Raw genomic sequence first — 54154 nt, forward strand, 5'->3', positions numbered from 1 at the left:
TCACCAGGTCTTCGGCGATCCAGCCAGCTTGATAAAGCAACTCGAACACGTCCCGGGCACTTTGCGGGACGCCCAGGCGTTCGCGTCGAATCAGATGTTGCCCCATGTCCAGCGCCGCTTCACAGGCCCGCTGGATATTTAGAACCGCCGAATCCTGGCGGGTGAGGTCCGTGGCGAAGGTGGCAGGGTTCTTCTCGTACTCCTCCCTCACCCTGGCGACGCAGCGTTCAATACTCGCTGCTTTGTTGATCAGTACATCATCGGCCATACACGGAGCCTTTTTCCTGAATATCCTTGAGCAAGCCTGCTCGTGCTGCGTCGAAGGCGGTTTTTTCGCTGAGGATGAAACTCTCGTATAACCCGGCCTGTACGTCCCTGGCCCACAATCGCTGGCCTCGAGTCACGATCTGGTACTGCATCACGGTGGTTGTCGCACGCAGATCGATCAGATCCACCGGAACGTTGGCTATATCCGCCATATCTCCTGCAATCTGCCATAACCGCATCGGGTCTATTTCGCCGGATACGAGCACGGCCATATCGACATCGCTATCGGGGCCTGCGGTTCCTTGCGCATGGCTGCCAAACAGATACACCGCCAACAAGTCGGGTAATTGATCCTGCAGATGAATCAACAACGCTTGAATGTCCATGCCGCCTATCCTAGCCGCTCGTTCCGGCATCGGGTCAACAATTTGATAGGCATGTCAGGAAATGTTGAAACGAAAAAAAGCCCCGCCCGGCAACATGCCTGGCGGGGCTTTACGTTTTCGAGTCAGGCCCACCCCTGTAGCCTTTCTCGAAACGACTCCTCTTTTCAGCAACTCGAGGCCTTCTCGAACCTCGTCGCGGATCTTCGGCCCATTAGATAGGTCAGCGCCAGTGAACAGTTTTTTATATTCTTAATAGTTCTAGCTAGATCAATATTTATTCTTTTTAAAAGGACCAGAACCGAGGCACAGTCAGGTTCCACAACACCTCACAAGGAGCCGCACCATGAGCCTCAGACTCGGCGACATCGCCCCTGATTTCGAACAGGATTCCAGTGTCGGCAAAATCCGTTTCCACGAATGGCTCGGCGATAGCTGGGGCGTGCTGTTCTCTCATCCGGCGGACTTCACGCCGGTGTGCACCACCGAACTGGGATTCACCGCCAAGCTCAAGGATGAGTTCGCCAGGCGCGGCGTCAAGGCGATTGCCCTCTCGGTGGATCCTGTGGATTCCCACCACAAGTGGATCGAGGACATCAACGAGACCCAGAACACCGTGGTCAATTTCCCGATCCTGGCCGATGCCGATCGCAAGGTGTCGGACCTGTACGACCTGATCCATCCAAATGCCAGCGATACCTTGACCGTGCGCTCGCTGTTCGTGATCGACCCGAACAAGAAGGTTCGCCTGACCATCACCTACCCGGCCAGTACGGGCCGCAATTTCAACGAGATCCTGCGGGTGATCGATTCCCTGCAACTGACCGACAACCACAAAGTCGCCACCCCGGCCAATTGGCAGGACGGTGACGAAGTAGTGATCGTGCCGTCGCTCAAGGATGAAGAAGAGATCAAGCGGCGCTTCCCCAAAGGCTATCGGGCGGTGAAGCCCTATCTGCGCCTGACACCGCAACCGAATCGTTAATACAAAACCTGTGGGAGCGAGCTTGCTCGCGATGGCGGTGAAACAGTCGACATCGACGCTGCAGATCCAACGCCATCGCGAGCAAGCTCGCTCCCACAGGTTGGTCTTTTCTGTGCACAAGGGTTTTCGGCCGTTTCGACGGCCTTTTTTTTTGCGCTCAGGAAAGTTGACGACATATCTCTTTATTGAATAACTAAATGAATAAATATGATTTAAAGATATATAAATCGACTGTTATGGTTGGCTCCATACAGCGAGATCGCCCACCGCGAATCGCACGTGACATTTAAGGAATGGTTGGCATGTTGGTCGTCTCACTCGGTGGCAGTCCCAGCCAGCGATCCCGTTCCGGGGTGCTGCTGGAGCGTTCGCAACGCTGGTTGCAGCAGCAAGGTGTGGAAGTGGTGAGCTATCAGGTGCGCGATTTTCCGGCTGAAGACTTGCTGCATGCGCGTTTCGACAGCCCGAAGATCATCGACCTGCTCCAGCAGATCGAGAACGCCGACGGCCTGCTGATCGCAACGCCGGTGTACAAGGCCTCGTTTTCCGGTGCGCTGAAGACCGTGCTGGACCTGCTGCCCGAACGCGCCCTGAGCCATAAAGTCGTGCTACCCATGGCTACCGGCGGCAGCATCGCCCATATGCTGGCGGTGGATTACGCCCTCAAGCCCGTGCTGTCGGCGCTCAAGGCGCAGGAGATGCTTCATGGGATCTTCGCCGAGGACAACCAGATCGCTTATGGCGAAGGCAGCGCCCAGGCGCAATTGACGCCGGCCTTGCAGAAGCGCCTGGATGAGGCGCTGGAACAGTTTTTCAGCGCCATGGCCCGCCGGCCCCGGCCCTTGGACCCCCGCGTTTTGAATGAACGTTTGTTGAGTGCTCGCTGGAGCATCTGAATGTTGTAACCCCAGTTTCAACTCACCTTACTCAGCCGCCAACGGCCAAGCAGGTGCAGCCAAAACCCCACAGCAAAAAGGAGAGGCGCCATGCGCACTGTCATTTTGCGTCGCGGGCTGGTCGCTCTGTTTACTGCGGCTGTGTCCTTCGGCGCCACGATCCAGGCTCAAGCCGAGACCTTGCGGATCGGTTATCAGAAATACGGCACCCTGGTGCTACTCAAGGCCAAGGGCACTCTGGAAAAACGCCTCGCGGCCCAAGGCGTGGACGTGCAATGGACCGAGTTTCCCGGCGGTCCGCAATTGCTGGAAGGCCTGAACGTCGGCTCGATCGACTTCGGCGTGACCGGTGAAACCCCGCCGGTGTTTGCCCAGGCGGCCGGCGCCGACTTGCTTTACGTCGCCTACGAGCCTCCGGCGCCCGACAGCGAGGCGATCCTGGTGCCCAAGGGCTCGCCGATCCAGTCGGTACAAGACCTCAAGGGCAAGAAAGTCGCGCTCAACAAGGGTTCCAACGTCCATTACCTGTTGGTGCGAGCGCTGGAAGACGCCGGCCTCGAATATTCCGACATCCAGACGGTCTTCCTGCCGCCGGCCGATGCCCGCGCCGCATTCGAGCGCGGCAGTGTCGACGCCTGGGTGATCTGGGACCCGTACCAGGCCGCCGCCGAACAACAATTGCAGGCCCGCACCCTGCGTGATGGCAAAGGCATCGTCGACAACCATCAGTTCTACCTCGCCACCAAGCCCTATGCGCAAAAGCATCCACAGGTCATTACCGCCTTGGTGGACGAAGTGCGCGCAGTCGGCGAGTGGTCCAAGGCCAACCCCGAAGACGTGACCAGACAGGTGTCGCCACTGCTCGGCCTGCCCGCCGACATCACCCTGACCTCGGTCAAGCGCCAAGGCTACGGGGCGCTGTTCCTCAGCCCGGACGTGGCGGCGGCGCAGCAGAAAATCGCCGACAGCTTCTATCAGCTCAAATTGATTCCCAAGCCCTTGAGCATCAAGGACGTGATCTGGACGCCGCCAGCGGCGGTTGCGAACGCGCAGTAATTCGATCCCTTCAGGAGACCACTCCATGAGCCTCAATATTTTCTGGTTCCTGCCTACCCACGGCGACGGCCATTACCTTGGCACCGCCGAAGGCGCTCGCGCCGTCGACCACGGCTACTTGCAACAGATTGCCCAGGCGGCGGATCGGTTGGGTTTCGGCGGTGTGCTGATCCCCACCGGGCGCTCTTGCGAGGACTCCTGGCTGGTGGCCGCTTCGCTGATTCCGGTCACCCAGCGCCTGAAATTCCTGGTTGCCCTTCGCCCCGGAATCATTTCCCCGACGGTGGCGGCGCGCCAGGCTGCGACGCTGGACCGGTTGTCCGGCGGGCGGGCGTTATTCAATCTGGTCACCGGCGGCGACCCGGATGAGCTGGCGGGCGATGGCCTGTTCCTCGACCACGAGCAGCGCTACCAGGCTTCGGTGGAATTCACCCGCATCTGGCGCCGGGTGCTGGAAGGCGAGACCGTGGATTACGACGGCGAGCACATCAGCGTGAAGGGCGCCAAGTTGCTCTATCCACCGATCCAGCAGCCGCGCCCACCGCTGTATTTCGGCGGTTCTTCCGAAGCGGCCCAGGACCTGGCGGCCGAGCAGGTGGAAATGGTCCTGACCTGGGGCGAGCCGCCCGAGGCCGTTGCGGAAAAAATCGCTCAGGTCCGAGCCAAGGCCGCGAAGCTGGGCCGTACCGTGCGCTTCGGCATCCGCCTGCATGTGATCGTACGGGAAACCAATGCCGAAGCCTGGCAAGCCGCGAACCGGCTGATCTCCCATCTGGACGACGACACCATCGCCCGCGCGCAGGCTTCTTTGGCGCGCTTCGATTCGGTGGGGCAGCAACGCATGGCCGCGCTACACGGCGGTCGTCGCGACAAGCTGGAGGTCAGCCCCAATCTCTGGGCCGGCGTCGGCCTGGTGCGTGGCGGTGCCGGCACCGCGCTGGTGGGCGATGGTCCTACCGTGGCGGCGCGGGTCAAGGAATATGCCGAGCTGGGCATCGATACGTTCATCTTCTCGGGTTATCCACATCTGGAAGAATCCTACCGCGTGGCGGAGTTGCTGTTCCCGCACCTGGACGTCGAACGCCCGCAATTGCCGAAGAGCGGTGGTTACGTGAGCCCGTTCGGTGAAATGGTCGCCAACGATATCCTTCCCAAAGCCGCATCCCAGAGCTGAGGCGGCCATGAAGAAAGTTATCCACAACCTGGCGCCCTGGGCGGTGCCGCTGCTGTTGCTGGCGGTGTGGCAGCTGTCGGTCTCGGCCGGCTGGCTGTCCACACGGATCCTGCCGGCACCGGTGGCGGTGATCGAGGCCGGGATCAATCTGGTGCGCAGCGGCGAGATCTGGACACACTTGGCCATCAGCGGCTGGCGCGCGGCGGTCGGGTTCCTGATCGGTGGCGGTATCGGCCTGACCCTGGGCTTCATCACTGGCTTGTCGAAATGGGGCGAGCGGCTGCTGGACAGTTCAGTGCAAATGGTCAGGAACGTACCGCACCTCGCGCTGATCCCGCTGGTGATCCTGTGGTTCGGCATCGATGAGTCGGCGAAGATTTTCCTGGTGGCCCTGGGCACGCTGTTTCCGATCTACCTCAATACCTACCACGGGATCCGCAACGTCGATCCGGCATTGGTGGAGATGTCCCGTAGCTACGGCTTGTCCGGTTTCAGCCTGTTCTGGCAGGTGATCCTGCCGGGTGCCTTGCCTTCGATCCTGGTGGGCGTGCGGTTTGCCCTGGGCTTCATGTGGCTGACGCTGATTGTGGCGGAAACCATTTCCGCCAGCTCCGGCATCGGCTACCTGGCAATGAATGCCCGGGAGTTCCTGCAAACCGACGTGGTGGTGTTGGCGATTCTGCTGTACGCGGTGCTCGGCAAACTGGCCGACCTTGCAGCCCGAGGACTTGAGCGAGTGTGGCTGCGCTGGCATCCGGCGTACCAGGTCAACAAGGGAGGTGTCGCATGACTGCACAACAACCTCCGCGTCTGCTGCGCGGCATCCCCCTGGCGGTGCGCAAGTTGCAAAAGACCTTCGGCTCGCGCCAGGTGCTGCGCGACATTGACCTGCACATCCCCGCCGGGCAATTCGTGGCGGTGGTCGGCCGCAGCGGCTGTGGCAAAAGTACCTTGCTGCGCCTGCTGGCCGGCCTGGATCAGCCGTCTGACGGCCAGCTGCTGGCCGGCTCGGCGCCGCTGAGCGCTGCACAGCAGGACACTCGACTGATGTTCCAGGAAGCGCGCTTGCTGCCCTGGAAAAAAATCATCGACAACGTCGGTCTCGGGCTCAAGGGCAACTGGCGGCCGCAAGCGCTACAGGCACTGGAAGCCGTAGGCCTGGCCGACCGCGCCGAGGAATGGCCGGCGGCGCTGTCCGGCGGGCAGAAACAACGGGTGGCCCTGGCCCGCGCATTGATCCATCAGCCGCGCCTGCTGTTGCTCGACGAACCATTGGGAGCGCTCGACGCCCTGACCCGGATCGAGATGCAACAGTTGATCGAAAACCTTTGGCAGCAACATGGCTTCACCGTGCTGCTGGTGACCCACGACGTCAGCGAAGCAGTGGCGATTGCCGACCGGGTGATCCTGATCGAAGACGGCCAGATCGGCCTTGACCTGGCCATCGACCTGCCACGCCCCCGGGCCCGTGGCTCTCATCGGCTGGCGGCGCTGGAAACCGAAGTCCTCAACCGCGTGTTGTCCTTGCCCGGCCAACTCCCGGAACCCGAACCCGTTTCACCCCTGCCCACGCAGCTGCGTTGGGCGCAATGAAGCGGCTGCAAGCTTCAGGCCTCAAGCCGCAAGTGAGGCCGAGCGCTTTTACTTGCAGCTTGTAGCTCGCCACTTGCAGCTCATTTCGACCCCAGGAGAAATAACATGACTATCAAAGCCATCAACGTACGCAACCAGTTCAAAGGCACCATCAAGGAAATCGTCGAAGGCGACGTGCTCTCGGAAATCGACGTGCAGACCGCTTCCGGCATCGTCACTTCGGTCATCACCACCCGTTCGGTCAGGGAGCTTGAGCTGGCCATCGGTAGCGAAGTCATCGCTTTCGTTAAATCCACCGAGGTGTCGATCGCCAAGTTGTGAGCGATGCTTTACCCGCAGCCCCGGACGGCGTGAGCCCTCTGGGGCTTTTCTATGGATGAAGGATCAAACGTCGTTAAATCGGTGGAAGCAAAGCTTGCTGGCGATTGGGCATGACCGTCGAGCGAGCTTTGCTCCCACGGGGCATCAGCCGATGGCGTGTCGCTTGGGCAGGTAGGGCGGCAGGTACAACCCCAGGTACGCATCGAATACCCGCATGCCTTCCTCGGCCATTCGCGGGGTGATCTGCTCGTGTTGTTGTACCGAGCGGGCGTAGACGCGGTCGCCCAGTTCCATGGCCAAGGCGAAGACGTCGATGTCGGTGGGCAGGGTCGGCAGCTCGAAATGGCGGTCGAACAGTTTGTGCATCAGCTCGCCCAGTTCGAGGTCGTGCTGGCGGTCGGCCTGGGTGACTTCGGTCAGGCCGTGCTGGGCCAGGATCAATTGGCGAGCGGCGGCGTCCTGGCTGTAGATGGTGAGCATGCGCTGCTCCACCAGGCGCGACAGGTCACGCCAATGGTGCAGTGCTGTGTGGTCGATCGGCGCCTGCAGGCATGCACGAAAGGCTGCATGGACATCGGCGGTCAGGGCTTGGAGCAGGGCCGGGACGCTGGCGAAGAAGTGATAGACGGAGGAGGGCGGAATCGCGGCGCGCTCGGCGACGCTGTAGATCGACAGGCTGGCCACGCCTTCGGCGGCAAGCAGCGTACGGGCGGCATCGAGAATCGAATCGATCCGGGCCTGGCTGCGTGCGCGGGGTTTGCGAGGGGTGGCGATGCGCGTCATGGAGGGCTCCTGCGGGACTGCGGGCATTGTACGCAGAGCGAGCGGAGGGTCCATAGCGGCGTATGTGAGGAAAAAATCCCTGTGGCGAGGGAGCTTGCTCCCGCTGGGCTGCGAAGCAGCCCCTAAATCAGTCGCCGCGGTATCTGAAGTCGATCGATCAAGCTTTTTTGGGGCTGCTGCGCAGCCCAGCGGGAGCAAGCTCCCTCGCCACGGTCTTGTGTCTGGCCGGACCATTGTGGAGGCAGCCAATTCATCATCTGGATTGAACAGCCATAAAAAACGCCGCAGCCCGTGAAGGCCTGCGGCGTTTCTTCTTACCACCACCGCTTACACGGTATGCAGGTACCAGTTGTACTCAAGGTCGGAGATGGAGTGTTCGAACTCCTCCAGTTCGCTTTCCTTGCAGGCCACGAAGATATCGATGTATTTCGGATCGATGTACTTGGCCATGACTTCGCTGTCGTCCAGCTCGCGCAGGGCATCGCGCAGGTTGTTCGGCAGGCTTTGCTCATTCTGCTCGTAGCTGTTGCCTTCCACCGGGGCGCCGGGCTCGATCTTGTTGACCAGGCCATGGTGTACGCCAGCCAATACGGAAGCCATCAGCAGGTACGGGTTGGCGTCGGCGCCGGCCACGCGGTGTTCCAGGCGCACGGCATCGGCGGAGCCGGTGGGTACGCGCAAGGCCACGGTTCGGTTGTCCAGGCCCCAGGTCGGTGAGTTCGGCACGTAGAACTGTGCGCCGAAGCGCCGGTAGGAGTTGACGTTCGGGCAGAGGAAGGCCATCTGCGCGGGCAGGGTCTCGAGCACACCGCCGATCGCGTGACGCAGCGCGGCGTTCTGCTCGGGATCCTCGCTGGCAAAGATGTTCTTGCCGTCTTTGTCCAGGACCGAAATGTGAACGTGCAGACCATTGCCCGCCTGGCCCGGATACGGCTTGGCCATGAAGGTGGTGTCCATTTCATGGTCGTAGGCGATGTTCTTGATCAGGCGCTTGAGCAGTACCGCATAGTCGCAGGCCTTGATCGGGTCGGCCACGTGATGCAGGTTCACTTCGAACTGCGCCGGAGCACTTTCCTTGACGATGGCATCGGCAGGAATGCCTTGCTCCTTGGCTCCTTCCAGGATGTCCTGGAGGCAGTCGACGTATTCGTCGAGGTCGTCGATCAGGTAGACCTGGGTCGAGTGCGGGCGTTTGCCGGAGATCGGTGAGCGGGGCGGCTGTGGGCGGCCATTCACGTTCTCCTGGTCGATCAGGTAGAACTCCAGTTCGAAGGCGGCGCAGATGGTCAGGCCCAGCTCATCGAACTTGGTCACGACCTGGCGCAGGACTTCACGCGGGTCGGCGAAGAAGGGCTCGCCTTCGAGCTCGTGCATGGTCATCAGCAACTGCGCGGTAGGGCGCTTCTGCCAGGGTTCGTTGGACAGGGTGCCGGGGATCGGATAGCAGATGCGGTCGGCATCGCCGATGTCCAGGCCCAGGCCAGTGCTTTCCACTGTCGAGCCGTTGATGTCCAGGGCAAAGAGGGAGGCCGGCAGGTTGATGCCTTTCTCGTAAACCTTGTGGAGGCTGGTGCGTTCGATGCGCTTGCCGCGCACCACACCATTCATATCCGCAATCAGAAGGTCAACGTACAGAACCTCAGGATGTTCCTTAAGGAACGCGTTCGCTTCGTTAAGCTGAACGGCACGCGGGGGTACCGACATGATGCAACACCTTTGTTGTTAAAAATATCAATCATTGATCTTTTCGAAACCCAGTCAACCCGAACGGCATGCCGAAGTCAAGCAGGGCCTTTTTTGCCCTAAAAAAGCACTTGCTGGGCTTTTTTGGGGCAATTTAGGGCGTTTTTTTCCCTTTAGAGGGCTTGGCGCCCGCAGGCTTGAGCGGGCCGTGTTGTATTTTTTACGGGGGTGTTGTGTAAAAAAATGAACAAGGCTAAGCTCGATTCAAACCCATAACAGCAATAATACCGGGGTGCTTCATGTCTCGCCTGCCGTTAATCGGCGTTACCACCTGCTCCAGGCAGATCGGTCTGCATGCGTATCACGTCAGCGGCGACAAGTATTCACGAGCTGTCGCAACGGCCGCCAAGGGCCTGCCCCTGCTGATTCCTTCCCTCGCGGACCTGGTCCCGCCGTCCGATATTCTGGACGCCCTGGATGGCCTGCTTTTCACCGGCTCTCCTTCCAATGTAGAACCTTTTCATTACCAGGGCCCGGCCAGTGCGCCAGGCACTGCTCATGATCCTGCACGGGACGCCACCACCCTGCCGCTGATTCGCGCCGCTGTCGAGGCAGGTGTACCGGTGCTGGGTATTTGCCGCGGTTTCCAGGAAATGAACGTAGCCTTTGGCGGCAGCCTGCATCAGAAAGTTCATGAAGTCGGAACCTTTATCGATCACCGTGAAGACGACACCCAGGCGGTGGACGTCCAGTACGGTCCGGCCCACGCCATGCATATCCAGCCGGGCGGTATTCTCGCCGGCCTGGGCCTGCCGGCACTGATCGATGTCAACTCGATCCACGGCCAGGGCATCGAGCGCCTGGCACCGGGGTTGCGGGTCGAGGCGCTGGCGCCGGATGGCCTGATCGAGGCTGTTTCGGTTATACAGGGCAAGGCTTTTGCTTTAGGAGTGCAATGGCACCCCGAATGGGCGGTAAGCTCCAACCCGCACTACCTTGCGATTTTCCAGGCATTTGGCGATGCCTGCCGAGCAAGGGCAACACAACGCGACGCCGATGCGTCAAACAACGCCTGACGACTAATAGCAGTCAGGAAACTCACGCCTAGAGGCATTTATGAGTAACAACCTCGACCAGCTCACCGATTGGTTGAAAGACCACAAGATCACAGAAGTCGAATGCATGATTGGCGACCTGACCGGCATCACCCGGGGCAAGATCTCGCCGACCAACAAGTTCATCGCCGAGAAAGGCATGCGCCTGCCCGAGAGCGTCCTGCTCCAGACCGTGACGGGCGACTATGTCGAAGACGACATCTATTACGAACTGCTCGACCCCGCCGACATCGACATGATGTGCCGCCCGGACGAAAACGCAGTGTTCCTGGTGCCCTGGGCCATCGAGCCCACCGCTCAGGTGATCCACGATTCCTACGACAAGCAGGGCAACCCCATCGAGCTGTCGCCGCGCAACGTGCTCAAGAAGGTGCTCAAGCTCTACGCCGACAAGGGCTGGCAGCCGATTGTCGCGCCGGAAATGGAGTTCTACCTGACCAAGCGCAGCGACGACCCGGACTTCCCGTTGCAACCGCCCGTGGGCCGCTCCGGTCGCCCGGAAACCGGTCGCCAGTCGTTCTCGATCGAAGCGGCCAACGAATTCGACCCGCTGTTCGAAGACGTCTACGACTGGTGCGAATTGCAGGAGCTGGACCTCGACACCTTGATTCACGAAGACGGCACGGCGCAGATGGAAATCAACTTCCGTCACGGCGACGCGCTGTCCCTGGCCGACCAGATCCTGGTGTTCAAGCGCACCATGCGCGAGGCGGCGCTCAAGCACAACGTGGCCGCGACCTTCATGGCCAAGCCCATGACCGGCGAGCCGGGCAGTGCGATGCACCTGCACCAGAGCATCATCGACAAGGAAACCGGCAAGAACGTCTTCTCCAATGAAGACGGGACCATGAGCGACCTGTTCCTGCACCACATCGGCGGCCTGCAGAAGTTCATTCCCGAGCTGTTGCCGCTGTTCGCCCCCAACGTCAACTCGTTCCGCCGCTTCCTGCCGGACACTTCGGCGCCGGTGAACGTGGAGTGGGGCGAAGAGAACCGCACCGTCGGCCTGCGCGTGCCGGACGCCGTGCCACAGAACCGCCGGGTGGAAAATCGCCTGCCGGGCGCCGACGCCAACCCGTACCTGGCGATTGCCGCCAGCCTGCTGTGTGGCTTCATCGGCATGGTCGAAGGCATCAACCCGAGTGCGCCGGTGGTGGGGCGCGGTTATGAGCGTCGCAACCTGCGCCTGCCGCTGACCATTGAAGACGCCCTGGAGCGCATGGAAAACAGCGCGACCATCGAGAAGTACCTGGGCAAGAAATTCATCACTGGCTACGTCGCGGTCAAGCGGGCCGAGCATGAAAACTTCAAGCGCGTCATCAGTTCGTGGGAGCGGGAATTCCTGCTCTTTGCCGTCTGAGGCGCCGGGCGAGACAGCGGCGCTGTCTCGCCCCCACCGATATAAAAGGAGAATCGGCATGACCGGTAACAACCCGCAAACCCGTGAATGGCAAGCCCTGAGCAGCGATCACCACCTGGCGCCATTCAGTGATTTCAAGCAACTCAAGGAGAAAGGGCCGCGCATCATCACCCGCGCCAAGGGCGTCTATCTCTGGGACAGTGAAGGCAACCAGATCCTCGACGGCATGGCCGGTCTCTGGTGCGTGGCTGTCGGCTACGGTCGCGACGAACTGGCCGACGCCGCCAGTCAACAGATGCGCGAGCTGCCGTACTACAACCTGTTCTTCCAGACCGCTCACCCGCCAGCGCTGGAATTGTCCAAAGCCATCGCCGACATCGCCCCTGAAGGCATGAACCACGTGTTCTTCACCGGCTCCGGCTCCGAGGGCAACGACACCATGCTGCGCATGGTCCGCCACTACTGGGCGATCAAGGGCCAGCCGAACAAGAAAGTCATCATCAGCCGCAAGAATGGTTACCACGGTTCGACCGTGGCCGGCGCGAGCCTGGGCGGCATGACGTACATGCACGAACAGGGCGATCTGCCGATCCCGGGCATCGTCCATATCGCCCAGCCCTACTGGTTCGGCGAAGGCGGCAACATGAGCCCGGAAGAATTCGGCGTGTGGGCGGCCAACCAGTTGGAAGAAAAGATCCTGGAGGTCGGCGTGGACAACGTCGGAGCCTTCATCGCCGAGCCGATCCAGGGCGCGGGCGGGGTGATCGTGCCGCCGGAGAGTTACTGGCCGCGGGTCAAGGAGATCCTCGCCAAGTACGACATTCTGTTCGTAGCTGACGAAGTGATCTGCGGTTTCGGCCGTACCGGCGAGTGGTTCGGTACCGATTTCTACGATCTGAAACCGCACATGATGACCATCGCCAAGGGCCTGACCTCCGGTTACATCCCCATGGGCGGGCTGATCGTGCGTGATGATGTGGTCGCGGTGCTCAACGAAGGTGGCGACTTCAACCACGGCTTTACCTATTCCGGCCACCCGGTGGCGGCGGCGGTGGCCCTGGAAAACATCCGTATCCTGCGCGATGAGAAGATCATCGAGCGGGTCCACGACGAAACGGCACCCTATTTGCAAAAGCGTTTGCGGGAACTGAACGATCATCCGCTGGTGGGTGAAGTGCGCGGCGTCGGTTTGCTGGGGGCGATCGAGCTGGTCCAGGACAAGGCCACGCGCAAGCGCTACGAAGGCAAGGGCGTAGGCATGATTTGCCGGCAGTTCTGCTTCGATAACGGGCTGATCATGCGCGCGGTGGGCGACACCATGATCATTGCGCCGCCGCTGGTCATCAGCAAGGCCGAGATCGACGAACTGGTGAGCAAGGCGCGCAAGTGCCTGGACCTGACCCTCAGTGCATTGCAAAGCTAAGTGCTAGGCTCTGTGCGAGGCGCCTTCAAGGGCCTCGCCCGGTGTGAATAAAAGGCTGGGCTTGTTGAAAGCCTGCCCCGTAACTTGCCAGACTACCGTGCTGTTCAAGTTGCCCGCGAGCCGGCTACTGAACGTGGCGCTAAAAAGAATAACTGGAGCATTATTCATGAAGGCATTAGGCATGAACGCATTAGGTAAGAAGATAGCTGGCAAGACCCTCCTGGCCATGTCCCTGATGGGGGTGATGGCGGGGGCCGTCCAGGCAGAAGACAAAGTGCTGCACGTCTACAACTGGTCCGACTACATTGCGCCGGACACCGTCGCCAAGTTCGAGAAAGAGTCGGGGATCAAAGTGGTCTACGACGTGTTCGACAGCAACGAGACCCTGGAAGCCAAATTGCTGGCCGGCAAGTCCGGTTATGACATCGTGGTGCCGTCGAACAACTTCCTGGCCAAGCAGATCAAGGCCGGCGTCTACCAGCCGCTGGACAAGTCCAAGCTGCCGAACTGGAAGAACCTCGACACCGACCTGCTCAAGGCCGTTGGCGACGCCAGCGACAAGGGCAACCAGCATGCCTTCCCTTACATGTGGGGCACCATCGGCATCGGCTATAACCCGGAGAAGGTCAAGGCCGCGCTGGGCGTCGACAAGATCGATTCCTGGGACACCCTGCTCAAGCCGGAAAACATCGCCAAGCTCAAGGGCTGCGGCGTGAGCTTCCTCGATTCGCCGACCGAGATGATCCCGGTGGCGCTGCATTACCTGGGCTATCCGACCGACAGCCAGGACAAGAAACAACTGGCTGACGCCGAGGCGCTGTTCCTCAAGATCCGTCCTTCGATCGGCTATTTCCACTCGTCCAAGTACATTTCCGACCTGGCCAACGGCAACATCTGCGTGGCCGTGGGTTACTCGGGTGATATCGAGCAGTCCAAGTCCCGCGCTGCCGAAGCCGGTGGCAAGGTCAAAGTGGCCTACGCCATTCCGAAAGAAGGTGCCGGTTCGTTCTACGACATGGTCGCCATTCCCAAGGACGCCGAGAACGTCGATGCGGCCTACCAGTACATGAACTTCTTGCTGAAGCCGGAAATCATGGCCGAAATCACCAACAATGTCCGTTTCCCGAACGGCAACAAAGCCGCTACGGCGTTGGTGGACAAGGACATCTCAGGTGATTCGAACATCTACCCGACGGATGAAGTCAAAGCCAAACTCTATGCGATCAGCGACCTGCCGCCGGCAACACAGCGGATCCTGACCCGCAGCTGGACCAAGATCAAATCCGGTAAATAAGCCGGCCTGAAGCACTTTCCTGTTGTCGCGGTCATCGCGGCGGTGGCAACAGGAACACATTCAATAATAAAAGTTTTGCTGGATCGGTTTATCGAGGGTAAGTTGCGCGCCGGTTTTGTTGCAGGGCCCTTGATGGCCAGGTAACGGGGGGCAACTTGGGCCCGACTATATAAGAGGACCTCCACGTGCCAGTCTTTTCTTTGTTACGCAACGCCTTGCTGGTCGGCGCCGGCCTGACGCTCGCCGTCAGCGTCCAGGCTGCTTCCACCGTGCATATTTATAACTGGTCGGACTACATCGGCGAGACCACCCTGGCGGATTTCGAAAAAGCCACCGGTATCAAGCCGGTGTATGACGTGTTCGATTCCAACGAAACCCTGGAAGGCAAGCTGCTGGCCGGCCGTACCGGGTATGACGTGGTCGTGCCGTCCAACCACTTCCTGGGCAAGCAGATCAAGGCCGGGGCGTTCCAGAAGCTCGACAAGGCACAGTTGCCGAATTACGCCAACCTCGATCCTGCGCTCCTCAAGCGCCTGGAGCGCAACGACCCGGGTAATCAGTACGCTGTGCCTTACCTGTGGGGCACCAACGGCATCGGCTATAACGTCGAGAAGGTCAAGGCGGTGCTGGGTGTCGACAAGATCGACTCCTGGGCCATGCTGTTCGAGCCGCAAAACATCAAGAAGCTCTCCAGTTGCGGGGTGTCTTTCCTCGATTCGGGTGATGAAATGATCCCGGCGATGCTCAACTACCTGGGCTTGAACCCCAACAGCGAAGATCCTGAGGACTACAAGAAGGCCGAGGCCCAGTTGCTCAAGATCCGGCCCTACGTGACCTACTTCAATTCCTCCAAATACATTTCCGACCTGGCCAATGGCGAGATCTGCGTGGCCGCCGGCTTCTCCGGCGACATCTTCCAGGCCCGCTCGCGTGCCAGCGAAGCCGGCAAGGGCGTCGAGATCGCCTACGTGATCCCCAAGGAAGGCGGCAACCTCTGGTTCGACATGCTGGCGATCCCACGCGACGCCACCAACGTCAAGGAGGCCCACGCGTTCATCAACTATGTGCTCAAGCCTGAGGTGATCGCCCAGGTCAGTGACGTCGTCGGTTACGCCAACCCGAACCCCAAGGCCGGCGAGCTGATGGACCAAAAAGTGCGCACCGATGAAGCGGTCTATCCACCGCAGGCGGTGGTCGACAAGCTCTACGTCAATTCCGAGTTGCCGCCCAAGATCCAACGCCTGATGACCCGCAGCTGGACCAAGGTCAAGTCGGGCAAATAACGCTAAACGCATAACCAAGGTTCGTCCGCGTGGGGCGAACTGCAAATTCTGTGGGAGTTTCGTAAATGGCAGTTGCCTCCGGCGCCTATAAGAAAGCCCTCGAGGGCGACCAGACACCCAAGCAGGTGCTGGTCAAGATCGACCGGGTCACGAAGAAGTTCGACGAGACGATTGCCGTGGACGATGTGTCCCTGGAGATCAAGAAAGGCGAAATCTTCGCCTTGCTCGGCGGCTCGGGATCAGGCAAATCCACCTTGCTGCGGATGCTGGCGGGGTTCGAACGGCCCACGGAGGGGCGCATTTTCCTCGACGGTGTGGACATCACCGACATGCCGCCGTACGAGCGGCCGATCAACATGATGTTCCAGTCCTACGCGCTGTTCCCGCACATGACCGTGGCGCAGAACATCGCCTTCGGCCTGCAACAGGACAAGATCCCCAAGCCTGAGATCGAGGCCCGCGTCGCGGAAATGCTCAAGCTGGTGCAGATGAGCCAGTACGCCAAGCGCAAGCCGCACCAACTCTCCGGCGGCCAGCGCCAGCGTGTGGCCCTGGCCCGCTCCCTGGCCAAGCGGCCCAAGCTGTTGCTGCTCGATGAACCCATGGGCGCCCTGGACAAGAAGCTGCGCTCGCAGATGCAGCTGGAACTGGTGGAGATCATCGAGCGGGTCGGCGTGACCTGCGTGATGGTGACCCACGACCAGGAAGAGGCCATGACCATGGCCGAGCGCATCGCGATCATGCACCTGGGTTGGATCGCCCAGATCGGCAGCCCGATCGACATCTACGAGACCCCGACCAGTCGGCTGGTCTGCGAGTTCATCGGCAACGTCAACATCTTCGAGACCGAAGTGGTGGACGACGCCGAAGGGCACGCGGTGTTGACCTGCAAGGACCTGGATCGCGGGATCTACGTCGGCCACGGCATCAGCACTTCGGTGCAGGACAAGTCCGTGACCTACGCCATTCGCCCGGAAAAACTGTTGGTCACCGCCGAGCAGCCGACCTGCGATTACAACTGGTCCAGCGGCAAGGTCCATGACATTGCCTACCTGGGCGGCCACTCGGTGTTCTACGTCGAGCTGCCGAGCGGCAAGCTGGTGCAATCGTTCGTCGCCAACGCCGAACGCCGCGGCCAGCGGCCGACCTGGGGCGATCAGGTGTACGTCTGGTGGGAAGACGACAGCGGCGTGGTACTTCGCTCATGAACATGCGCAAATTCAAACGCCGACTCGACCGAATAACGCCCGGTGGCCGTCAACTGGTCATCGGGGTGCCTTTCATCTGGCTGTTCCTGTTCTTCATGCTGCCGTTCTTCATCGTGTTGAAGATCAGTTTCGCCGAAGCCGACGTCGCCATTCCGCCGTACACCGAGATCTACAGCTACGTCGACCAGAAGCTGCAAGTGCTGCTCAACTTCAGCAACTACGTGATGCTCAGCGACGATGAGCTGTACATTGCCGCCTACCTCGGTTCGCTGAAGATGGCGCTGATCAGCACCGTGCTGTGCCTGCTGATCGGTTACCCGATGGCCTACGGCATCGCCAACGCCCGTAAAGAGCTGCAGACGGTGCTGGTGCTGCTGATCATGATGCCGACCTGGACCGCGATCCTGATCCGCGTCTATGCGTGGATGGGCATTCTTAGCAACAACGGCCTGCTCAACGGCTTTTTGCTGAGCATGGGCTGGATCGACGAGCCGCTGCAAATCCTCAACACTAACCTGGCGGTCTATATCGGGGTCGTCTACTCGTACCTGCCGTTCATGATCCTGCCGCTGTACGCCAACCTGGTCAAACACGACCCCAGCTTGCTGGAGGCCGCGTCCGACCTGGGCTCGAGTACGTTCAACAGTTTCTGGAAAATCACCGTGCCGCTGTCCAAGAACGGCATAGTCGCAGGCTGCATGCTGGTGTTCATCCCGGTGGTGGGCGAGTTCGTGATCCCGGAACTGCTGGGCGGCCCGGAAACCCTGATGATCGGCAAAGTGCTGTGGCAGGAATTCTTCAACAACCGTGACTGGCCGGTGGCATCCGCCCTGGCGGTGGTGATGCTGGCGATCCTGATCGTGCCTATCATCCTGTTCAACCGCAGTCAGGCCAAGGAAATGGAGGGCAAGGAATGAAGCGCTTCAGTTTTTCAAGCCTGATGCTGGTGCTGGGTTTGCTGTTCATCTACGCGCCGATGCTGATTCTGGTGATCTATTCGTTCAACGCCTCGAAACTGGTGACGGTGTGGGGCGGCTGGTCGATCAAGTGGTACGTCGGCCTGCTGGACAACACTCAGTTGATGGGATCGGTGCTGCGCTCGCTGGAAATCGCCTGCTACACGGCGATTGCCGCGGTGGCCCTGGGTACGCTGGCGGCCTTCGTGCTGACCCGCATCACCCACTTCAAGGGCCGCACGCTGTTCGGCGGCCTGGTCACCGCGCCGTTGGTGATGCCGGAAGTGATCACCGGTCTGTCGCTGTTGCTGCTGTTCGTGGCGATGGCGCAGATGATCGGCTGGCCACAGGAGCGCGGCATCGTCACCATCTGGATCGCCCACACCACGTTCTGTGCGGCCTATGTGGCGGTGGTGGTCTCGGCGCGCCTGCGTGAGCTGGATCTGTCCATCGAAGAGGCGGCCATGGACCTGGGCGCGCGGCCATGGAAGGTGTTCTTCCTGATCACTATCCCGATGATCGCGCCGTCGCTGGCGGCGGGCGGCATGATGTCGTTCGCCTTGTCGCTGGATGACCTTGTGCTGGCGAGCTTCGTCTCCGGCCCTGGCTCGACCACGTTGCCGATGGAAGTGTTCTCGGCGGTACGCCTGGGGGTCAAGCCGGAAATCAACGCCGTGGCGAGCCTGATCCTGCTGGCCGTGTCCCTGGTGACCTTCCTGGTCTGGTACTTCAGCCGCCGCGCCGAAGAAAACCGCAAGCGCGCGATCCAGCAAGCCATCGAAGAAAGCGCTGCCGACTCCTGGAAACAACCCCAGGTACGCCGGCCGGAAACTGCGTCGGCCTAGCGGCCAGGCGGGGTCCATGTGGGAGCGAGCTTGCTCGCGATGACGGTGAGCCAGCCGATGAAGATATCGGATATGCCAACGCCATCGCGAGCAAGCTCGCTCCCACGGGGTTTTGTGTCGTTCACTGCATCGCAGTCCACCGCCGCCCCGCTGTGGGAGCGAGCTTGCTCGCGATAGCGGTGTGTCAGTCGATGAAGATGTCGACTGTGCGGCCGTCATCGCGAGCTGGGCTATGAATACCAAGGAGACGTGCGGATGATTTCTACAAAATTCATCGGCTTGAACCCCGGCTCCTGATCCACCAGTACATCGGTCTTCACATTGCCGAAGGTCGTCTGCGGGCGATGCCGCAAGCCATCGGCGAATGTGCAGATGATGCACTCCTTGAATCCCTCCCCACGCGGATGAGCGTGCACCACCGCTTCACGCTGCGCTTGCGGGAAGGCGGCATAGTCCATACCCAGCACATCCATTTCCACCCCAGCGGTCACCAAGGCGACGGTGGGGCGCAGGTGTTTCGGTATGCCCGGTGTGGTGTGCAGGGCGATGGACAGCCACACCTGTTCGATATCGTCATCGCTCAGCCCATAGGGTTTGAGAAACGCTGCGGCAGCATTCGCTCCGTCCACTTCAAAACGCTCATCATCGCTGCGATGGCCTTCCACCAGGCCTATGTCGTGGAACATCGCGCCGACGTACAGCAGCTCCGGGTTATAGGCCAACTGGCGGCGCTGGCCGCTCAAGGCCCCGAAAAGAAATACCCGGCGGGAGTGGTGATACAGCAGATCGGACTCAACGTCGCGGATGTACTCGGTGGTAGCGCGGGCAAGGGCGCTGTCGGGAATCTTGATGCCGGCGATGCTGCTCATGATGCTCTCCTCTTGACGATGCGCCAGGGCGGCGCCGAGGATTCAAGTCTGGAGGCCGGGATGCGCGCCAGCCATCGCTGCGTGGCTGCGATCCGTGCCAATAGGCCTCGATTTCGTGCCAAGTGACTTCCTGGTGGCGGATGGGCCAGGGTGCAAGTGTCGTAGGCTGTGATCCATTCAATTCGAAGGTAAGCGCGTATTCATGGAAAAAACCGTTGCGGTCGTGGTGTTCGCCGGCGTCCAGTCGCTGGATGTGAGCGGGCCCATGGACGTGTTTTGCGAGGCCAATCGGTTCCTGGCCCCAGAGGATCACTATCGGCTTGAAGTGATTGGGGTCGAGCCGGGAGCGGTGCCCTGTTCCAACGGTTTGTCGGTCAATGCCCATCGTCATTTCAGTGAGGCCACGCAGGCGTACGACCTGCTATTGGTAGCAGGCGGACCGCACCTGCCCTCCATGGATTTCGGCGCGGCGTTTGATGCCTGGCTGCGTGAGGCCTGCGCACGGGCGCTGCGCTTTGGCTCGATCTGCAATGGTGCGTTCATGCTCGCCCGGGCCGGTTTGCTGGAGCGGCGAACGGTCACTACCCATTGGGGCGATGCCGCAGAACTGGCGCAGCTGTGCCCCTCCACCCAGGTACAAGCAGATCGTCTATACATGCAGGACGGCGCGCTCTACACCTCGGCCGGGGTCACTGCCGGGATCGACCTGTCGCTGTTCCTGCTGGCACAGGATCATGGCCCGGACGTGGCTCTGAGTGTTGCCAGGCGACTGGTGGTGTTTACCCAGCGTTCGGGCGGGCAATCGCAGTTCAGTCCTTTTCTCGCGCCCCTCGTCGAGCCTTCGTCCGTCGTGGCTCGGGTCCAGGCCTATGTCCTGGCGAACCTGAATGGTGATTTGGGCATCACCGGCCTGGCCAATGCCGCGAACATGAGCCCGCGCAATTTCTCCCGGGTGTTCACCCGGGAGGCCAAGGTCACCCCGGCGGAGTTCGTCGAGCGCGCCCGGGTGGACGCGGCGCGGGTCATGCTGCAGAGCACCCGCGCGCCGCTCAAGACGGTGGCCTGGCAGAGCGGCTTTCGCGACGCCCAGCACATGCGCAACGTCTTCAATCGCAGGCTAAGGGTGACGCCGCAGCAGTTCAGGCTCAATTTTGCGGCGATGGTCTAGTCGCTCATTTCTTCAACGTGTCATGAGCCTCCAGCGCCCGCAGCGAGTAGATGTACGCCGCGCCAGCATTCAGCGAAACCGCGGTTGCCAGGGTGGCGGCGATTTCCTCGCGGGTGGCGCCAGCCTTGATGGCGGCGTCGGTATGCACGCCGATGCAGCCGTCGCAGCGAGTGGTGATGGCCACGGCGATGGAAATCAGTTCGCGGGTCTTGGCATCGAGCACGTTGTTTTCGGCGGCGGCTTCATCCAGGGCCATGTAGGCCTTGACCATTTTCGGGTTGCTTTTGCCCAGTGCGCCGAAGGCACTCTTGATGGTGGGCAGCAGTTCGGACCAGTTGTTGAACATCGCATTGACTCCTGTAATGAGAGGGCAGGGCATGGAGCCCTTGTAGTCTTGACCATCAGCGGTGATCAAGCGGTTTTCACGACGAAATGCAGCGCTACTGTGTGCTGGCCGGCAGCAGTTTCAGGGTCCCGTGAGTGTTCGCCGTCACTTCCACCTCGGCCAGGTGCGCCTGGTGATACACGCCTTCGATATAGGCCTCGGCCTGATCCTGATAATGTTTGTCGAACAGCACGCCACTCTGGCCGACCGGGTTGACGGTGACGCTGTGGGTCGGGTCTGCGAAGTCGATGATGCGTCGGGTGGACGGGCCATAGGTCACCGGCCACGGGGCCGGGCCGATCTTCGCCGATAGATTGTTGGGTACCTCATGGGTACCGGGGGCGGCAAACGGGCCGACGTTGAAGAGCCGGTCCAGCGGTTTCTGCATGCCTAACGGATGACCGTGGGTCAGGGTGTGCGCCTTGCCCCACCGCCATTGCGTGGCATCGTTACCGAAGGTCGCCTTCAGGTGCGCCAGGCTCTTGTTCCAGGCCGTTGCCACGATGTCGGCACGGGTTTCCGTGCCCAGCGTCGACCGGTCGTCCCACCACGGCGAATCCTTGGCGGCCGCCAAACGTGGAAGGGCGGCGTCGATCACTCGGGTCGACAGCGCGGTGTCGAAAAACCCATCGCCCAGTTCATCGTGCAGCGCTGCGTCGGCCAGGTTGAACAGGAACTGGTTGAACAGCGTGGCGCTGATGGAATCCACCGGGTAATCACCCGGCCATTGGGCCAGTTGCTCGACCCATTTGCGTTCCTGCGGGTCGCTGACGACCTCACGCAGCACCGGCAACAGCGGTGCGAGCAAGCGCGGACCGTAGGCAGTGGTGGTGCCCAGTTGCAGTTTTCGGGTGGTTTCGACGTCCCATTTCGCTTGTTTGTCGCTTAGCTGCAGGTTCAGTTGCTGACCACGGTCGGCAAGGTTGTAGTACCCGGGGATCTCGATGCCGCTGCTCGCCACCGGCTGGAAATTCGCCGAGATGATGTAGCCCCGGGTCGGGTTTTCTTCCTGCGGGTTGCTGCTGAACGGATAGAAACCCTCTTTGTCAGCCTCCGGACTGCTGCCGTCGAGGATGAAACCGGGCTTCACGCCCGCGGGCCGCTTGGGCAATTGCGCCGCAGCCCACCAACCGATATCGCCCTTGGCACTGGCCCATACGACATTCAGTCCGGGGGCGTGGATTCTGGATGACGCACCACGTGCCTTGGCCAGGGTGTCGGCACGGTTGAGCTGGTAAAACGCTTCGAGGATCGGGTTGCGGCTCTCCAGGAACCCCCACCACATGGCGACCGGCGTCTTGCCGGCATTCGCCCCGAGGACATCGTTGACGATCGGTCCATGGGGCGACTGGCGCAGCACCAGCGTCACCGGCGCCTGGCCCTTGACCGCGATCTGCTGTTCGCTGCGGGTCATGTCCACCCATTGGCCGCGATACCAGACCTGTTCGGGATTCTCCGGGTTGACCTTCTCGGCGATCAGGTCCAGGTCGTCATTCTGGAACATGGTGATGCTCCAGCCGAAATCCTTGTTCATGCCCAGCGTCGCAAAGGGCATCAACGCCTGGTAATGCCCATAGAGCTCGAAGCCCGGCGCCGACAGGTGCGCTTCGTACCATACCGAGGGCGCCGAAAAGCGGATGTGCGGATCGCCCGCCAACAACGGCTTGCCGCCATGAGTGCGGTTGCCGGAGACCGCCCAGGCATTGCTGCCTTCGAACTGCGGCAGGCCATGCCCGGCCAGGGCCTGCTCGCTCAGGCGGGCCAGGGCGTTGAGGTCTTTCCAGTCGCGGGCGGCCAGCGGCAGGCTGCTCCCGCGCTTCTCGGCCAGCGCCCCCTGGGGTTGCCAATCAAGATCGAAAATATCCAGGTAGTGGGCGCCCAGCAGGTCGCGCACGTAGGTCAGCAGCGGTTCGGTGCGAAAGGCCGCGGCAAAACTGTAGGCCATGTAACCGGTGATGCTCACCGTGTCTTCGGCAGTAAAGGGACGCTTGGGAATACCCAGCACATCGAATTCCAGCGGCCGGGTGTGGCTGTCCTGGTAGGCGTTGATGCCGTCCAGGTACGCCTGCATGGCGATCCACGCCGGCGACTGCCGGTCCTGCTCGGCCACATAGGTCGCGGCCCGCTCGCGGATGCGCAGGCTGCGCATCAGCTTGTCGGTGTCGAGCAGTTTGGGGCCCAGCACCTCGGCCAGTTCACCACGGGCGAGCCGGCGCAACACTTCCATCTGGAACAGCCGGTTCTGGGCATGGACGTAGCCAAGGGCACGGTACATATCGGTTTCGTTCTCGGCGCGGATATGCGGCACGCCGCGCTCGTCGTAGCGCACGGTCACCGAGCCATGCAAGCCTTGCAATTGCACGGTGCCCTGGCGGGTGGGCTGCTTGCTGTAGAGGTAGCCACCCGCGACGATGACAGCGGTGACGACCAGTGACAGAAGGGCGACGAGGGTGCGTTTCATGGTGATTCCTTATTCTGATGACAGCGGTCCATCGTCTCGCTGTTGATTCCCTGTTTAGCATAGGGCCGCTTCCCGGCGCATCGTCCATTGGAGGGATTTTCTCCAGACTGCCCGGTGGGCCGCTGTATAGGCGATGGAAAGTCTAGGGTGGCGACCGAATGGCCGATGCCAGGCATCGCAAGGCTATCGTTGATTGCGACAACGATCACGTCTGCCGTCGTCGAAGGGCAGGGGATTTGAGTCGGCGTGTGTCAGGAGGGCCGGCCGCAGGCGCGCCTGCGGCCGGTAAAAGGAGGGAATTTCAACCGTTGATCGTCGAGCCATCGAAGGATGGCCCGACGGTTTCATCAGCTTGGCCGTGTGGTCGGTGTCGGTTCGTTGGACGGTCCGCCCTGGGGTCGCGCTTCGCCTCGTTCGGCCAGCTCCATCGTGTCGCCAGTCGCCGTACTTTTAGGTCCTGTCCCCAAGCTCTTGACCCACTCGGTACCCAGGTTGAGCCCGGCGACCGTGGCTTGCGGAACCAGCTGAGAAGCACCACGCGTGCCGTGATAGATGTTTTCGCCTACGCGCCTCAAACCGGGGGGCTGGGTATGGGGCAGGGTGTCGCGATTTGCATTCGTGAGGTTCTGCCATGGAACGTTGGCGCGTGCAGTCAGGTCGTCCTTGCCGTCGTTCATCGCTTTATTTTCCAGCGGTGCCGCGACACTGTTGGCGAAGAACGGAAGCAGGGTCAGGCCCGAGGAGAAGAAGGTCGTGATGATCTGCTGCATTTTTTCCCGTGTCTCGGCATCTTCGCCTGGCGCGGCGGCGTCTCCCACTGCGGTGCGCATGACAATACCGCCTCCGACGCCAAAGATTCGATTCACATAGTCACTGATATTGGTCATGTTGGTCGGCAGCACTTTGCTTGATTCGGCCAATGCCTTGGGCAAGAGCTCTTTCCATTCGCGCGTTTCGTTTTTGACCCGATAGGTCGGGATCTTCTCGTCACCGTGGGTTTGAGAGTATTTGAACACGGCCTGGCCGCCGGCCATGAGCGTACCGCCGACAGCGGACGCCAGGCTGCGGGCGCCAATGCCCGAGGCGTTCACGCTGGTGAATTGGTTCAGGACTTCTCGTACCGCATGAGCCGCACCGAACGCGATGTAACCGGTGAAGTCGCCGCTGATGGTGCCAAAGTTATTGGCGTTTTGTTTGAGCAGGAAATCGGTACGCTTGTCTTCCTGCGTCTTGTCGAGCGCCGCGCGGTCAGGATTGGCGACCCGCCGCCCATTCACCGTCACCTGTTGCAGGGCCTTGGGGTACACCGCCAGCGGATCGACCTTCTCCAGGCCACTGCCGATGGTTTTATCGACGATGGTCTGGATGATGGGGCGGGCGCTGTCGCTGACCACTTTATGGGCGGCCCCCAGGACGGCCGAGGTACCCGCGGCGTGGGCTGCGAGGTGCGTACCGTCGAGCTTCTCGTCGATTGCTGCGGTGCTGGCACCGAAGTGAGCCGAGGAGGCGAAGCCTTGCGGGATGCCCGCATCGGCAAATACCGCCAGGCCCGTCCGGAATCCACTGTGGGTCTTGAGGTCAGCGACATAGTCCTGGCGACCGACGTTCTTGAGTGCCGTGTCCAGCACTTCGTTTTTCTTCGTCGCCGTTGTCAGTTCGCTGGGGTTGCCGTCCTTTTTGTCCACTAACGCTTCGAACTCCACCTGAACCTTGATCAGTTGGTCCAGTTCAGTGGTCGCCTGCTCTCGTTCAGCCTGGGGAAGACTGTCGTCGTTCATCGCGCTGCGGGCGTGCTCGATGCGGCTCCCCATAAAGGTATTCAAGCGATCGGGCAGCTGTTGCGTCATGGCTTGCATGACACCTTTGGCATAACCGCGGAAGGCATCATGGCTGCTTTGCAGATTCGTACGCTCATCCCCTTCCGGAACGCCTTCGATGGCTTCCTGACACAGTGAATGGTAGGCGCCGAGTGTATCGCCCACTCGCCCGCAGTGCTTGTCCCAGACGGCTTTGAAGCCGCCGCCTTCCTTGCGGTCTTTCTCGCTCATGCCCAGGTATTCGTTGAAGTCTTTGACGAACTCGGCGGTTTCTTCCTGGCCCGACAGCATCGGGTGGGGGGTGCCGCCCAGTTCGACCAGTTGCTTCTGTACGTCCTGATAGCTTGCATTTGGCGCAAAGCCCAAGATTTTACCTTCCAGGCTCATATGCTCACGGGCATAGCCGAGGGGATCGCTATCAGGGGTTTTCTTGCCGAGATTGTTGACCAGTACGGTCAGGCGCTGCTGCCGGGTCCTGAGGGTTTGCTGGGTGGCGTCGCTCGGTTTTCCTTCGAAGTGATAAGGCACCAGCGGCGTGGTGGAGGGGCGGACCTGCTCGGACAGGCTGTTTCTGATCGGCGTGATCCGATCGTCCTGGGCCAACGCCGCCGAACTTGTGCTTCGTCCTACGGATAAATCTGGCATGTCGTGCTCTCCTAGATTGACAGGGCGTTGTTGAGCCCGGTGCTACGGGGGTTGGATTTGCGCTGGGGAGCCTTGGCGGCGTCGTTCGGGCTGGTGCCGTCGAAGAAGTAACCTTCTCGCCAGATCAGCGCCATGTCGGCGATACCGCCCATCAGTCCCAGCAAGTGTTCGGCGGTGAGGTTTTCCAGGGGCACGTGGCCGATCAGGATCACCAGCTCGCTGTCGCGGTTGTAGGACAGGGACGGGCAGAACGGCCCGCTCAGCAGGTAGAGATTGGTTTCCAGCAGCCGTTGCAGGACGGCTTCGCGATTGGCGGTTGGCAGCGCTCCGAAGCTGGCGTAGATGAACACGTCGCCTTCGCCCACGCTGGGGGTGTGCTTGAGGGAAAAGTCGACCTCCTTCACCGACAGGTTCGCCTGTTCATAGAACGCGGACGGGGTGGGAATCATCGTGAGGGCACAGAGCTGATCGATCAGCTTGCAATAGGTGGGTGACGCCATGATTGACCTCGCATTGTCATCCAGGCGCGACGAGCGCCTGCTGCCCTCGTGAGTGACACCGGTGGCATTTCGGTTCCACGGGGCGCTGTCATGCCGCCCGGATGGGAACCGCCGGGCAGGGATCGGCCACCCATTGGCGCCACCTCATTCAAGGTTGACCGCCCATGTCCCGTTCACTTTCACGTTCGCCGGTCCTTCGCTTCGTCCCCCGGGGCCTGTCCATGTTGGTTGTGGGCTCCTTGCTGTACGGCTGCCAGCACCTCGAACCGCAGCTGACCATCGGCGACCCGTTCGCCAACGAGCCCTATCGGTCGCAGTTGCGCTGGCGCACGCCGGCCCCTACAGACACGATCGTTCAGATCGAAGAACTGTCTCCCCAAGGCGACGGCAGCCTATGGGCGCGTATGCGCCAGGGATTTTCGTTGCAGGCCAAGGCGCGCGGTGTGGCGCGCATCGACGAACAGCGCCGCTGGCTGATGGACCGCCCCGCGTTTCTCACCCAGACCGGGCGCGCCGGCAGCCGCTATCTGCATTTCATCGTCGGCGAGTTGAGCAAGCGCAACATGCCGCTGGAGCTGGCGCTGTTGCCGGCCATCGAGAGCGGCTTCAACCCGAACGCGCAATCGCCGGCCCAGGCCATGGGTCTGTGGCAGTTCGTCCCGGCCACGGGGCGCCGTTATCAGTTGCAGCAGCGCGCCGACTATGACGAGCGCCGCGATATTCCATCCTCCACCCGCGCCGCCCTGGATTACCTGTCTTATCTGCATGACTACTTCGACGGCGACTGGCTGCTGGCACTGGCCGCCTACAACGCCGGGGAAGGACGCGTGCGCGACGCCATCACGCGTAACCGGGCTCGCGGCCTAGCGACCAATTATTGGAACCTGTCGCTGCCCGGCGAGACCCAGAACTACGTGCCGCGGTTGCTGGCGCTGTCGCAGTTGGTCAATGCGCCGGCGGACTATGGCGTCGACCTGGTGCCCATCGCCGACCAGCCGTACTTCCAGATGCTCGCCCTGGCGCAGCCGGTGGACCTGGCGCACCTGGCGGTGTTGTCCGGTGTGCATGAGCGCGAGTTGCGCATGCTCAACCCGGCCGGGCGAGGGCGTGCCAGTGGGCGCTTGTTGATGCCCATGGCGGCCTCGCGCCGACTGAGCGCGCAGCCGGACATGATCGCCAGGGCAGCGCAGCCTCGGGTGCCAGGTAGTGAAGAGCCGCGAGTCGCCGTGCCTGAGTCCGATGTAGTGGGAACGCAGGTCGCGGAGGCCAACGTGCCGCCAGGGGCGTGAGCCAACGCTCGCCCCGTGGGGCGGGGCGCAGCGCTGGTCGGGGGAGCTACAAGCAGCTCGTCGCGACGTTGGCCAGGTGCCGGCCGCGCGGGTCCATCAGCACGTAGGAACCGATCGTATTGCACGCGAAGCCGAACGACACGCCGCGCTCCGGGTCGGCGAAACCGACGGTGCCGCCCGCACCCATGTGGCCGAACGCCTCGGCGCCCATGCCATAGCTGCCATTCGCCACGTTCGGCTGGTCGAGCATGATGCCCAGGCCGAAGCGCGCCGGCGTCTGGAGCGTCGGGTCGTATTCGGCACTGTGTTCACGCAGCATTTCATTGAGCAGCGGCGATTCCAGCAAGCGTCCGTCGAGCAGGCCGGCGTAGAACGTCGCCAGGCTGCGTGCGTTGCCGTGCCCATTGGCGGCCGGTTGGGTCATGCGCTTCCAGCCGGGTTCGTTGCTGCGCCCGAGCACCATCGGCGGGTTGGCGAAGGCCAGCGCACTCATCGCCGTCGGTGCGGTGAGCACGTCCTGGAGCACCCGCCCGAAGGCTTCGTCGTCGATCTCCTCCTTGGTCCGTGCCATGTAGGCACAGCGTGCCATGGTCGCGTCGTCCAGGCCCAGGTGGAAGTCCAGCCCCAGTGGCGCGGCCACCCGGCGACAAATGCTCTGGGCGGGAGGCAGGCCGTCTACCCGACGCAGCAGTTCGCCCAGGATCCAGCCGAACAGCAAGGGCGAATAGGTCTGCCGTTCGCCGGCGCCGGCCCAGGGCTGTTCCCCGGCAATCAGCTGCGCCATGGTGTCCCAGTCGTACAGCGTTTCCGGCGCCAACGGCGTGCGCAGCGCCGGTAGCCCGGCTCGGTGGCACAGCACCTGACGCAAGGTGATCGAGGCCTTGCCTGCATCGGCGAAGGCCGGCCAGTGCTGGCAGAGCGGGGCGTCCAGGTCCAGGCGGCCTTCGCCCACCAGTTGCATGATCGCCACCGCCGTGAAGGGCTTGGTGCAGGAGAACAGGTTGAGCAGGGTGTCGTGTTGCCAATGGCGATCCGGTTCGGGCCCGGCCATGCCGGCCCAGAGATCGATCACCGTGTCGCCGTCGATCTGCATGCACAGGGCGGCGCCGCGTTCGAAGGGGCTTTGCATCAGTTGGATGAAGGCCGCCCTGACCGGTTCGAAGCGAGGATCGCAATGGCCATGGACTACGGGTGTGCGCGTCATGTCAGCTCCAGAAAAGAGAAAAGGTCCCTCCTGAGTGAGCGCGGCGATGCAAACGGTTCAGCCGTTTGCCCAGGCGCCTGCTGATGGATCTTTTCTGCACGCCAGGCCACTCAGGGTCAACGATCCTGTTTCTGGAGCATGTCCATGGCGTACGAGCGTACCCTTGATTCCAACTGCGTCGATTCCAACCGCGTCGATACCAACTGGGTCGATCCCGACAGCCTCGATTTCAACAGCGATGCCTTTCGCCGCTTGGCTTACCAGCACTATGCGACGCTGCGCGAGGTCGCGCCGGTGTTTCTCAGCCAGCCGCAAGGGCAGTTGCCGATCTGGTACGTCACCGGGGTCCGGGAAGTCGAGACGGTGTTGTTGGACAGCGAGCGCTTCGCCCGTGACCCGGCCCGGATCAGCCCGCAGTTCGCGGCGATGATGGGCGGCGAGCAGTCCATCGCGTTTCTCAACGACCACATGCTTAACCGCGACGGCGAGCGCCACCGCCGCTTGCGTCGTCTGGTGAACAAGGCGTTCACGCTCAAGGCGGTCAATGCCATGCGCCCGCGCATTGAGCAGATCGCCGAGACGCTGCTGGACCAGGCCGGGCCGGGCGGGCACATGGACGTGGTGAGCCAGTACGCGTTTCCCTTGTCGATCATCGTCATCGCCGAATTGCTCGGCGTGCCCGCCCGGGATCGGGATGATTTCCGCCGCTGGTCCCACTTGATTGTCCAGCAGGTCGGGCACGATTTGAGCGAGTTGCAGCGTTGCTACAGCGAGTTCGCGACCTACATGCTGACCTTGATCGAGCAGCGCCGGGCGCAGCCGACCGACGACCTGGTGTCTGCGCTGGTGCAGGTCGAGGAAGAGGGCAACGTACTCAGCACCAGCGAGCTGTGCAGCATGATCGCGCTGCTCATCATCGCCGGGCACGAAACGGCGGCGTCGATGATCGGCAATGCGGTGTACCTGCTCGTGCAGCATCCCCAGGCGCTGATTCAACTGCGCGAAGAGCCGGGCCTGATGCCCAATGCCGTCGAGGAATTGCTGCGCTATGACTCGTCGGTGGAACGGGCCATGGTCCGCTTCGTGACCCAGGACACCGAGTTGGCGGGGCAACGCTTGCAGCGCGGGCAGTTATTGATGGCGGTGGTGGGGTCGGCCAACCGTGACGAAGCGCTGTGCCCTCATCCCGACACCCTGGACATCACCCGCCCGGCTTGCCCGCACCTGTCGTTCGGCAAAGGCACGCACCATTGCCTGGGGGCCTCGCTGGCGCGGCAGGAACTGGAAATCGCATTGAACACCTTGCTCAGGCGCTGTCCGGGGCTGCAACTGGCGGTGGCGCCCGAGGCCGTGCGCTGGCGTTATGTCCCCAACTTCAGGGGGCCGCAAGCCTTGCCGGTGCGCTGGTCGGTGGACTGACGATGGCAGGAAGGGCTCGCCCGACACGCTGGTTGGGCGAGCCGTGAGGTTACGCCAGCGCCACGTGCGCCTCCTGCACATGCGCGGTGGCGGGGGCCGAAACATCCGGTGTCAGGTGCAGCCCGTAGAGGACCACATCGGCCCGCGAGTCGGCGAACCGGGCAATGCCCGGAAACCGCCCCCATTGCGTCGCGCCCAAGCCTTGCACGCCGCGTTTGCTGGCCTCGTTATGCTCGATGATCCAGGCCACCAGCGTTTCGAAGCCATAGCGTCGGGCCAACACCACGGCGGCCTGGCCGAGGCGAATGCCGACGCCGCTGCCCACATGGTCGTGGCGCACATAGATCGACACCTCGCCGGTCAACCGGCAGGCCTGGGCGCCCCAACTGAAGCGGTTGACGATCAGCCAGGCGACCACTTCGCCTGCGCGTTCCAGCACGTAGATCGGGTCGCCTTCCTTGACGAAGCAGTCGACGAAGAACGTCATTTCCTTCAGGGAAAACGCTCTGAGCACAGGGGAACTGGTGCCCCCCAGAGCGCTTTCGTTGAAGATATCGGTCATTACCGGCAGGTCGTCGGGCGTGTAGCGACGTACCCCACGGGGCAGGTCGGATCGGCTGTTCAAGCGATTGGTGGTCATGATCGGGCTTCTCCATAAACGCTTCGCTTGAGTTGCTCGCGGGCGCGGAACAGGCGCGAACGCACGGTCCCGATGGGCACGCCCAGGCGTTCGGCGGCGTCGCGATAGCTGCTCTCGGTGTCCACGGCGGTCCACAAGGTCTCGCGCATGTCCTTGGGCAGCGCATCCATCGCCGACAGCGTGCGGTCCAGCAGCCGACGGTTGTCGCACAGCTCGCTGAGGTCGATGTCGTCACTGGATTCATGAAACTCGCTCTCATCGAACGTGCTCAGCGGCGGCTGTGCGTAGTAGCGGCGGAAATGGTTGCGGATCAGGTTCAGGGCAATCCCGCAGAGCCAGGTGTCCGGCTTGGCCAGTCCTTTGAATTTCTCCTGGTTACGCCAGGCTTCCAGATAGGTGAGTTGGATGAGGTCGTCGGCGTCGTCCTGGTTGAGTACACGTTTTTGTACGAACAGACGCAGTTTGCGCTCCTCGCCGAATGTCATGCCTGGCGAGGAGGTTTTCGGGGGTGACACGAGGTTCAGACTGCTCATCAATGAATCCCTCTGAAAAGATGCTTAGCGTCGATCGGATGTCGACAACCCCTATCAGCAGGACCTGTGCCAAACCATTTCTAATGCCTATCTCATTGAAAATTATAGTTTTTCAATTAGAGCGGTGACTCTATCTGTGCAGGCCCGTGCACAGCCGACCCGGGCGCCACTGCAATAATTTGCACCGCCTGGCCCGGTGTAAAAGCGCGATGCCGCGACCTTTTGGAGACGTCGAAAAAGAGCTTGTGAAGGGATGGAACCGAAGAGCGGACCGCAGCCACCCATTGAGCGTCCGAAACCACGCCTCATGGTCATCATGAAAGTAGAAGCACCGACAAACATGCGCATTGCCGTCAATCTCGCCCAGGCCGCCTCGGCGTTGGGGAGCGTGGGCAAGCCTGTCGAAACGCAACAGGCCGTGCAGTCCAATTCGATGGAAGAAGTGGGCATGACCTTCAGCCATCACGTGGAGCGCAACAGCAAGGCCTTGAGCCAGCGACGCATTCGTAACGCGCGCAGCGAGGTCGGCCAGACGCGAGTCGAGACGCGTGAGCGATTGGAAGAGTGGTACGACCAACTCGGTCATCCCGGCAAGCAAAGCCTGAGTGCGATGGCGGCCCAGGCCGGGACCTTGCTCTACAGCCAGCCGGCGCTCGAGGACGTGGTGCACGCCACCGGTGGGGACCCGGCCCGTACCGACCTGATCCTGCAAGAAGTGTTGCGCGAGGCCGAATCCCAGGGTCGGCAGGTCGAAGCCAAGCGGGCCCGTGATTACCTGCAATTGTTGCGCGAACAGTATGGCGCGCAGATCCAGGCCGGTATGAACATCGCCGAGGCGCTGCGCGCGGCAGGCGGTGATCCGCAGCTGCGCCAGGCGGTGCGTCGCCTCTACTACGACACCGTGGTGCTCAAGCAGTCGCTGCCGACCATGATGCAGGCGCTGCTCGGCCTGTTCGGCGAGGCCGCGTTCGTGTCGGGGCTGGACATGATGCGCCGGGCCCTGGCAGACGACATCGCCGCACAGACCCCGTCGAGCCCTACCGCCAAGCTGCGTGCGCTGCTGATCGGCCTGGCTGCTTCGACCCAGCTCAGCAGCGTGCTGCATAGCTGTCGGCAGTTGCTGGAGCAGTTGGCCGGCAGTTGCCCGACCAGCCAGCTCACTGCGGTGCTGTTGCTCCAGCGCATGCTCGGGGTGGCGGCCAGTGGTTTGTCGGCGGCCGAAGTGCGCCGCATCGGACGTGAACTCGGCGGCGACGAGGAGCGCGACCAACTGGTTTCCCTGAACGGTCTGTATTCGATGCTCAAGCGTTTGCCGCTGGCGCTCTGGCGCGATGGCAAGAGCCGGCAGAGTGCGTTGAAAAATCTGCTGGTGCTGCTGGATGAGCGCTCCCGTGGCGAGATTCGCGGGCAGACCGGCGCACCGATCATAGGAGTGCACGCATGATCGCCCTGTTGAACAAAGTCGCCGGCGCAGCGGTGCGGCGCATTGAGGTGGCCGGCGCGTTCGTGGTGCTGGGCATCGTGTTCATGTTGATCCTGCCGCTGCCGACCTCGGTGGTCGATGCGCTGATCGCGGTCAACATCTGCATTTCCTGCCTGCTGATCGTGCTCTCGCTGTATCTGCCTCGTCCGTTGGCCTTTTCTTCGTTCCCGGCGGTGTTGCTGCTGACCACGCTGTTCCGGCTGGCGCTGTCGGTGGCGACCACTCGGTTGATCCTGCTCCAAGGCGATGCCGGGCATATCGTCCAGGCGTTCGGCAACTTTGTGGTCGGCGGCAACCTGGCCGTCGGGTTGGTCATCTTCATGATCCTGACGGTGGTCAACTTCCTGGTGATCACCAAGGGCTCCGAGCGTGTCGCCGAGGTGGCGGCGCGCTTCACCCTGGACGCGCTGCCGGGCAAGCAGATGTCCATCGACAGTGATTTGCGTGCCAACCTGATCGATGTCAGCGAAGCCCGTCGCCGTCGCGAAGAGCTGAACAAGGAAAGCCAATTGTTCGGGGCGATGGACGGGGCGATGAAGTTCGTCAAGGGCGACGCCATCGCCGGTTTGGTGATCGTCGTGATCAACCTCATCGGTGGTTTCTCGGTGGGCATGATGCAGCACGACATGGGCGCCTCCGAATCGATGCACTTGTATTCCGTACTGACCATCGGCGACGGTCTCATTGCGCAAATTCCTGCACTGCTGATTTCCCTTACCGCTGGCATGATCATTACGCGGGTATCCCCGGAAGGGCAGCCGGCCGGAAGCAGCGTCGGCAAGGAAATCGCCAGCCAGTTGACCGCCGAACCCAAGGCCTGGGTGATCGCCTCGGTGGGGATGCTGGGCTTCGCCGCGCTGCCCGGTATGCCGACGTTGGTGTTCATCGTCATCGCCCTGATCACCGGCACGGCCGGGATCGTCCAGTTGTATGCCCGCGCACGGCAGACACGGCAAGGCGATCAGGCACCGACGGCGTTGTCCCCCGAACAGAACGGTGCGGAAGACCTGCGCAGCTTCGACCCGACCCGCGCCTATCTCTTGCAGTTTTCCAAGGCGATGCAGGGACACCCGGCCACCGAAGACGCCATCCAGACCATCCGCAAGAAGCGCAACGGGCTGGTGGCCGGCTTTGGCCTGACATTGCCGCCCTTTGAAATCGAATACAGCACGCTGCTCGAAGACGACGAATGTCGCTTCTGTGTGCATGAGGTGCCGATGTTGCGCGCCACCTTCGGCGAGCGTGTGGCGATGGCGCGCGGGCCCTTGCCTTTCGAACCGCGCGAGGCGCAGGTCGGCAGCGAGGTGCGTGACGAGCAACAGTGGTTGTGGCTGTTGCCAGACGACCCGCTGCTGGCGGACGAGCGGGTGGAGGCGGTGTCCGCCACCGAGCTGCTGGTGGAGCGCATGAGCCGTGCGATGTTCGCCACCGGTCCCCAGTTCCTTGGCCTGCAGGAAAGCAAGTCGATCCTCAGTTGGCTCGAAGCCGGCCAGCCAGAGCTTGTGCAGGAGTTGCAGCGGACCATGCCGTTGGCGCGGTTCGCGGCGGTGCTGCAACGCCTGGCCGGGGAAGGGGTCCCGCTGCGGGCGGTGCGGTTGATCGCCGAGTCGTTGATCGAGCACGGGCAGCACGAACGGGACGTCGGCGCCCTGACTGACTACGCACGCATCGCCCTGAAGTCGCAGATTTATCACCAGTACCGCGACGCCGAGGGTTTGCATGCCTGGCTGCTGACTCCGGAGACCGAAACGCTGCTGCGCGATGCGCTGCGCCAGACCCAGACGGAAACCTTCTTTGCCCTGGAAAGCGGGCACACCCGAGCGCTGGTCTTGCAGTTGCGCGAAGGCTTTCCGCTGCGTGCCAAGCGCGTGGCGGTGCTGTTGGTGGCCCAGGATCTGCGCGCACCGTTGCGCGATCTGTTGCGCGACGAGTTCAACCACGTGCCGGTGCTCGCCTATAGCGAGTTGAACAGCAACGCCCAGGTCAACGTGCTGGGCCGCTTCGATCTCGAGCAGGAACAACTGCGGGTAGAGGCTGCCGCCTGAGCACAGCCGGCTTCGGCGGCGTGGCGGGGCGCTTGCACGCATTGCACATAACACGGGTGGGAGCCTGCGGGTGTCCCGCCCACGACAGGTGAGGGCGAACGATGTCGCCCCTTGAGGAGTTGGCCATGTTCGAGTTGCGGGTATTGAGTGGTCTGCACCGGGGTGCGGCCTTGCCATTGGTGGGCGATGAGTGGGTCGTCGGGGCGGCGGAGGATGCTGACCTGGCGCTCTACGATCCAGGCATCTGCGCCCGGCACGTACGCCTGGGCCGGATCGAAGAACAGTGGCGACTGGAGCTGCTGGATGGCGCGGTATGCGATGCACAGGGCCAACCCTGGGCGCCAACGGAGCCGTTGGCGATCAACGCGCCTTTTGTCGTCGCCGGTATCTGGCTGTGCCTCGCACCGGCCGACCAGCCGTGGCCGCAGGAGGCGACGCTGCAAAACCCTGCGTCTGCGACAGGCGGCCCGGACAATCCGAAATCGGCGGCCCGACCGTCGTGGCCCAGGCGCCTGGCCATTGCTGCCGCCGTGATCACCGTGGCGTCCAGTGCCTGGGCCTTTACCAGCCAGCCGGCGCAGCCCGTGGCGCCCGGCCCGGCCCAGGCGCTCAAGCGCAGCAAGGTGACGCTGGATAATGTCGCGGCGGTGCGCCTGGAGCTGGATCGCATGCTGCAGGAGCGTGACCTGGCGGCGCAGGTGCAAGTCGAGTCCCGAGACGATCGCCTGGCGCTGGTGGGCGAGCTGCCGCGCCAGCGCCTGGCGGTGGTCGAGCGCCTGGTCGAACGTTTCAACGAACGCTACGAAACCCCGGTCCCGGTCACCGCCAACGTGCAGGAACGTTTGACGCAGTTGCCGTTCCAGATTGCCCAGATCGTCGGTGGCAAGCGCGGCCATGTCGTTACGTCCGACGGCCGTCGGTTGTTTCTCGGCGATCAGATCGATGGCTTGCGCCTGACTGCTATCGGCAACGACAAAGTGACCTTCGAGGGTGATCAGCGCTACGAGGTCACCTGGTGATGACCCATGCGGCGGCTGCACGCCTGCAAGCCTGGGAAAGCACCCAGCGAGCGCGTCTGCAGCGGTTCGCGCCGGTCGCGGTGCGCGGACGGGTGCAACGGGTCAATGGCATCCTGTTGCAATGCCGGCTGCCTGGGGCGCAGATCGGCGATCTCTGCCGCGTCGAGCGCGATGGGCGCGAGCCATTGCTCGCCGAGATCGTCGGCTTCGACCAGCACGATGCCTTACTCAGTGCGTTGGGTGGCCTGGAAGGCGTGCGCGTCGGTGCCACCGTGGAACCGTTGGGCATGCCGCATCGGGTGCACGTGGGGCCACAGTTGCTCGGCCAGGTGCTGGACGGGTTCGGTCGGCCGCTGGTGGACGGCGGCGTCGGTGCGTTTGCCGATGCGTCCGTGGCGAACGCTTCGGTGGTGATTGGCGAAGCCCCGCCACCCACCGCCCGGCCCCGCATCCAGCATGCCCTGACCACCGGCGTACGGGCCATCGACGGGCCCCTGACCCTCGGCGAAGGCCAGCGCGTGGGGTTGTTCGCCGGTGCCGGTTGCGGCAAGACCACGCTGCTGGCGGAGATCGCCCGCAACGTCGATTGCGACGTGATCGTGTTCGGCCTGATTGGCGAGCGTGGACGCGAACTGCGCGAGTTCCTCGACCACGAACTCGACGACGAACTCCGGGCCCGTGCGGTGCTGGTGTGCGCCACGTCCGACCGCTCCAGCATGGAGCGCGCCCGCGCAGCCTTCACCGCGACGGCACTGGCCGAAGGCTTTCGGGCCGACGGCCAGCGCGTCCTGTTGCTGATCGATTCGCTGACCCGCTTTGCCCGGGCCCAGCGTGAAATCGGCCTGGCCGCCGGTGAGCCGTTGGGGCGCGGCGGCCTGCCGCCGTCGGTCTACAGCCTGCTGCCGCGCCTGGTCGAACGCGCCGGGCTGACCCACGATGGCGCCATCACCGCGTTGTACACCGTGCTGATCGAGCAGGACTCAATGAACGATCCGGTGGCCGACGAAGTGCGCTCGTTGCTCGACGGCCACATCGTCCTGTCGCGCAAGCTGGCCGAGCGCGGGCACTACCCGGCCATCGACGTGCTGGCGAGCCTGTCGCGGACCCTGGCCAATGTGGCCGAGGCGGAACACCTGCGGGCGGGCGTCAACCTGCGTCGGTTGTTGTCGGCCTACGACCAGATCGAACTGATGCTGCGCCTGGGCGAGTACCAGGCCGGCGCTGATCCGCTGACCGACCTGGCCGTGGAGTCACGCGGGGCGCTGGACGGGTTCCTGCGCCAGGACCTGCGCGAGCCGGAGCCAATGCCGTCGACCCTCGCCCACCTGCAACAGTTGACCGCCTATGTCCCAGGCTGATCTGGATGCCCTGGCGCCGGTGCGTCGTCACCGTGAAGCGCAGGCCGAGCGGGCGTGGCGCCAGGCCCGTGACTTGCTGCGTGAACGCGAAGCCGAGGCGGCAGCCGCACGGGCGCAATTGCAGGCGGCCAGCGAGCGCCAGGCAGTGCAACGCGCGGCCCTGTGCGACGAACACCGGGGGCGAGCGCTGAGCGTGGTCGAGCTGAATGCCTGGAGTACCCAGGAACGCCGTCTGATGGGCGAGCTGGCCGAGCAAGCCCAGGGCTTGCAGGCGCTGGACGCGGCCCAGGCCCGCCAGGCACAGGACACGGAAGCGGCACAGCAGCGCCTGCGCGGACGTCGCCGCGACCTGGAAAAGCTCAAGGCGTTGATGGAGCGCCTGGCGCAGGAGTCTTGCGATGAATGAACGTCCCGTACGCCATGAACCGTTACCTCGGCACGAGCCGCCGAGCCCGTTGGTTCGCCACCCGCTGCGTGGGTACGAACCACCACCGGCCCAGGCGAGCCGGACGACACGCTCGGTGCTGCGCGATTGCACGCCCGCCACTGATCGCGATCCGGAGGCCATGGTCGGTCGCAGCGACGGCTACTGGTTCCGCCAGTGGGTCGATGCGCCGGAGGGCGGCTTACAGCAGGACACCGCCGGAGCTGGATCGCTGTCGGGCCTGGTGGGCCTGGAGGGCAGCGATGTGGAGGCGTTTGTCGATCAGCTCACGCCACGCTTGTGTGCCACTCAGGACCGGCAATTGGACCTGTTGCTGCACCTGCCGCACCTGGGGCGAATCAAGGTGCTGGCACGGCGACTGGACAGTAGTCCCGGTTGGGACATCGGCCTGAGTGGCGAAAGCGATGAAGTACAGGCACGCCTGTCGAGCCGAAGCGGCCAACTTGAGGACGCCTTGACGCAAAGCCTGGGACAACCGGTCAGCGTGCACGTGGCACGCGTAGAGGAGGACGACTGACATGGGTGCATTTGCACTGCCGCTGCCATCGGTCAGCGCTGAAGAAGCCGTCGCCCGCCAACGGCTGGGGGCTGGCGTCGAGTTGCCGTTCGACGTGGCAGGCGAGGCGGGGTTGCTGACGCTGAGACTGGGCAACGGTCCCACGGGCACGGCGCCCGCTGCGTTCGAGTGTGCCCACGGGGCCTTTGTTCTGGGCGAGCCCGGCCCGGCGCTGAGCCTGTTCGGTGAATGCCCGGTGGCGTTGCCCGCCGAGCCGGGACCGGATGACGAGTGGTTCTGGTCATTGTTCCACCAGGTTTTGAGCGAACCTCTGCGCCAAGCCTTCGGCTTTCTCAAACCGCAGGTCGCGACCGAGGTCAGCGGCATTGCCTGTCGACTCGACGTGCGCTTGGGATCGGCAAGCGTGGTCAGCCACCTGGAAATCCCCGGCCAGACCCTGCTGGGCCTGCTCGACGCCGCACCCTGGCAGCGGCGGGCCGCGCCCTGGACCGAGCACTTCGGCTTTCGTGTACCGCTGCTGGTCGGACACCTGGCCCTGGCCACCGGACAGCTCGCCGCCCTGCGCCCCGGTGACGTGGTGATACCCGAGACACACCTGTTCGATTCATCCGGCCAAGGCCTGGTTCGCCTGGGTCGGCATTGCCTACATGTGCAGGTGCACAGCCACGCCGCACCGTTGCACCTGACCGTACTCGCGCTTGAGGAGACCGATATGAGCAGCACCGCCGACACCGACATCCTGACGCCCGAATGGGACGACACCGCTCGCTACGCCGCCGACGACCAGGACCCCGAGGCGTTCGACCCGGCCTCTTTGAATCAGGCCGCTACCGAAGCCGACGCCGAGGACGCACCGGCTGCGCCACAGGCGGCCGTCGATCATCTTGAACGTTTCGACGACCTGCCGCTGGCGCTCACGGTCCGTTGCGGTCACCTGCATCTGACCCTGGGTGAGCTGCGCAATCTGGCCCCCGGTGCCGTGCTGCAAGTGCAGGGCGTCGCGGCGGGGGCGGGGGCCTTATTCTATGGCGAGCGGCCCGTGGCCCATGGCGAGCTGGTGGAGGTCGATGGCCGGCTGGGCTTGCAGATCGTCCGCGTGGATGTGGCTGGATGAGCTTCCAGGGGGTCGACCCCTTTCTGCTGGCGCTGTTCATCGGCGGGATATCCCTGGTTCCGCTGCTGCTGATCATCTGCAGCGCGTTCCTCAAGATCGCCATTGTGCTGACCATTACCCGTAACGCCATCGGCGTGCAGCAAGTGCCGCCGAACATGGCGCTGTATGCCATCGCGCTGGCCGCGACGCTGTTCATCATGGCGCCGGTGGGCCACAACGTCGCCGAAGCGCTGAAAGAGCGGCCGCTGGACTTCAGCAACACCGAGGCGTTGCAGGGCTCGGCGCTGAATGCGATCAAGCCGCTGCAAACGTTCATGGCGCGCAACACCAACCCGGACATCCTCACCCACCTGCTCGAGAACACCCAGCGCATGTGGCCCAAGGAACGCGCCGAGCAGGCCAGTCGCGACGACCTGATGCTATTGATCCCGGCGTTTATGCTGTCGGAGCTGGAAGCCGGCTTCCAGATGGGCTTTTTGATCTACATCCCGTTCATCGTCATCGACCTGATCGTGTCCAACCTGCTGCTGGCGCTCGGCATGCAGATGGTGGCGCCCATGACCATTTCGCTGCCGCTCAAGTTGCTGGTCTTCGTGCTTGCCCAGGGCTGGACGCAGCTACTGGACAGCCTCTTCTATTCCTACCTGTGAGGACCTGTGATGGACGCGATGACGCTGTTCAAGGAAGGCATGTTGCTGGTGGTCCTGCTGTCCGCGCCGCCCTTGATCGTGGCGGTGTTGGTGGGGGTGCTGACTTCGCTGGTGCAGGCCCTGATGCAGATCCAGGACCAGACGTTGCCGTTCGGCATCAAGCTGGTGGCGGTGGGGCTGACCCTGCTAGTGACCGGGCGCTGGGTGGGCGGGGAACTGATGGGATTGCTGCGCCGGGCCTTTGAAATGATGGCCAACACCTGATGGCGGCCTCGGCGTTCCTGCCCTATTTCGACCTGCTGTTGTCGGTGGCGCTCGGCATGGCGCGTATCTACCCGGTCGCCTACCTGGTGCCGGTGTTCTGCTTCCAGCACCTGCGCGGCCTGCCACGCCATGCCATCGTCTTCGCCCTGGCCATGTTGCCGGCGCCCGGCATTCGCCAGGCGCTGATCGACGCCCAGGTGAACTGGCTTTCGCTGGGCGGCTTGATGGTCAAGGAACTGATCCTGGGCCTCTTGCTCGGGGTGTTGCTGGCGATGCCGTTCTGGCTGTACGAGTCGGTGGGGGCCCTGCTGGACAACCAGCGCGGTGCGCTCATCGGCGGCCAGTTGAACCCGGCCCTGGGCACCGATACCACACCGCTGGGCCACCTGTTCAAGGAGATGATCATCCTGCTGCTGGTCGCTACCCTGGGCATCGGCACCCTGACCCAGGTGATCTGGGACAGCTACCTGGTCTGGTCGCCCACGACCTGGTTCCCATTGCCCGGCGCGGATGGCTTCGGCGTGTTCCTCGGCCTGCTCGCCGAGATGTTCATGCACATGCTGCTCTACGCCGCGCCGTTCATTGGCCTGCTGTTGCTGGTGGAATTCAGCCTGGCACTGCTCAGCCTGTACAGCCCGCAATTGCAGGTATTTGTCCTCGCCATGCCGGCCAAGAGCCTGATCGGCCTGGGCTTCTTGCTGTTCTACCTGCCTACGTTGTGGGACGCGATGACCGGTCGTCTCATCCGTTATGGGGAGATCCGGCACCTGCTCGACCTGCTGTTGCAGGCGCCCTGAAGGAGGGGCCCGATGAGCGAAGACAGTGGCGAAAAAACCAAGAGCGCGACGCCGAAGAAGATTCGCGACGCGCGCAAAAGAGGCCAGGTAGGCCAGAGCCAGGACCTCAGCAGCCTGCTGGTGCTGGCGGCGATCACCGAAGTGGCGCTGACGCTGGCCGACGACAGCATGCAGGCGCTGCAAGACCTGGTGGCCTTCCCGCTGCATCGGCTGGATGTCGACTTCACGCGGGCCTTCGAGGAAACCCTGGCCCATGCCGGCAGCGTGCTCCTCAGTTTCACCCTGATGACCGTAGGGCTGGCGATTGCCACGCGGCTGGTGGCCGGCTGGATACAGTTCGGTTTTCTGTTCTCCCCCGAGGCCCTGACGCCTGACCCGAATCGTCTGAACCCGATGAATCAGGCCCAGCAGATGTTTTCCGGACAGGCGCTGATCAACCTGTTCATGGGGCTGGTCAAGGCGGTGTTCATCGCGGCCGTGCTGTATCTGGTCACGATGCCTGCGCTCGGGGCGTTGGTCAGTCTGGTCAATAGCGATCTGCAAACCTACTGGCGCGGGTTGGCCAGCCTGTTCCGGCACATCATGCACACATGTCTGGGGGTGCTGCTGGTGCTGGCAATCATCGACTTCGGCCTACAGAAGTACTTTTTCGCCAAGCGCCTGCGCATGAGTGAGGAAGAGGTGCGCAAGGAGTTCAAAGAGATGGAGGGCGATCCGCACGTCAAGATGCATCGCCGCAACCTGGCCCGGCAGTTGGCCGGGCCTTCCGCCGAGAAGGAAGCCAAGCCGGTGGAAGACGCCGACATGCTGGTGGTCAACCCCACTCACTTTGCCGTCGCGCTGCGCTACCGGCCCGAGGAAACGGCGCTGCCGCAGCTCATCGTCAAAGGCGTCGATGCCGAGGCCCGTGCGCTGATCGAGCGGGCCAAGGCGGCGCGGATCCCGGTCATCCAGTGCATCTGGCTGGCACGGACGATCTACCGCGAGGACGTCGGCGGTTTCATCCCCCGCGAGACGCTCCAGGCGGTGGCGCACATTTACCGGGTGCTGCGGGAGCTGGACGATGAGGCCAAGGCCGAAGTGATCGAGATTCCGGAGTTGAACCGGCGCTGACGCCACGCAAGGGAACCGATGCACGGGTCGTTGCCACTCAGGGGATGAGCCGGATTCGTTCTGGCGCTGCCGGCTTGCCGCTATGGCTCGCCACCCTCCATGAGCAACCCACTGGAGAATTTCCCATGCCCCATGACCCAAGCCTTGTCGGGCGCACAGGCGCCTTGCGCGGGGTCGACAGCAATCTGCTGTCCAACTCGTCCTCATTGAGCCAGCAGCCCCATGAGGCCCAGCAACGCCGCACCAGCCAGAGCCTGCAGGCGCGAGGGCGCTCGTCCTCAACGCCTCCGGCGCTACACCAGCGCGGTCGAACGCGCACGCGGGAGGAAACCCGCGCGCCCCGTTCCAGGTCCCAGCCTCCACAACCACGGCCATCTCCCGAAACGAATGAAGCGACGCCGCCACCGACGCCACCCACTTCCGAGCAAACGATGCTGCGGGATATGGAGACCCGTCAGCGCCAGTTGATGGAGCGTCAGTTCGAACTTCAGATGGGCATGGAGGAGCGCCAGGCGGCGCTGCTGCAGGTCAAGAGCGCGGCGGACATGACCAAGCTGATGAGCGACACGGTGACAGAGGTCACCAAGGGCTTCCTGGACAGCGCCAGGAAGGTCATGCAGGAGGGTGGTGAAGCGATGAAACTGCGTTGAAACCTGGCATGGCCCACGGCCCCGCCAGGCCTGCCTGGTGGGGCTCGATGGGACGGATCAGCCCAGCCGGGTGCGGCCCATGGCCAGCGACGTCGGGCGGGGTTCGCCAGGCTTGGCCAGGTCGAGGATGCGCGGGCGTACCTCGTTGACCTGAGCGACGAAGCCCACCACCCAGTGACAGAACCGGGTTTCGTCCAGCGCCGACAACGCGCTGTGGGCACACAGGCGAACACAGGCTTTGTCGTCCAGGGCCAGCCAACTGCCGCCGAGCAGGTCCAGGCGAAAGTTGAGTTCCAGCAGGCGCTTGTGCAGGCCCGGGGCGTGGGCCGTCACCTCGATCGCACAGTGGAGAATGGCCATGTCGCTGTGCTCGGGCAACTCGATGACCACCGCTTCGCGGTGGCTCTTGTCGTAGAGCGCACATACGCCTTGCTCCAGTTGCAGGTCCGCGTGCAGATGATCGGCGAGGGCCGAGATCAAACGTTGGGCGAGCGGTGCGGCGGTCATGATGAACCTCAGTAGGTGGCTGGACGATCATCGAGGTCTTCCAGGCCCAGCAGCGACAGCTGTCGGGACTGGATCTCGTCGAGCAATTCAGATGTGATGGAGGAATCCGGCAGCGCCTGCCACACCACGAGCGCTCGCTGTGGGTCGAGGAACACGAACAGTTGAGCGTATTCCAACGGATTGGCGAAGCGCCGTTCGAGCGCCTGCTGGATCTGGTTGGCGCGTAGCACCTGGCTTTGTACTTGTAGCGCGAGACCCACGCTGTGAGGCTCGCGTCTCAAGCCGAACTCGATGCCGGGGGCGATTTCCCAATACGTCGCAATGCCGGCGATGATGTTCTTTTGGAAAGCTTGGCGAGTGTTTGCGCTTTGCACCGAGAAAGACATGCCGATTCAGTCCTCCAGAGGGACGACGCTGTGGTCGAGAGGGTGTTCGGGGGAGCCGAGGCCGCCACGCATGCCGGGCGACCACCAGACGACGATTCGCGCGTGGTCGGGCTCGGCCCGTTCGCAGGAACCGGCCTGGCAGCCCGAGCGGCTTGCGCAGCCGGCGAATACCGGCAGGCTCAGGAGTACGGCGAGCAGCAGCGGTGTGCGACTCATGGGGTCATCCTCGCGGTGGTTTGCAATAGGGAGGGGCGTTCGCCACCCGGCACGCGAGCGGGCTGGTTCATGACCACGAACACTTCGGTTTCCTCGCCGGGTTCCAGCCACACTTTCGGCCAGGCAGAGGCCGCCAGCGTCCAGCGGCTGCCGCAGCTCGCTTCATCGAAGCGCAGCCGCCGCTGGCCGTCGTTGCGCACCACGCCCACGGCGATGCCGTAGTCGGGGCCGGCGAACCACTGCGCGCGCGAGGCATCCAGTGTCAGTCCGGGCTGCAAGGCGCAAAGCGTCTCGGGGGAATAGGGAATCGAATCGGCCTGTTTGAACGAAGCCGGAATGTTGCCGTCGGCCAGGCGGGCGAGCACGTCGCTGACCTCCAGGCGTCCGACCGGGCGCTTGCCGTTGCGCCGCTCTTCCACGCGCGCCATGGCGCTGTCGACCTGTTCGCGGTCGAGGGTCGAGATGTAGCGGGCCGGGTCGACCTGGTCGCCGATCAGGCGTGGCGTCAGGATGAACACCCGCTCCCGGCGACTGGTCTGGCGGGTCGTCGACGAAAACAGCAGCGGCCCCACCAGTGGGATGCGCCCCAGCCAAGGCACCCGCTCCAGGTTGTCGCCGGTTTCCTCGGTGTGGAACCCGCCCACCACCAGTGAGCGGCTTTCGCCCATCACCGCCTGGGTGCTGACCACCCCGCGGCGCACGCTGGGCGTCTGCTGGCCCACTTCCGAAGGTTCGATACGGCCGTCTTCGATGTCCAGGGCCATCTGGATCTGCTTGTGCCCGCCGGTCTCGATGGCATGCGGCACCACTTGCAGGCTGGTGCCGGCGGTGATGGGTTCGATGTTGGCCACGCGCTCGCCGATGGCGGAGAGGTATTCGGTGCGGCTGAAGTCGATGACTGCCGGCTGGTTCTCCAGGGTCAGGACCGAGGGGTTGGCGACCACCGAGGCCAGGCCGCGGCCTTCCAGGGCGCGCAACTGCGCGGAAAAGTCGCCGTAGTCCTGGATGAATACCGTCGAGCTGGCACCGGGACGCAGCATCGAGGCGCCACCGATCAGGTCGCCGCTCTCGACGTTCCAGTTGGAGGCCAGCTCGGCCAGTTGGGTCCGGTCGATGTCCAGGATGATCGCGTCGATTTCCACCAGCTTGCGCGGCACGTCCACGTCGCGGATCAGTGGGGTGTAGATTTCCCGTCGCTTGGGGGCGTCGTAGATGAGCACCGCGTTGTTGCGCACATCGGCCTCGACGCGGATCTTGCCGCGGCTTCCACCGCCGCTATCGCCGGGCTGCACGCGGGTAGTGTTCGGGCGTCCCATGCCGTTGAAGGCCAGTTGTTCGATATTGCCCATGGCCATCGATTGATTGCCCTGCATGTTCTGGAACGACGCTTGGGGCAGGGCCGTGGGTGCCGCGCCGGAAGTCGAGCCACGGTTCTCCAGCAGACCGCGCAGGATGCTGGCGACGCCGGGGATGACCAAGGTGTCGCCGCGGTATTTGATGTTGCGGTCGGCTGCGGTGGCGTAGCGCAGCGGGAAGCTGATGACTTCCTGTTTCTCCTCGGGAGTCTTGCGCGCCTTGGCGAATTGCGTCACCAGACGCACGTAGCGTTCTGGGCCGGTGATCAGCACCACGCCTTCGTCGGGCAATTCGCCCCAGCCAAAGCGCGGGTCCAGCAGGCCGATATCGGTCAGCGCCTGTTTCATGTCCGGTACGGCATCGGCGGACACTTCCAGGCGCTTGGAGCGCTGGTTCTGCAACGGGCTGACATACAGGCTGCTGCCGTACACGAACCACTGGAAGCGATTCTCCAACCCGAGCCTGTCGAGGAACGCCTGGGGGCTTTCCGCACGCATCCGGCCTTCCACCGTGCCCTTGACGGTGCCGTCGATCACCAGTTGCACGCCGAAGGTATTGGCGAAGTCATCGAGTACCTTGGTCAGCGGCGTGGCCTGGGCGTCATAGGCATAAGGGGTGTTTTTCCAATCGGTGGGCACGGCCGCCTGGGTTGGTGCTGCCAGGCCAAGCGAGCCGGCCAGCATCAGGGCGATCAGCGAGGGCGTCGCCCAGCGCTGCGCGATCAACTGGCGAAGACGAGCGTTGCCTTCGGTCATCAAGCGGTACGGCATAAACCACTGGTTAGGCATGTCGGAGTCCTGTGCCGAGGAAATGAGTGTGCGAGGGCCGTCGCGCCACGGGCGCTGCCGCACCACGTGGGGCTTTTTGCAGAATCGATTGCCAGGTGTCGCGCTGGTTGAGCAGCGCTTCGAGTAATTCGATCAAGTCGTCGACGTGTCCGTCCGGAGCCAACTGCGCCATCAGCCATAACCGGGCATCGTCGCCAGAGCGCGCCAGGGCTCCGGGGAAGCGCGAAAGACTCGGGTGGGCCAGCCGGAGCACTTCTTCCAGGGCCGCCTCGTTGGACACGCAGGCGGGTAGCTCGACCGACAGCAGCAGCGCACCTTCGAGTTTGTCGAAGGTGACGTCGCCGTCGTCGATGACCAGGGTGAAAGGCGCGGGTTCGTCGGCACCGGCGCTCCAGCGGATGAGCTGTGCGCGCAGCTCATGGCATTGCATCGATGATCGCCTTGGCGAGGTTGTGGTGGGCCGTGGTCTGCTGGGTGGCCGCCGTTACCGCGACCGACATGCCGTTCATGCTGGTGAGGAAGGTGTGCATGTCGTCCAGGGACTGGCTCTGTGCAGCATTCATTGCCGCGTTGTTGACGTTGTCGGTGGCGCGCTGGAAGTAGGTGTCGAGGCGGCGCTGCAGGGCATCGATAGAAGACATAAACGGTTCCTCCGGGCTTGGGCGTGTTCACCCGGTGAGTGGTGGTTACACCCGTGGCGGTTCCGCGAGGAGAACAGAAAGATTGTGGGAGCAAGGCTTGCTCGCGATCAGGCCGTGACCGCCGGATGCGATGTCGGCAGGTCTGCCGCGATCGCGAGCAAGCTTTGCTCCCACAGGTGGGGGCTGGTTTTATGGTTGTGTTTCTTTATGGTTGGGGCTCTGGCACTCGCAGCGCTTGCACGGCGCCGGGCCAGTCGAGCTGGAATGTACCGCCAGGGGTTTGCAGTTTCACCTGGTGACGCTTCATGCCGGCATCGGCCACCGGTGTCCAGGGTTGTGGGCCGGTATTGCCGAGGCTGCGGGTCAGGCTCGCCAGGTCCTCGGGATGACAGTACAGGGTGGCATCGCTCGGATCGCGCTGCCCCGAGGCCAACTGGCGCACGAGCGCATCGATGCGCGCAGGTTCGGGCACCTCGTCCAGAAGCGTGCGCAAGGCTTCGTTGACCAGCCGTGCAGCGCTGCTTTCGATCTGTTCCCACATTGCCTGGCGTTGCGCCTCCCATGTGCTGAGCAGAGCGTCGGCCTTGTCCCAGAATCGAGCCTGGGCTTGCAGTACCTTCGCCTCGGCCACTTCATTGGTTTGTTCGAGCAATTGCGCGGCCTGCTCCCTGGCGCGTTCGATGACACGTTGCGCACGGGCGCAGTCGGCCAGGGTTTCGCGAGCGATATAAGGCTGTAACAAGCCCTGGCCTTCGGGACGTAGTTCAAGCGAGCGCCGGGCGAGCATCGTGCATCTCCGTGTCGTTGGCGGTAGAGGTGGGGAGCGCCAGGCTTTGCCCGGCTTTCCAGCAGGCGGACTGCCAGAGCGTGTCGAGCCTGGCCGCAGGCGGTCGGGGTGTGGTGCTGCGCTCGACGGCCATGATTCTTGCCCGTGGGAACGCCAGGCGCGCCCGCTGCCAGGTCGGCTCGCCGAGCCAGGCCCGCAGCAGCGCGAGCGGATCCTGCTCCGGTTCGAGCCAGTGGCCGGGGCGCAGTGCCTTGGCCGTGCGTTCGCACCAGGCGCGGTCCTGCGCCGACAGTGTCGGGGCTGCCGTCAACGGTGAACAGGTGGCCGCCACCAGTTCACAGGCCAGGGCCAGCGCGGTCGGCGCGCAAAGCAGGGTCTGCACCGCCGGGCTCGGCCTGGGTGGCGTGCCGGGCGTCATGCCGAAGCGCCTGGCCAGCGCGGCGTGGTGTCCGCGGGCGAGGGTGTCGAGGCGTGGCGCGTCCAGCCGCTCAAGACCCGGCGGCTGCCATCCGGGGGCCGCCTGGCGCCAGGCGTGGTGCCACCAGTGAACCCACTCCAGCGCGGGGTTCATGCGGCGGACCCTTTGTCAGGGGCGCCGGCGCCCGGCGTCTTGACCGCGAACAACGTCGCCGCTGCGTTGCCCGGTGGCGCGGCGGGGGCGTCCGGCCGGGCGAGCTTCTGTTGGAGAAAGCGCGGCAGCGTCAGGGCGCCCTTGCGCCACAACCGATAGAGACCATAGCCGGCGCCCAGCAGGATGCTCAGCAAAAGGATGCCCGCCACCACAGTGACCGTTCGCCAGTAGGCGACCTCTTCGGCTTGCATGACGAACGGTCCGAAGTGCGCCATTTTACGCCGCTCCTGGTACGGCACGGTGGGCACGAAGACCACTGACAACTTGCTCGCATTGTGGGCCGCGTCGGCCATGCCGGGGATCCCGCTGGCGATCAGGTTACGCACCCGTGGCGTGATGCTGTCGGGATCCAGCGCCCCGGTGTGCTTGATGAACACCGAGGCCGATGCCGGTTGCACCGGTTCGCCGGGCGCGACCCGTTCCGGCAGCACCACATGGACCCGAGCAAGCACCACGCCGTCTATCTGAGACAGGGTCGATTCCAGTTCCTGGGACAACGCGTAGATGTAGCGAGCGCGTTCTTCCAGCGGTGTGGAAATGACCCCTTCCTTGCGAAAGATATCCCCCAGGCTGGAACGTGAGCGCCGGGGCAGGCCGGCGGCTTCGAGTACGTGGACGGCGCTGTTCATGTCGGCGGGCTCGACCAGGACGGTCATGCCGTCCTTGTCGACTTGCTTGCTCGCCTCGATGTTCTTGTCCGCCAGCTCCGCGATCACTTCGTTGGCATCCTGCTCGGACAGACGGCTGTGCAGCGCCGACCGCTCCTCGCAGGCCGTGAGCAGCAGGCAAAGTAACAGCGTTGAGCATGCGCGCATGAACATGGCCGGCATTTCCTTTACTGAAGGTTAGTAAGCTTCTCGATCGCCTGGGAGCCTTTGCTGACCAGTTTCGCGGTCATCAGGCTTTCCAGGTGGAACGACGATAAGGACCGGTTCGACTGCAACATGTCCTGCGGATCGGCAGTGCGAATGGCCTTGAGCATGTCGCGGTTGGCCCGCTCGTCCAGGCGCTGCAGTTCGCCGGAGCGGCTCGACAGCGAATCGATGATGCGTGCCGCGACGTTGTTTTCAGTGTCCGGCGCCGGCGGCTTCTCGCGCATCTGGGCGTTGAACCAGCTGACGTCGCTGGTCTCGGCGCTGGCCTGGGGCTTGGCGCCCGTCTTGGCCGTGGAAGAGGCCAGTTGGCTGGCATCGATGGCTTGTAGTTCCATGGGCTTCTCCATTCTGTGAGAAAGAATCAAAAAGGGCGGATGGCTTCAGGCGCACATCAGCCGCAGGACGTTGCGGGCACTGCCGGTGACGCTCAGGTGAAACTCGATTTCCTCGCGGCCGCGCCTTGCCCGCCTGCGCGCGACCGGGTACTGGCCTGCAAGGCGAGCCAGCGCCAGGTCCAGTTGTTCCAGGGCCAGCTGGAACAACCGGGTCTCCCGGGCTTCCAGCGGTGTACCGAGGGCAACGCGCTCGGTCCAGGTCCACCCCTGGCCGTCGTGGGAGACGGGTGGCGGGTAGCGCAGCGGGTGTTGGTCCATGAAGCTGGCGATCTCGAACATCAGGTCCTGATCGTCCGGCTCATAGCGCGCCTGGCCCGCGCTGTCGTCGATATCCAGCAGCGACAGCAGCTTGCGCCGGCCCAGGACCGCGATGAGCCTGAGCAACAGCCGCAGGCTCGCGCCATGCCGATCGAGCGGACCTTCTGTTTCCCAGCCGCCGAACAGGGCACCGCAGAACGGGTTGTTCGCGCTGCCGAAATCACTCTGGCTGCCGACGTCGTTGTCGCCGATAGGCGGGCGGCGATGGGCGAACATCTGCGCCAGGTCACCAAACAGGTCTTCGTCGGAGTATGCGTCGTCGATATCGACCTCCAGGTTCTGGCCGGTACCGCCGTTGATCTCTTCCAGGATGTCGGCCAGCACCAGATTCAGCGGGTTTTCCGTTTCCGCCGCCTGCCCCTGCTGCGCAGGCTGCCAGCCGAAGGGAGCTCGCCCGCCTGTCGAGTCGTGCTCGCCGCTCCATCGAACGATCGACTCCTTCAACCGGCCACTGCCCGCGTGCTGCGTCAGGTGCTCGATCACCGCGTCTGCCAGGCCTTGGGAAACCGGGACGCGGCGCTGAGTGAGGTCGTCATGGGCGAGGGCTAGGGGGGGACGGAGGCTGTTCAGCCGATCGATATGCATGGGCCTGATCTCATCGCGCTTGAAAAGACCCCGCCGCGGCGGGGCTTGAAGCGGGTTGTCAGAATCGTATGTTTTTGGACGCCTCCCCCATGGCCGTAATGGCCTTGGTGGCGCTGTCCATGGACTCTGCCGAGATGGCGTTCATGGTGTCGGCGATCAGTTTCTTCTGATCGAATTCGGATTTCATGGTCGTCATCGCGGCCGAGGTAGCGTCCATCTGCTGCATGGCCGCCATGGAGGCCGCAAGGGAAGCTCCACCAAAACTCATAGTCGTATCTCCGGATTGTGGAATGGCGAGACGGTTGTGAGTGTCTCGAGGGTTAGGTGGCGGCGCAGGCGGAAACGGTTCCACGCCGGGCACTCAACTCATCGATATTTCCAGGCATTTCATCCGGTAGTAGAGCGTGCGCCGGGCGATGCCCAGCTCGGCGATGACCTTGTCGATGTGCCGATGGTGGCGACGCATGCAGTCTTCGATGAGCACTTTTTCGAACTGCTGCAATTGCTCCTTCAGATTGAGCGTGGTGTTGCAGCGCTCCGACTGTTCGGTGCGGGGCAGCGCCGGTAGGCCCAGCACGTAGCGCTTGGCGGCGGATTGCAGTTCGCGGATGTTCCCGGGCCAGGCGTAGCCGATCAGCTGGCACAGCAGCTCCGGCGACGGCGCGATGTAAGGCCGGTCCAGGGCCTTGGCTTCCCGGCGTACGAGCGACTGGAACAGCGGTACGATGCGCTCCTTGCGGCTGCGCAGGGGCGGCAGCTTGAGGCTGACGATGTTCAGCCGGAAGTACAGGTCCCGGCGAAATTCGCCCCGTTCGACCATCTCTCCCAAAGGGCACTGGGCGGAGGCGATCACCCGCATGTTCACCGGAATGTTCTGGGTCGAACCCAGCCGCTGCACGGTCCTGGACTCCAGGACACGCAGCAGCTTGGCTTGCAGCGCCAGGGGCATGCTATCGACCTCGTCCAAGTACAGCGTGCCGTTATGCGCGGCCTCGACGAACCCGGCGCGGCTTTGACTCACGCCGGTAAAAGCACCGGTGTTGGCACCGAAGAGCTGACTCTCTGCCAGGCTCTCGGGAATGGCCGCGCAGTTGATGGCGACGAACTTGCCGGAACGACCGGACATGCGGTGGATTTTCTCCGCCAGCGTGTCTTTTCCGGTGCCGGTTTCGCCGCGCAACAGCACGTCGACCATGAGCGGTGCGACACTTTGGGCGAACGCCTCAAGGTTGAGAACATCCTCTTTATGGGTAGTGGAAAGTGCAGCGCAAAGCATCTTTTGCATCACTGACGATTCCATTCTTGTTGTTAGGAGGTCGACAAATTTAAAGATCAAAGGCGCGTGGAACTTACCCGCGCCGCGGCATGACCGACTTGAGACCAACGTTCTGTTTGCTACGGAGGTTTAGAGAACCGATTAAAAAAAAGTTCATGCACCCGGGGCAGATGTTAATCGTTTCAGCTCAACGGTCGAAAAGCCTGGGCACCCGTTCGCGACCCGTCTGGCATGGGGTTTGGCCAAAAAATGGGGGATCCGGGAGAGCTTTTTGAAAATTGGATCCGACAAACGGTTCAGCGCAAGCGCCTGTTTGGAGCAAACGCTCTACTATCAAACAAATGTTCGATTTGTTTAGTTCTACGCAAGAGTGTTTTGAAATACGTTTCGTAGTCCGACTTAATCATTTTGGAGTTGACCAGGGGCAATAACAGCCGACCGCCAGTGTGTTAGCGGCGTTAACTTTGCGCCCGACACTAAGCGCTTCCAGGATCGGCTCGATAAAGCTGTTGTTCGAGTTGCAGGTCAGGCCTTCGCTGTAAGGGCCGAAGTACGCCAGTTGGCCGCTGCGGTCCCAGATCGCCACGGCCGGGCTGGCGGGAATCTGCTCTGAACCGGGGAGTGCAGCAAGGGGTTTGAGACGGTTCAGGGTGTCGGGCAGTCGGCCCTGGCTGCCGGTCTTTTGTACCGCGTAGAACTCGACGCCTTGCGGTACGTATTTATCCACCAGTTCGGAAAGATGCTGTTGATTGCCGACGTTGCACGGGCACGCCGGGTCCCAGAAATGCACCAGGCGGATCGCGCCCGGGCCGGCCAGTGCTTCGGGCAGGCGCAAGGGGTCGCCGGAGAACACCGCCGTGTGTTGGCTGAAGGCGCGCAGGAATCGCCCCTGAAACCAGTCATAAGCCACCCACAACACGGCAGCGCACCCGAGGGCGAGCAGACTGGCAAGCAGGGTCGTGCGGTGGGACGGGCGCATGGGATCGATCCTCTGGGGGCGGGTAGCTTGCCATGGCTGGCGCGACAGATGAATATCGCTCGCTGACAAAGTCCGTTTTGCGCGATGCGCTTTTGCCTGGAAATCCCGATGCCTGCCACTTTCGACCCCGATCACCTGCGTGCCAGCCTGCAACCCTTGGTGCGCTGGCAACCGTTATCGGAGCAGGCGCAGGCTTACCAGCGTTTTTATGGCTTGGATTTTCCCGGGCGTCAGTGGCGCACAGGCCTTGGATGCTTCGGGATCGAGGGCTACGAGTTGGTCGCTCAGGTCTGGTGGCCACAGAAGGCCGTGGCGACCCTGTTCGTGTTCCACGGCTATTACGATCACATGGGGCTTTACCGACACCTGATCGAATGGGGTCTGGAGCAGAAATTCGTGGTGATTGCCTGCGACTTGCCAGGCCACGGCTTGTCCAGCGGCGAGCGGGCGAGCATCGGTGATTTTGCCGAGTACCAGGCTACGTTGCAGGGATTGCTGGCCGAGGCTGCGGCGCTGGAGTTGCCGCAGCCCTGGCATCTGTGTGGGCAAAGCACTGGCGGGGCGATTGTGGTCGATCATGTACTCAATCACGGCGCGCAGAGCCCGGCCCAGGGCCAGGTCATCCTGCTGTCGCCTCTGGTGCGACCGCGGGCATGGGGTTGGTCGCGCTTGAGCTACTACCTGCTCAAGCCTTTCGTGAACGGCATCGCCCGGCGGTTCAGTGAAAACTCCACCGACCCCGGTTTCCTGCCGTTCCTGCAAGCCGATCCGTTGCAACCGCTGCGCCTGCCCACTGCCTGGGTGGGCGCGCTGGCGCAATGGATCAAGCGTATCGAAGCCGCGCCCAGCAGCTCGCGCCAGCCGTTGATCGTGCAAGGGCAGGCGGACATGACGGTGGACTGGACGCACAACCTGCAAGTGCTGCGCAGCAAGTTCGACCGGCCACAGGTCTTGATGCTGCCCGAGGGCCGGCATCACCTGGCGAACGAAGCGCTGGCGTTGCGTCAGGAGATGTTCGGGTTCTTGAGCAAGCGGATGAGTCGGTTCCGGGGTTGACCTGGACACGGCTATCGCGAGCTCGCTCCCACAAGGGGATTGGGTGAAATCGAATATTGCGACCGGCCACGATCCAATGTGGGAGCGAGCCTGCTCGCGATGGCGTAATTCCAGGCGCTGCAGTTCTATCTACTGCCCCAGGTTCTGCCCCACCGCCAACCCCGCCCGAATCGCCGCCAGGGCCGCTTGATAGTAGGCCTGGCCCTCGGCCGATTCGGCAAAGGTGGCGAACTCTTCCAGCTCGGTATCGCTCAGGTCACGGTAGACGTACAGCAGGGTGTTGTTCAGGTCGGCGCCGATCTGCTCCATCAGCCGCTGGCGCTGACCATTCAGCATGCCTTGGGCCTG

Annotated in this window: 58 protein-coding genes (2 of these 58 cut by a window edge); 31 read left to right on the forward strand and 27 right to left on the reverse strand. The window is 63.0% G+C overall.

Features of this window, described 5'->3' with window-relative positions:
• Positions 1-268, reverse strand: partial view of a type VII toxin-antitoxin system HepT family RNase toxin gene (hepT, locus tag ACLEJR_RS05720; protein WP_440795962.1) — the 5' portion only. It extends 161 nt beyond the left edge of the window; the window shows 268 of its 429 coding nt (coding positions 1-268); its start codon is at positions 266-268; its stop codon lies off the left edge, out of view.
• On the reverse strand, positions 258-653 hold the full coding sequence (gene mntA / locus ACLEJR_RS05725; protein WP_440795960.1) for a type VII toxin-antitoxin system MntA family adenylyltransferase antitoxin: 396 nt from the start codon (positions 651-653) through the stop codon (positions 258-260). Before mntA ends, hepT begins: the two co-directional genes overlap by 11 nt.
• Positions 654-996: 343 nt before the next feature.
• On the opposite strand from mntA, the gene ACLEJR_RS05730 reads away from it, so the two are divergent.
• The 7 genes from ACLEJR_RS05730 to ACLEJR_RS05760 all read left to right on the forward strand — a co-directional run bounded on the left by ACLEJR_RS05730 (position 997) and on the right by ACLEJR_RS05760 (position 6675).
• The gene (locus tag ACLEJR_RS05730; RefSeq protein WP_440812667.1) at positions 997-1635 is read left to right on the forward strand and encodes a peroxiredoxin; all 639 of its coding nucleotides are present in this window, start codon (positions 997-999) and stop codon (positions 1633-1635) included.
• A 302-nt stretch (positions 1636-1937) separates the two neighbouring features.
• Positions 1938-2531, forward strand: coding sequence for an NADPH-dependent FMN reductase (gene ssuE / locus ACLEJR_RS05735; protein ID WP_440795956.1), 594 nt, complete (start codon positions 1938-1940; stop codon positions 2529-2531).
• Between the two features lie 90 nt (positions 2532-2621).
• A complete protein-coding gene (locus ACLEJR_RS05740) occupies positions 2622-3587 on the forward strand; it encodes a sulfonate ABC transporter substrate-binding protein (RefSeq protein WP_440795954.1) in 966 nt (321 codons plus the stop codon).
• Between the two features lie 25 nt (positions 3588-3612).
• Positions 3613-4761, forward strand: coding sequence for an FMNH2-dependent alkanesulfonate monooxygenase (gene ssuD, locus ACLEJR_RS05745; protein ID WP_440795952.1), 1149 nt, complete (start codon positions 3613-3615; stop codon positions 4759-4761).
• 7 nt (positions 4762-4768) lie between these two features.
• Complete coding sequence (gene ssuC, locus ACLEJR_RS05750) at positions 4769-5551, forward strand: aliphatic sulfonate ABC transporter permease SsuC (RefSeq protein ID WP_440812670.1); 783 nt, start codon at positions 4769-4771, stop codon at positions 5549-5551.
• The gene (ssuB, locus tag ACLEJR_RS05755; RefSeq protein WP_440795948.1) at positions 5548-6354 is read left to right on the forward strand and encodes an aliphatic sulfonates ABC transporter ATP-binding protein; all 807 of its coding nucleotides are present in this window, start codon (positions 5548-5550) and stop codon (positions 6352-6354) included. Before ssuC ends, ssuB begins: the two co-directional genes overlap by 4 nt.
• Before the next feature lie 105 nt (positions 6355-6459).
• Complete coding sequence (locus ACLEJR_RS05760; RefSeq protein ID WP_007928303.1) at positions 6460-6675, forward strand: TOBE domain-containing protein; 216 nt, start codon at positions 6460-6462, stop codon at positions 6673-6675.
• 144 nt (positions 6676-6819) lie between these two features.
• On the opposite strand, the gene ACLEJR_RS05765 is transcribed toward ACLEJR_RS05760, so the two are convergent.
• Entirely contained in the window at positions 6820-7458 is a 639-nt protein-coding gene (locus ACLEJR_RS05765) for a TetR/AcrR family transcriptional regulator (RefSeq protein ID WP_440795946.1), read from the reverse strand.
• Positions 7459-7785: 327 nt separating this feature from the next.
• Entirely contained in the window at positions 7786-9162 is a 1377-nt protein-coding gene (locus ACLEJR_RS05770; protein WP_304551690.1) for a glutamine synthetase family protein, read from the reverse strand.
• A gap of 278 nt (positions 9163-9440) precedes the next feature.
• Between ACLEJR_RS05770 and ACLEJR_RS05775 the strand changes: the two genes are divergently transcribed.
• The 8 genes from ACLEJR_RS05775 to ACLEJR_RS05810 all read left to right on the forward strand — a co-directional run bounded on the left by ACLEJR_RS05775 (position 9441) and on the right by ACLEJR_RS05810 (position 18625).
• Complete coding sequence (locus tag ACLEJR_RS05775; RefSeq protein ID WP_440795943.1) at positions 9441-10217, forward strand: gamma-glutamyl-gamma-aminobutyrate hydrolase family protein; 777 nt, start codon at positions 9441-9443, stop codon at positions 10215-10217.
• Between the two features lie 40 nt (positions 10218-10257).
• Positions 10258-11616, forward strand: a complete 1359-nt coding sequence (locus tag ACLEJR_RS05780; RefSeq protein ID WP_440812672.1) for a glutamine synthetase family protein — start codon at positions 10258-10260, stop codon at positions 11614-11616.
• 58 nt (positions 11617-11674) lie between these two features.
• Positions 11675-13039, forward strand: a complete 1365-nt coding sequence (locus tag ACLEJR_RS05785; protein WP_440812674.1) for an aspartate aminotransferase family protein — start codon at positions 11675-11677, stop codon at positions 13037-13039.
• Positions 13040-13220: 181 nt separating this feature from the next.
• Positions 13221-14333, forward strand: coding sequence for a polyamine ABC transporter substrate-binding protein (locus ACLEJR_RS05790; protein ID WP_440795938.1), 1113 nt, complete (start codon positions 13221-13223; stop codon positions 14331-14333).
• Positions 14334-14518: 185 nt separating this feature from the next.
• Positions 14519-15616, forward strand: a complete 1098-nt coding sequence (locus ACLEJR_RS05795) for a polyamine ABC transporter substrate-binding protein (RefSeq protein ID WP_440795936.1) — start codon at positions 14519-14521, stop codon at positions 15614-15616.
• 65 nt (positions 15617-15681) lie between these two features.
• Complete coding sequence (locus tag ACLEJR_RS05800; RefSeq protein WP_440795934.1) at positions 15682-16824, forward strand: ABC transporter ATP-binding protein; 1143 nt, start codon at positions 15682-15684, stop codon at positions 16822-16824.
• Positions 16821-17741 (forward strand): ABC transporter permease subunit, encoded by a 921-nt coding sequence (locus ACLEJR_RS05805; RefSeq protein WP_440795932.1) that lies wholly within the window; start codon positions 16821-16823, stop codon positions 17739-17741. The genes ACLEJR_RS05800 and ACLEJR_RS05805 overlap by 4 nt, the downstream gene beginning before the upstream one ends.
• Complete coding sequence (locus ACLEJR_RS05810) at positions 17738-18625, forward strand: ABC transporter permease subunit (protein ID WP_440795930.1); 888 nt, start codon at positions 17738-17740, stop codon at positions 18623-18625. The genes ACLEJR_RS05805 and ACLEJR_RS05810 overlap by 4 nt, the downstream gene beginning before the upstream one ends.
• 230 nt (positions 18626-18855) lie before the next feature.
• Here the strand turns inward: ACLEJR_RS05810 and ACLEJR_RS05815 are convergent, their stop codons facing one another.
• A complete protein-coding gene (locus tag ACLEJR_RS05815) occupies positions 18856-19497 on the reverse strand; it encodes an HD domain-containing protein (RefSeq protein WP_440812809.1) in 642 nt (213 codons plus the stop codon).
• A 199-nt stretch (positions 19498-19696) separates the two neighbouring features.
• Between ACLEJR_RS05815 and ACLEJR_RS05820 the strand changes: the two genes are divergently transcribed.
• Positions 19697-20662 (forward strand): GlxA family transcriptional regulator, encoded by a 966-nt coding sequence (locus ACLEJR_RS05820; RefSeq protein ID WP_440812676.1) that lies wholly within the window; start codon positions 19697-19699, stop codon positions 20660-20662.
• A gap of 4 nt (positions 20663-20666) precedes the next feature.
• Here the strand turns inward: ACLEJR_RS05820 and ACLEJR_RS05825 are convergent, their stop codons facing one another.
• The 4 genes from ACLEJR_RS05825 to ACLEJR_RS05840 form a co-directional block, all read right to left on the reverse strand.
• Entirely contained in the window at positions 20667-21008 is a 342-nt protein-coding gene (locus ACLEJR_RS05825; RefSeq protein ID WP_024780471.1) for a carboxymuconolactone decarboxylase family protein, read from the reverse strand.
• 94 nt (positions 21009-21102) lie between these two features.
• Positions 21103-23508, reverse strand: coding sequence for a penicillin acylase family protein (locus ACLEJR_RS05830; protein WP_440812679.1), 2406 nt, complete (start codon positions 23506-23508; stop codon positions 21103-21105).
• A 347-nt stretch (positions 23509-23855) separates the two neighbouring features.
• Complete coding sequence (locus ACLEJR_RS05835) at positions 23856-25970, reverse strand: type III effector (protein ID WP_440812682.1); 2115 nt, start codon at positions 25968-25970, stop codon at positions 23856-23858.
• An 11-nt stretch (positions 25971-25981) separates the two neighbouring features.
• Complete coding sequence (locus ACLEJR_RS05840; protein WP_440812684.1) at positions 25982-26470, reverse strand: CesT family type III secretion system chaperone; 489 nt, start codon at positions 26468-26470, stop codon at positions 25982-25984.
• A gap of 164 nt (positions 26471-26634) precedes the next feature.
• Between ACLEJR_RS05840 and ACLEJR_RS05845 the strand changes: the two genes are divergently transcribed.
• Positions 26635-27759: a transglycosylase SLT domain-containing protein gene (locus tag ACLEJR_RS05845; RefSeq protein WP_440812686.1), complete on the forward strand. Its 1125-nt coding sequence runs from the start codon at positions 26635-26637 to the stop codon at positions 27757-27759.
• 46 nt (positions 27760-27805) lie between these two features.
• Here the strand turns inward: ACLEJR_RS05845 and ACLEJR_RS05850 are convergent, their stop codons facing one another.
• Positions 27806-28963 (reverse strand): serine hydrolase domain-containing protein, encoded by a 1158-nt coding sequence (locus ACLEJR_RS05850; protein ID WP_440812688.1) that lies wholly within the window; start codon positions 28961-28963, stop codon positions 27806-27808.
• A gap of 144 nt (positions 28964-29107) precedes the next feature.
• Between ACLEJR_RS05850 and ACLEJR_RS05855 the strand changes: the two genes are divergently transcribed.
• Entirely contained in the window at positions 29108-30382 is a 1275-nt protein-coding gene (locus ACLEJR_RS05855) for a cytochrome P450 family protein (protein ID WP_440812691.1), read from the forward strand.
• A gap of 49 nt (positions 30383-30431) precedes the next feature.
• On the opposite strand, the gene ACLEJR_RS05860 is transcribed toward ACLEJR_RS05855, so the two are convergent.
• Together ACLEJR_RS05860 and ACLEJR_RS05865 are read right to left on the reverse strand one after the other, a co-directional pair.
• Positions 30432-31022, reverse strand: coding sequence for an N-acetyltransferase family protein (locus ACLEJR_RS05860; RefSeq protein ID WP_440795913.1), 591 nt, complete (start codon positions 31020-31022; stop codon positions 30432-30434).
• Positions 31019-31555 carry an RNA polymerase sigma factor gene (locus tag ACLEJR_RS05865; RefSeq protein ID WP_440795911.1) on the reverse strand — a complete coding sequence of 179 codons (537 nt, stop codon included), beginning with the start codon at positions 31553-31555 and terminating at the stop codon, positions 31019-31021. Before ACLEJR_RS05865 ends, ACLEJR_RS05860 begins: the two co-directional genes overlap by 4 nt.
• 307 nt (positions 31556-31862) lie before the next feature.
• Between ACLEJR_RS05865 and sctW the strand changes: the two genes are divergently transcribed.
• The 12 genes from sctW (at position 31863) to ACLEJR_RS05925 (ending at position 43010) form a co-directional block, all read left to right on the forward strand.
• Positions 31863-32999, forward strand: coding sequence for a type III secretion system gatekeeper subunit SctW (gene sctW / locus ACLEJR_RS05870; RefSeq protein WP_440795909.1), 1137 nt, complete (start codon positions 31863-31865; stop codon positions 32997-32999).
• Positions 32996-35083, forward strand: coding sequence for a type III secretion system export apparatus subunit SctV (sctV, locus tag ACLEJR_RS05875; RefSeq protein WP_440812693.1), 2088 nt, complete (start codon positions 32996-32998; stop codon positions 35081-35083). The genes sctW and sctV overlap by 4 nt, the downstream gene beginning before the upstream one ends.
• A gap of 125 nt (positions 35084-35208) precedes the next feature.
• Entirely contained in the window at positions 35209-36102 is an 894-nt protein-coding gene (locus ACLEJR_RS05880; protein ID WP_440795905.1) for an FHA domain-containing protein, read from the forward strand.
• A complete protein-coding gene (locus ACLEJR_RS05885; protein ID WP_440812810.1) occupies positions 36102-37460 on the forward strand; it encodes a FliI/YscN family ATPase in 1359 nt (452 codons plus the stop codon). Before ACLEJR_RS05880 ends, ACLEJR_RS05885 begins: the two co-directional genes overlap by 1 nt.
• Complete coding sequence (locus tag ACLEJR_RS05890; RefSeq protein WP_440795904.1) at positions 37447-37866, forward strand: hypothetical protein; 420 nt, start codon at positions 37447-37449, stop codon at positions 37864-37866. The genes ACLEJR_RS05885 and ACLEJR_RS05890 overlap by 14 nt, the downstream gene beginning before the upstream one ends.
• On the forward strand, positions 37859-38422 hold the full coding sequence (locus tag ACLEJR_RS05895) for a type III secretion protein (RefSeq protein ID WP_440812695.1): 564 nt from the start codon (positions 37859-37861) through the stop codon (positions 38420-38422). Before ACLEJR_RS05890 ends, ACLEJR_RS05895 begins: the two co-directional genes overlap by 8 nt.
• Before the next feature lies 1 nt (position 38423).
• A complete protein-coding gene (locus ACLEJR_RS05900) occupies positions 38424-39536 on the forward strand; it encodes a FliM/FliN family flagellar motor switch protein (protein WP_440812697.1) in 1113 nt (370 codons plus the stop codon).
• Positions 39533-40186, forward strand: coding sequence for a type III secretion system export apparatus subunit SctR (gene sctR / locus ACLEJR_RS05905; RefSeq protein WP_440795898.1), 654 nt, complete (start codon positions 39533-39535; stop codon positions 40184-40186). The genes ACLEJR_RS05900 and sctR overlap by 4 nt, the downstream gene beginning before the upstream one ends.
• Positions 40187-40195: 9 nt before the next feature.
• On the forward strand, positions 40196-40450 hold the full coding sequence (sctS, locus tag ACLEJR_RS05910) for a type III secretion system export apparatus subunit SctS (protein WP_042731017.1): 255 nt from the start codon (positions 40196-40198) through the stop codon (positions 40448-40450).
• Complete coding sequence (gene sctT, locus ACLEJR_RS05915) at positions 40450-41247, forward strand: type III secretion system export apparatus subunit SctT (protein WP_440795895.1); 798 nt, start codon at positions 40450-40452, stop codon at positions 41245-41247. The genes sctS and sctT overlap by 1 nt, the downstream gene beginning before the upstream one ends.
• A 12-nt stretch (positions 41248-41259) precedes the next feature.
• Entirely contained in the window at positions 41260-42360 is a 1101-nt protein-coding gene (gene sctU / locus ACLEJR_RS05920; protein ID WP_440812699.1) for a type III secretion system export apparatus subunit SctU, read from the forward strand.
• 431 nt (positions 42361-42791) lie between these two features.
• Positions 42792-43010 carry a hypothetical protein gene (locus tag ACLEJR_RS05925; protein ID WP_440812702.1) on the forward strand — a complete coding sequence of 73 codons (219 nt, stop codon included), beginning with the start codon at positions 42792-42794 and terminating at the stop codon, positions 43008-43010.
• A gap of 57 nt (positions 43011-43067) precedes the next feature.
• Here the strand turns inward: ACLEJR_RS05925 and ACLEJR_RS05930 are convergent, their stop codons facing one another.
• The 14 genes from ACLEJR_RS05930 to ACLEJR_RS05995 all read right to left on the reverse strand — a co-directional run bounded on the left by ACLEJR_RS05930 (position 43068) and on the right by ACLEJR_RS05995 (position 52750).
• Positions 43068-43517, reverse strand: coding sequence for a type III secretion system chaperone (locus tag ACLEJR_RS05930; RefSeq protein ID WP_440795890.1), 450 nt, complete (start codon positions 43515-43517; stop codon positions 43068-43070).
• Between the two features lie 8 nt (positions 43518-43525).
• Positions 43526-43903, reverse strand: a complete 378-nt coding sequence (locus ACLEJR_RS05935) for a transcriptional regulator (protein WP_440812705.1) — start codon at positions 43901-43903, stop codon at positions 43526-43528.
• A 6-nt stretch (positions 43904-43909) separates the two neighbouring features.
• Complete coding sequence (gene hrpT, locus ACLEJR_RS05940) at positions 43910-44119, reverse strand: HrpT family type III secretion system protein (RefSeq protein ID WP_440795886.1); 210 nt, start codon at positions 44117-44119, stop codon at positions 43910-43912.
• Positions 44116-46263: a type III secretion system outer membrane ring subunit SctC gene (gene sctC, locus ACLEJR_RS05945; protein WP_440812707.1), complete on the reverse strand. Its 2148-nt coding sequence runs from the start codon at positions 46261-46263 to the stop codon at positions 44116-44118. Before sctC ends, hrpT begins: the two co-directional genes overlap by 4 nt.
• The gene (locus ACLEJR_RS05950) at positions 46256-46693 is read right to left on the reverse strand and encodes a type III secretion system chaperone (protein ID WP_440795882.1); all 438 of its coding nucleotides are present in this window, start codon (positions 46691-46693) and stop codon (positions 46256-46258) included. Before ACLEJR_RS05950 ends, sctC begins: the two co-directional genes overlap by 8 nt.
• Positions 46680-46904, reverse strand: coding sequence for a type III secretion protein (locus ACLEJR_RS05955; protein ID WP_042731296.1), 225 nt, complete (start codon positions 46902-46904; stop codon positions 46680-46682). The genes ACLEJR_RS05950 and ACLEJR_RS05955 overlap by 14 nt, the downstream gene beginning before the upstream one ends.
• Positions 46905-47109: 205 nt before the next feature.
• Positions 47110-47691, reverse strand: a complete 582-nt coding sequence (gene sctL / locus ACLEJR_RS05960) for a type III secretion system stator protein SctL (protein WP_440812709.1) — start codon at positions 47689-47691, stop codon at positions 47110-47112.
• Complete coding sequence (locus ACLEJR_RS05965; protein ID WP_440812712.1) at positions 47669-48109, reverse strand: hypothetical protein; 441 nt, start codon at positions 48107-48109, stop codon at positions 47669-47671. Before ACLEJR_RS05965 ends, sctL begins: the two co-directional genes overlap by 23 nt.
• A gap of 149 nt (positions 48110-48258) precedes the next feature.
• Positions 48259-49143, reverse strand: coding sequence for a type III secretion system inner membrane ring lipoprotein SctJ (gene sctJ, locus ACLEJR_RS05970; protein WP_440812714.1), 885 nt, complete (start codon positions 49141-49143; stop codon positions 48259-48261).
• Between the two features lie 14 nt (positions 49144-49157).
• Positions 49158-49532 (reverse strand): type III secretion system inner rod subunit SctI, encoded by a 375-nt coding sequence (gene sctI / locus ACLEJR_RS05975; protein ID WP_440795874.1) that lies wholly within the window; start codon positions 49530-49532, stop codon positions 49158-49160.
• 45 nt (positions 49533-49577) lie between these two features.
• Entirely contained in the window at positions 49578-50495 is a 918-nt protein-coding gene (locus tag ACLEJR_RS05980; RefSeq protein ID WP_440795872.1) for a type III secretion protein, read from the reverse strand.
• 58 nt (positions 50496-50553) lie between these two features.
• The gene (locus tag ACLEJR_RS05985; protein WP_440812716.1) at positions 50554-50856 is read right to left on the reverse strand and encodes a hypothetical protein; all 303 of its coding nucleotides are present in this window, start codon (positions 50854-50856) and stop codon (positions 50554-50556) included.
• Positions 50857-51780, reverse strand: coding sequence for a sigma 54-interacting transcriptional regulator (locus ACLEJR_RS05990; protein WP_440812719.1), 924 nt, complete (start codon positions 51778-51780; stop codon positions 50857-50859).
• Positions 51781-52174: 394 nt separating this feature from the next.
• A complete protein-coding gene (locus tag ACLEJR_RS05995) occupies positions 52175-52750 on the reverse strand; it encodes a DUF6436 domain-containing protein (protein ID WP_440812721.1) in 576 nt (191 codons plus the stop codon).
• 108 nt (positions 52751-52858) lie between these two features.
• Here ACLEJR_RS05995 and ACLEJR_RS06000 point away from each other — a divergent pair, with 108 nt between their 5' ends.
• Positions 52859-53806, forward strand: coding sequence for an alpha/beta hydrolase (locus tag ACLEJR_RS06000; protein ID WP_440812723.1), 948 nt, complete (start codon positions 52859-52861; stop codon positions 53804-53806).
• 129 nt (positions 53807-53935) lie between these two features.
• Here ACLEJR_RS06000 and ACLEJR_RS06005 read toward each other — a convergent pair whose 3' ends face one another.
• Positions 53936-54154 carry the final stretch of a hypothetical protein gene (locus ACLEJR_RS06005; protein WP_440812725.1) on the reverse strand. Its footprint extends 525 nt past the window's final position, so the window shows 219 of its 744 coding nt (coding positions 526-744); its start codon lies off the right edge, out of view; it ends in the stop codon at positions 53936-53938.

The organism is Pseudomonas sp. SMN5 (assembly GCF_052041925.1).
Taxonomy (GTDB): domain Bacteria; phylum Pseudomonadota; class Gammaproteobacteria; order Pseudomonadales; family Pseudomonadaceae; genus Aquipseudomonas.

What these genes read in the sequence shown, in the direction of transcription:
- mntA (WP_440795960.1), bottom strand. Translation starts at nt 653, where the DNA reads ATGGACATTCAAGCGTTGTTGATTCATCTGCAGGATCAATTACCCGAC.
- ACLEJR_RS05730 (WP_440812667.1), top strand. Translation starts at nt 997, where the DNA reads ATGAGCCTCAGACTCGGCGACATCGCCCCTGATTTCGAACAGGATTCC.
- ssuE (WP_440795956.1), top strand. Translation starts at nt 1,938, where the DNA reads ATGTTGGTCGTCTCACTCGGTGGCAGTCCCAGCCAGCGATCCCGTTCC.
- ACLEJR_RS05740 (WP_440795954.1), top strand. Translation starts at nt 2,622, where the DNA reads ATGCGCACTGTCATTTTGCGTCGCGGGCTGGTCGCTCTGTTTACTGCG.
- ssuD (WP_440795952.1), top strand. Translation starts at nt 3,613, where the DNA reads ATGAGCCTCAATATTTTCTGGTTCCTGCCTACCCACGGCGACGGCCAT.
- ssuC (WP_440812670.1), top strand. Translation starts at nt 4,769, where the DNA reads ATGAAGAAAGTTATCCACAACCTGGCGCCCTGGGCGGTGCCGCTGCTG.
- ssuB (WP_440795948.1), top strand. Translation starts at nt 5,548, where the DNA reads ATGACTGCACAACAACCTCCGCGTCTGCTGCGCGGCATCCCCCTGGCG.
- ACLEJR_RS05760 (WP_007928303.1), top strand. Translation starts at nt 6,460, where the DNA reads ATGACTATCAAAGCCATCAACGTACGCAACCAGTTCAAAGGCACCATC.
- ACLEJR_RS05765 (WP_440795946.1), bottom strand. Translation starts at nt 7,458, where the DNA reads ATGACGCGCATCGCCACCCCTCGCAAACCCCGCGCACGCAGCCAGGCC.
- ACLEJR_RS05770 (WP_304551690.1), bottom strand. Translation starts at nt 9,162, where the DNA reads ATGTCGGTACCCCCGCGTGCCGTTCAGCTTAACGAAGCGAACGCGTTC.
- ACLEJR_RS05775 (WP_440795943.1), top strand. Translation starts at nt 9,441, where the DNA reads ATGTCTCGCCTGCCGTTAATCGGCGTTACCACCTGCTCCAGGCAGATC.
- ACLEJR_RS05780 (WP_440812672.1), top strand. Translation starts at nt 10,258, where the DNA reads ATGAGTAACAACCTCGACCAGCTCACCGATTGGTTGAAAGACCACAAG.
- ACLEJR_RS05785 (WP_440812674.1), top strand. Translation starts at nt 11,675, where the DNA reads ATGACCGGTAACAACCCGCAAACCCGTGAATGGCAAGCCCTGAGCAGC.
- ACLEJR_RS05790 (WP_440795938.1), top strand. Translation starts at nt 13,221, where the DNA reads ATGAACGCATTAGGTAAGAAGATAGCTGGCAAGACCCTCCTGGCCATG.
- ACLEJR_RS05800 (WP_440795934.1), top strand. Translation starts at nt 15,682, where the DNA reads ATGGCAGTTGCCTCCGGCGCCTATAAGAAAGCCCTCGAGGGCGACCAG.
- ACLEJR_RS05805 (WP_440795932.1), top strand. Translation starts at nt 16,821, where the DNA reads ATGAACATGCGCAAATTCAAACGCCGACTCGACCGAATAACGCCCGGT.
- ACLEJR_RS05810 (WP_440795930.1), top strand. Translation starts at nt 17,738, where the DNA reads ATGAAGCGCTTCAGTTTTTCAAGCCTGATGCTGGTGCTGGGTTTGCTG.
- ACLEJR_RS05820 (WP_440812676.1), top strand. Translation starts at nt 19,697, where the DNA reads ATGGAAAAAACCGTTGCGGTCGTGGTGTTCGCCGGCGTCCAGTCGCTG.
- ACLEJR_RS05825 (WP_024780471.1), bottom strand. Translation starts at nt 21,008, where the DNA reads ATGTTCAACAACTGGTCCGAACTGCTGCCCACCATCAAGAGTGCCTTC.
- ACLEJR_RS05830 (WP_440812679.1), bottom strand. Translation starts at nt 23,508, where the DNA reads ATGAAACGCACCCTCGTCGCCCTTCTGTCACTGGTCGTCACCGCTGTC.
- ACLEJR_RS05835 (WP_440812682.1), bottom strand. Translation starts at nt 25,970, where the DNA reads ATGCCAGATTTATCCGTAGGACGAAGCACAAGTTCGGCGGCGTTGGCC.
- ACLEJR_RS05840 (WP_440812684.1), bottom strand. Translation starts at nt 26,470, where the DNA reads ATGGCGTCACCCACCTATTGCAAGCTGATCGATCAGCTCTGTGCCCTC.
- ACLEJR_RS05845 (WP_440812686.1), top strand. Translation starts at nt 26,635, where the DNA reads ATGTCCCGTTCACTTTCACGTTCGCCGGTCCTTCGCTTCGTCCCCCGG.
- ACLEJR_RS05850 (WP_440812688.1), bottom strand. Translation starts at nt 28,963, where the DNA reads ATGACGCGCACACCCGTAGTCCATGGCCATTGCGATCCTCGCTTCGAA.
- ACLEJR_RS05855 (WP_440812691.1), top strand. Translation starts at nt 29,108, where the DNA reads ATGGCGTACGAGCGTACCCTTGATTCCAACTGCGTCGATTCCAACCGC.
- ACLEJR_RS05860 (WP_440795913.1), bottom strand. Translation starts at nt 31,022, where the DNA reads ATGACCACCAATCGCTTGAACAGCCGATCCGACCTGCCCCGTGGGGTA.
- ACLEJR_RS05865 (WP_440795911.1), bottom strand. Translation starts at nt 31,555, where the DNA reads ATGAGCAGTCTGAACCTCGTGTCACCCCCGAAAACCTCCTCGCCAGGC.
- sctW (WP_440795909.1), top strand. Translation starts at nt 31,863, where the DNA reads ATGGTCATCATGAAAGTAGAAGCACCGACAAACATGCGCATTGCCGTC.
- sctV (WP_440812693.1), top strand. Translation starts at nt 32,996, where the DNA reads ATGATCGCCCTGTTGAACAAAGTCGCCGGCGCAGCGGTGCGGCGCATT.
- ACLEJR_RS05880 (WP_440795905.1), top strand. Translation starts at nt 35,209, where the DNA reads ATGTTCGAGTTGCGGGTATTGAGTGGTCTGCACCGGGGTGCGGCCTTG.
- ACLEJR_RS05885 (WP_440812810.1), top strand. Translation starts at nt 36,102, where the DNA reads ATGACCCATGCGGCGGCTGCACGCCTGCAAGCCTGGGAAAGCACCCAG.
- ACLEJR_RS05890 (WP_440795904.1), top strand. Translation starts at nt 37,447, where the DNA reads ATGTCCCAGGCTGATCTGGATGCCCTGGCGCCGGTGCGTCGTCACCGT.
- ACLEJR_RS05895 (WP_440812695.1), top strand. Translation starts at nt 37,859, where the DNA reads ATGAATGAACGTCCCGTACGCCATGAACCGTTACCTCGGCACGAGCCG.
- ACLEJR_RS05900 (WP_440812697.1), top strand. Translation starts at nt 38,424, where the DNA reads ATGGGTGCATTTGCACTGCCGCTGCCATCGGTCAGCGCTGAAGAAGCC.
- sctR (WP_440795898.1), top strand. Translation starts at nt 39,533, where the DNA reads ATGAGCTTCCAGGGGGTCGACCCCTTTCTGCTGGCGCTGTTCATCGGC.
- sctS (WP_042731017.1), top strand. Translation starts at nt 40,196, where the DNA reads ATGGACGCGATGACGCTGTTCAAGGAAGGCATGTTGCTGGTGGTCCTG.
- sctT (WP_440795895.1), top strand. Translation starts at nt 40,450, where the DNA reads ATGGCGGCCTCGGCGTTCCTGCCCTATTTCGACCTGCTGTTGTCGGTG.
- sctU (WP_440812699.1), top strand. Translation starts at nt 41,260, where the DNA reads ATGAGCGAAGACAGTGGCGAAAAAACCAAGAGCGCGACGCCGAAGAAG.
- ACLEJR_RS05925 (WP_440812702.1), top strand. Translation starts at nt 42,792, where the DNA reads ATGCTGCGGGATATGGAGACCCGTCAGCGCCAGTTGATGGAGCGTCAG.
- ACLEJR_RS05930 (WP_440795890.1), bottom strand. Translation starts at nt 43,517, where the DNA reads ATGACCGCCGCACCGCTCGCCCAACGTTTGATCTCGGCCCTCGCCGAT.
- ACLEJR_RS05935 (WP_440812705.1), bottom strand. Translation starts at nt 43,903, where the DNA reads ATGTCTTTCTCGGTGCAAAGCGCAAACACTCGCCAAGCTTTCCAAAAG.
- hrpT (WP_440795886.1), bottom strand. Translation starts at nt 44,119, where the DNA reads ATGAGTCGCACACCGCTGCTGCTCGCCGTACTCCTGAGCCTGCCGGTA.
- sctC (WP_440812707.1), bottom strand. Translation starts at nt 46,263, where the DNA reads ATGCCTAACCAGTGGTTTATGCCGTACCGCTTGATGACCGAAGGCAAC.
- ACLEJR_RS05950 (WP_440795882.1), bottom strand. Translation starts at nt 46,693, where the DNA reads ATGCAATGCCATGAGCTGCGCGCACAGCTCATCCGCTGGAGCGCCGGT.
- ACLEJR_RS05955 (WP_042731296.1), bottom strand. Translation starts at nt 46,904, where the DNA reads ATGTCTTCTATCGATGCCCTGCAGCGCCGCCTCGACACCTACTTCCAG.
- sctL (WP_440812709.1), bottom strand. Translation starts at nt 47,691, where the DNA reads ATGCTCGCCCGGCGCTCGCTTGAACTACGTCCCGAAGGCCAGGGCTTG.
- ACLEJR_RS05965 (WP_440812712.1), bottom strand. Translation starts at nt 48,109, where the DNA reads ATGACGCCCGGCACGCCACCCAGGCCGAGCCCGGCGGTGCAGACCCTG.
- sctJ (WP_440812714.1), bottom strand. Translation starts at nt 49,143, where the DNA reads ATGTTCATGCGCGCATGCTCAACGCTGTTACTTTGCCTGCTGCTCACG.
- sctI (WP_440795874.1), bottom strand. Translation starts at nt 49,532, where the DNA reads ATGGAACTACAAGCCATCGATGCCAGCCAACTGGCCTCTTCCACGGCC.
- ACLEJR_RS05980 (WP_440795872.1), bottom strand. Translation starts at nt 50,495, where the DNA reads ATGCATATCGATCGGCTGAACAGCCTCCGTCCCCCCCTAGCCCTCGCC.
- ACLEJR_RS05990 (WP_440812719.1), bottom strand. Translation starts at nt 51,780, where the DNA reads ATGCAAAAGATGCTTTGCGCTGCACTTTCCACTACCCATAAAGAGGAT.
- ACLEJR_RS05995 (WP_440812721.1), bottom strand. Translation starts at nt 52,750, where the DNA reads ATGCGCCCGTCCCACCGCACGACCCTGCTTGCCAGTCTGCTCGCCCTC.
- ACLEJR_RS06000 (WP_440812723.1), top strand. Translation starts at nt 52,859, where the DNA reads ATGCCTGCCACTTTCGACCCCGATCACCTGCGTGCCAGCCTGCAACCC.